Annotated in this window: 55 protein-coding genes (2 of these 55 cut by a window edge); 29 read left to right on the top strand and 26 right to left on the bottom strand. The window is 39.0% G+C overall.

All coding sequences use genetic code 11. The features are described 5' to 3' along the window. Window positions 1–1,719: the 5' portion of a WD40/YVTN/BNR-like repeat-containing protein gene (locus tag BUA96_RS07975; RefSeq protein WP_072982087.1), read on the bottom strand. The gene continues 1,419 nt to the left of window position 1, outside the view; only the first 1,719 of its 3,138 coding nucleotides appear in the window; it begins with the start codon at window positions 1,717–1,719; its stop codon lies off the left edge, out of view. 117 nt (window positions 1,720–1,836) lie between these two features. Then, window positions 1,837–2,100, bottom strand: coding sequence for a hypothetical protein (locus tag BUA96_RS07970; protein ID WP_072982845.1), 264 nt, complete (start codon window positions 2,098–2,100; stop codon window positions 1,837–1,839). A 188-nt stretch (window positions 2,101–2,288) separates the two neighbouring features. On the opposite strand from BUA96_RS07970, the gene BUA96_RS07965 reads away from it, so the two are divergent. The 9 genes from BUA96_RS07965 to BUA96_RS07925 all read left to right on the top strand — a co-directional run bounded on the left by BUA96_RS07965 (window position 2,289) and on the right by BUA96_RS07925 (window position 11,688). Beyond that, complete coding sequence (locus BUA96_RS07965; RefSeq protein WP_072982085.1) at window positions 2,289–2,846, top strand: Hcp family type VI secretion system effector; 558 nt, start codon at window positions 2,289–2,291, stop codon at window positions 2,844–2,846. Window positions 2,847–2,973: 127 nt separating this feature from the next. Next, window positions 2,974–4,536 carry a protein adenylyltransferase SelO gene (locus BUA96_RS07960; protein ID WP_072982083.1) on the top strand — a complete coding sequence of 521 codons (1,563 nt, stop codon included), beginning with the start codon at window positions 2,974–2,976 and terminating at the stop codon, window positions 4,534–4,536. Continuing rightward, window positions 4,536–4,790: a peptide methionine sulfoxide reductase gene (locus BUA96_RS07955; RefSeq protein ID WP_072982081.1), complete on the top strand. Its 255-nt coding sequence runs from the start codon at window positions 4,536–4,538 to the stop codon at window positions 4,788–4,790. Before BUA96_RS07960 ends, BUA96_RS07955 begins: the two co-directional genes overlap by 1 nt. Then, complete coding sequence (locus BUA96_RS07950) at window positions 4,783–5,274, top strand: peptide-methionine (S)-S-oxide reductase (protein ID WP_072982079.1); 492 nt, start codon at window positions 4,783–4,785, stop codon at window positions 5,272–5,274. The genes BUA96_RS07955 and BUA96_RS07950 overlap by 8 nt, the downstream gene beginning before the upstream one ends. 65 nt (window positions 5,275–5,339) lie before the next feature. Continuing rightward, window positions 5,340–8,213 carry a CHAT domain-containing protein gene (locus BUA96_RS07945; RefSeq protein ID WP_072982077.1) on the top strand — a complete coding sequence of 958 codons (2,874 nt, stop codon included), beginning with the start codon at window positions 5,340–5,342 and terminating at the stop codon, window positions 8,211–8,213. 98 nt (window positions 8,214–8,311) lie between these two features. Then, the gene (locus BUA96_RS07940; RefSeq protein ID WP_072982075.1) at window positions 8,312–9,058 is read left to right on the top strand and encodes an MORN repeat-containing protein; all 747 of its coding nucleotides are present in this window, start codon (window positions 8,312–8,314) and stop codon (window positions 9,056–9,058) included. A gap of 177 nt (window positions 9,059–9,235) precedes the next feature. Further along, on the top strand, window positions 9,236–9,910 hold the full coding sequence (locus tag BUA96_RS07935; protein ID WP_072982073.1) for a ferredoxin reductase domain-containing protein: 675 nt from the start codon (window positions 9,236–9,238) through the stop codon (window positions 9,908–9,910). 78 nt (window positions 9,911–9,988) lie between these two features. Beyond that, the gene (locus BUA96_RS07930) at window positions 9,989–11,002 is read left to right on the top strand and encodes a zinc-binding alcohol dehydrogenase family protein (protein WP_072982071.1); all 1,014 of its coding nucleotides are present in this window, start codon (window positions 9,989–9,991) and stop codon (window positions 11,000–11,002) included. A gap of 170 nt (window positions 11,003–11,172) precedes the next feature. Next, complete coding sequence (locus tag BUA96_RS07925) at window positions 11,173–11,688, top strand: tyrosine-protein phosphatase (RefSeq protein WP_164916920.1); 516 nt, start codon at window positions 11,173–11,175, stop codon at window positions 11,686–11,688. A 98-nt stretch (window positions 11,689–11,786) separates the two neighbouring features. Here BUA96_RS07925 and BUA96_RS07920 read toward each other — a convergent pair whose 3' ends face one another. Then, window positions 11,787–12,338 (bottom strand): DUF4494 domain-containing protein, encoded by a 552-nt coding sequence (locus tag BUA96_RS07920; RefSeq protein WP_072982067.1) that lies wholly within the window; start codon window positions 12,336–12,338, stop codon window positions 11,787–11,789. 226 nt (window positions 12,339–12,564) lie between these two features. Here BUA96_RS07920 and BUA96_RS07915 point away from each other — a divergent pair, with 226 nt between their 5' ends. The 5 genes from BUA96_RS07915 (at window position 12,565) to BUA96_RS07895 (ending at window position 15,440) form a co-directional block, all read left to right on the top strand. Then, a complete protein-coding gene (locus BUA96_RS07915) occupies window positions 12,565–13,164 on the top strand; it encodes a DUF6642 family protein (protein ID WP_072982065.1) in 600 nt (199 codons plus the stop codon). A gap of 574 nt (window positions 13,165–13,738) precedes the next feature. After that, a complete protein-coding gene (locus tag BUA96_RS07910; RefSeq protein WP_072982063.1) occupies window positions 13,739–14,209 on the top strand; it encodes a nucleoside deaminase in 471 nt (156 codons plus the stop codon). Window position 14,210: 1 nt separating this feature from the next. Beyond that, window positions 14,211–14,411: a hypothetical protein gene (locus tag BUA96_RS07905; RefSeq protein WP_072982061.1), complete on the top strand. Its 201-nt coding sequence runs from the start codon at window positions 14,211–14,213 to the stop codon at window positions 14,409–14,411. Then, window positions 14,408–14,770, top strand: a complete 363-nt coding sequence (locus BUA96_RS07900) for a hypothetical protein (protein WP_072982060.1) — start codon at window positions 14,408–14,410, stop codon at window positions 14,768–14,770. Before BUA96_RS07905 ends, BUA96_RS07900 begins: the two co-directional genes overlap by 4 nt. Window positions 14,771–15,260: 490 nt before the next feature. Then, the gene (locus BUA96_RS07895) at window positions 15,261–15,440 is read left to right on the top strand and encodes a hypothetical protein (protein WP_072982058.1); all 180 of its coding nucleotides are present in this window, start codon (window positions 15,261–15,263) and stop codon (window positions 15,438–15,440) included. Here BUA96_RS07895 and BUA96_RS07890 read toward each other — a convergent pair whose 3' ends face one another. The 4 genes from BUA96_RS07890 to BUA96_RS07875 form a co-directional block, all read right to left on the bottom strand. Next, window positions 15,441–15,998, bottom strand: a complete 558-nt coding sequence (locus BUA96_RS07890; protein ID WP_072982056.1) for a DUF4251 domain-containing protein — start codon at window positions 15,996–15,998, stop codon at window positions 15,441–15,443. It lies immediately after the preceding gene. A gap of 42 nt (window positions 15,999–16,040) precedes the next feature. Further along, the gene (locus BUA96_RS07885; RefSeq protein ID WP_072982054.1) at window positions 16,041–16,886 is read right to left on the bottom strand and encodes a formate/nitrite transporter family protein; all 846 of its coding nucleotides are present in this window, start codon (window positions 16,884–16,886) and stop codon (window positions 16,041–16,043) included. A 4-nt stretch (window positions 16,887–16,890) separates the two neighbouring features. Further along, on the bottom strand, window positions 16,891–17,337 hold the full coding sequence (locus tag BUA96_RS07880; protein ID WP_072982052.1) for a nucleoside deaminase: 447 nt from the start codon (window positions 17,335–17,337) through the stop codon (window positions 16,891–16,893). An 87-nt stretch (window positions 17,338–17,424) separates the two neighbouring features. Continuing rightward, on the bottom strand, window positions 17,425–19,392 hold the full coding sequence (locus BUA96_RS07875) for an aconitate hydratase (protein ID WP_072982050.1): 1,968 nt from the start codon (window positions 19,390–19,392) through the stop codon (window positions 17,425–17,427). A 168-nt stretch (window positions 19,393–19,560) separates the two neighbouring features. On the opposite strand from BUA96_RS07875, the gene BUA96_RS07870 reads away from it, so the two are divergent. The 3 genes from BUA96_RS07870 (at window position 19,561) to BUA96_RS07860 (ending at window position 21,449) form a co-directional block, all read left to right on the top strand. Next, a complete protein-coding gene (locus BUA96_RS07870; protein WP_072982048.1) occupies window positions 19,561–20,541 on the top strand; it encodes a TerC family protein in 981 nt (326 codons plus the stop codon). 105 nt (window positions 20,542–20,646) lie between these two features. Next, a complete protein-coding gene (hpf, locus tag BUA96_RS07865; protein WP_072982046.1) occupies window positions 20,647–20,952 on the top strand; it encodes a ribosome hibernation-promoting factor, HPF/YfiA family in 306 nt (101 codons plus the stop codon). A gap of 14 nt (window positions 20,953–20,966) precedes the next feature. Then, window positions 20,967–21,449: an arsenate reductase family protein gene (locus BUA96_RS07860; protein ID WP_072982044.1), complete on the top strand. Its 483-nt coding sequence runs from the start codon at window positions 20,967–20,969 to the stop codon at window positions 21,447–21,449. A gap of 156 nt (window positions 21,450–21,605) precedes the next feature. Here BUA96_RS07860 and BUA96_RS07855 read toward each other — a convergent pair whose 3' ends face one another. The 6 genes from BUA96_RS07855 to BUA96_RS07830 form a co-directional block, all read right to left on the bottom strand. Continuing rightward, a complete protein-coding gene (locus BUA96_RS07855) occupies window positions 21,606–21,965 on the bottom strand; it encodes a hypothetical protein (protein WP_072982042.1) in 360 nt (119 codons plus the stop codon). A 3-nt stretch (window positions 21,966–21,968) separates the two neighbouring features. Continuing rightward, window positions 21,969–22,565, bottom strand: coding sequence for a nitroreductase family protein (locus BUA96_RS07850; protein ID WP_072982040.1), 597 nt, complete (start codon window positions 22,563–22,565; stop codon window positions 21,969–21,971). Window positions 22,566–22,646: 81 nt separating this feature from the next. Further along, the gene (locus BUA96_RS07845; protein WP_072982038.1) at window positions 22,647–22,898 is read right to left on the bottom strand and encodes an acyl carrier protein; all 252 of its coding nucleotides are present in this window, start codon (window positions 22,896–22,898) and stop codon (window positions 22,647–22,649) included. Between the two features lie 27 nt (window positions 22,899–22,925). After that, window positions 22,926–24,194, bottom strand: coding sequence for a beta-ketoacyl-[acyl-carrier-protein] synthase family protein (locus tag BUA96_RS07840; RefSeq protein ID WP_072982036.1), 1,269 nt, complete (start codon window positions 24,192–24,194; stop codon window positions 22,926–22,928). After that, window positions 24,187–24,636: a 3-hydroxyacyl-ACP dehydratase FabZ family protein gene (locus BUA96_RS07835; RefSeq protein ID WP_072982034.1), complete on the bottom strand. Its 450-nt coding sequence runs from the start codon at window positions 24,634–24,636 to the stop codon at window positions 24,187–24,189. The genes BUA96_RS07840 and BUA96_RS07835 overlap by 8 nt, the downstream gene beginning before the upstream one ends. Before the next feature lie 3 nt (window positions 24,637–24,639). Beyond that, entirely contained in the window at window positions 24,640–27,042 is a 2,403-nt protein-coding gene (locus tag BUA96_RS07830; RefSeq protein ID WP_072982032.1) for a zinc-dependent metalloprotease, read from the bottom strand. 187 nt (window positions 27,043–27,229) lie between these two features. On the opposite strand from BUA96_RS07830, the gene BUA96_RS07825 reads away from it, so the two are divergent. The 6 genes from BUA96_RS07825 (at window position 27,230) to BUA96_RS07800 (ending at window position 34,831) form a co-directional block, all read left to right on the top strand. Then, window positions 27,230–28,693 carry a circularly permuted type 2 ATP-grasp protein gene (locus tag BUA96_RS07825; RefSeq protein ID WP_072982030.1) on the top strand — a complete coding sequence of 488 codons (1,464 nt, stop codon included), beginning with the start codon at window positions 27,230–27,232 and terminating at the stop codon, window positions 28,691–28,693. A 38-nt stretch (window positions 28,694–28,731) separates the two neighbouring features. Beyond that, window positions 28,732–29,676 carry an alpha-E domain-containing protein gene (locus BUA96_RS07820; protein WP_072982028.1) on the top strand — a complete coding sequence of 315 codons (945 nt, stop codon included), beginning with the start codon at window positions 28,732–28,734 and terminating at the stop codon, window positions 29,674–29,676. Between the two features lie 57 nt (window positions 29,677–29,733). Then, window positions 29,734–30,732, top strand: coding sequence for a transglutaminase-like domain-containing protein (locus BUA96_RS07815; protein ID WP_072982026.1), 999 nt, complete (start codon window positions 29,734–29,736; stop codon window positions 30,730–30,732). Between the two features lie 48 nt (window positions 30,733–30,780). Beyond that, entirely contained in the window at window positions 30,781–31,887 is a 1,107-nt protein-coding gene (gene prfB / locus BUA96_RS07810) for a peptide chain release factor 2 (RefSeq protein WP_072982024.1), read from the top strand. Between the two features lie 2 nt (window positions 31,888–31,889). After that, entirely contained in the window at window positions 31,890–32,234 is a 345-nt protein-coding gene (arsC, locus tag BUA96_RS07805) for an arsenate reductase (glutaredoxin) (RefSeq protein WP_072982022.1), read from the top strand. An 86-nt stretch (window positions 32,235–32,320) separates the two neighbouring features. Further along, window positions 32,321–34,831, top strand: a complete 2,511-nt coding sequence (locus BUA96_RS07800; protein ID WP_072982020.1) for a TonB-dependent receptor — start codon at window positions 32,321–32,323, stop codon at window positions 34,829–34,831. Window positions 34,832–34,979: 148 nt separating this feature from the next. Here BUA96_RS07800 and BUA96_RS17185 read toward each other — a convergent pair whose 3' ends face one another. After that, entirely contained in the window at window positions 34,980–35,150 is a 171-nt protein-coding gene (locus BUA96_RS17185) for a hypothetical protein (RefSeq protein ID WP_009780232.1), read from the bottom strand. A gap of 148 nt (window positions 35,151–35,298) precedes the next feature. Here BUA96_RS17185 and fumC point away from each other — a divergent pair, with 148 nt between their 5' ends. Beyond that, the gene (gene fumC, locus BUA96_RS07795) at window positions 35,299–36,693 is read left to right on the top strand and encodes a class II fumarate hydratase (protein WP_072982018.1); all 1,395 of its coding nucleotides are present in this window, start codon (window positions 35,299–35,301) and stop codon (window positions 36,691–36,693) included. Between the two features lie 73 nt (window positions 36,694–36,766). Here the strand turns inward: fumC and ccsA are convergent, their stop codons facing one another. Then, window positions 36,767–40,009: a cytochrome c biogenesis protein CcsA gene (gene ccsA, locus BUA96_RS07790; RefSeq protein WP_072982016.1), complete on the bottom strand. Its 3,243-nt coding sequence runs from the start codon at window positions 40,007–40,009 to the stop codon at window positions 36,767–36,769. A gap of 73 nt (window positions 40,010–40,082) precedes the next feature. On the opposite strand from ccsA, the gene BUA96_RS07785 reads away from it, so the two are divergent. Continuing rightward, window positions 40,083–40,880 (top strand): Rossmann-like and DUF2520 domain-containing protein, encoded by a 798-nt coding sequence (locus tag BUA96_RS07785; protein ID WP_128755667.1) that lies wholly within the window; start codon window positions 40,083–40,085, stop codon window positions 40,878–40,880. Then, entirely contained in the window at window positions 40,870–41,406 is a 537-nt protein-coding gene (locus BUA96_RS07780) for a KdsC family phosphatase (protein ID WP_072982014.1), read from the top strand. Before BUA96_RS07785 ends, BUA96_RS07780 begins: the two co-directional genes overlap by 11 nt. Window positions 41,407–41,454: 48 nt before the next feature. Here BUA96_RS07780 and BUA96_RS07775 read toward each other — a convergent pair whose 3' ends face one another. The 7 genes from BUA96_RS07775 to BUA96_RS07745 all read right to left on the bottom strand — a co-directional run bounded on the left by BUA96_RS07775 (window position 41,455) and on the right by BUA96_RS07745 (window position 48,563). Next, window positions 41,455–42,069 carry an inorganic diphosphatase gene (locus BUA96_RS07775; RefSeq protein WP_072982013.1) on the bottom strand — a complete coding sequence of 205 codons (615 nt, stop codon included), beginning with the start codon at window positions 42,067–42,069 and terminating at the stop codon, window positions 41,455–41,457. Further along, window positions 42,069–43,160 (bottom strand): glycoside hydrolase family 43 protein, encoded by a 1,092-nt coding sequence (locus BUA96_RS07770; protein ID WP_072982011.1) that lies wholly within the window; start codon window positions 43,158–43,160, stop codon window positions 42,069–42,071. Before BUA96_RS07770 ends, BUA96_RS07775 begins: the two co-directional genes overlap by 1 nt. Before the next feature lie 3 nt (window positions 43,161–43,163). Beyond that, on the bottom strand, window positions 43,164–43,583 hold the full coding sequence (locus BUA96_RS07765) for a PH domain-containing protein (protein ID WP_072982009.1): 420 nt from the start codon (window positions 43,581–43,583) through the stop codon (window positions 43,164–43,166). Between the two features lie 79 nt (window positions 43,584–43,662). Then, window positions 43,663–44,187, bottom strand: a complete 525-nt coding sequence (locus BUA96_RS07760) for a DinB family protein (RefSeq protein WP_072982007.1) — start codon at window positions 44,185–44,187, stop codon at window positions 43,663–43,665. Continuing rightward, on the bottom strand, window positions 44,187–46,772 hold the full coding sequence (locus BUA96_RS07755; RefSeq protein ID WP_072982006.1) for a phosphoenolpyruvate carboxylase: 2,586 nt from the start codon (window positions 46,770–46,772) through the stop codon (window positions 44,187–44,189). The genes BUA96_RS07760 and BUA96_RS07755 overlap by 1 nt, the downstream gene beginning before the upstream one ends. A gap of 80 nt (window positions 46,773–46,852) precedes the next feature. Then, window positions 46,853–47,332, bottom strand: coding sequence for an Lrp/AsnC family transcriptional regulator (locus tag BUA96_RS07750; protein ID WP_009780242.1), 480 nt, complete (start codon window positions 47,330–47,332; stop codon window positions 46,853–46,855). 55 nt (window positions 47,333–47,387) lie between these two features. Continuing rightward, the gene (locus tag BUA96_RS07745) at window positions 47,388–48,563 is read right to left on the bottom strand and encodes a M14 family zinc carboxypeptidase (RefSeq protein ID WP_072982004.1); all 1,176 of its coding nucleotides are present in this window, start codon (window positions 48,561–48,563) and stop codon (window positions 47,388–47,390) included. A 292-nt stretch (window positions 48,564–48,855) separates the two neighbouring features. On the opposite strand from BUA96_RS07745, the gene BUA96_RS07740 reads away from it, so the two are divergent. From BUA96_RS07740 to BUA96_RS07730, 3 genes are all read left to right on the top strand, one after another. Next, window positions 48,856–49,284, top strand: a complete 429-nt coding sequence (locus tag BUA96_RS07740) for a helix-turn-helix domain-containing protein (protein WP_072982002.1) — start codon at window positions 48,856–48,858, stop codon at window positions 49,282–49,284. 57 nt (window positions 49,285–49,341) lie between these two features. Beyond that, window positions 49,342–49,716, top strand: a complete 375-nt coding sequence (locus BUA96_RS07735; RefSeq protein WP_072982001.1) for a DNA topoisomerase IV — start codon at window positions 49,342–49,344, stop codon at window positions 49,714–49,716. A gap of 225 nt (window positions 49,717–49,941) precedes the next feature. Then, the gene (locus BUA96_RS07730) at window positions 49,942–51,870 is read left to right on the top strand and encodes a tetratricopeptide repeat-containing sensor histidine kinase (protein WP_072982000.1); all 1,929 of its coding nucleotides are present in this window, start codon (window positions 49,942–49,944) and stop codon (window positions 51,868–51,870) included. On the opposite strand, the gene BUA96_RS07725 is transcribed toward BUA96_RS07730, so the two are convergent. The 4 genes from BUA96_RS07725 to BUA96_RS07710 form a co-directional block, all read right to left on the bottom strand. After that, window positions 51,863–53,926 (bottom strand): ATP-binding protein, encoded by a 2,064-nt coding sequence (locus BUA96_RS07725; protein ID WP_072981999.1) that lies wholly within the window; start codon window positions 53,924–53,926, stop codon window positions 51,863–51,865. The genes BUA96_RS07730 and BUA96_RS07725 overlap by 8 nt on opposite strands. 138 nt (window positions 53,927–54,064) lie before the next feature. After that, on the bottom strand, window positions 54,065–54,517 hold the full coding sequence (gene mscL / locus BUA96_RS07720; RefSeq protein ID WP_072981998.1) for a large conductance mechanosensitive channel protein MscL: 453 nt from the start codon (window positions 54,515–54,517) through the stop codon (window positions 54,065–54,067). A 3-nt stretch (window positions 54,518–54,520) separates the two neighbouring features. Beyond that, window positions 54,521–57,157, bottom strand: coding sequence for a DNA gyrase/topoisomerase IV subunit A (locus BUA96_RS07715; RefSeq protein ID WP_072981997.1), 2,637 nt, complete (start codon window positions 57,155–57,157; stop codon window positions 54,521–54,523). Window positions 57,158–57,196: 39 nt separating this feature from the next. Beyond that, a protein-coding gene (locus BUA96_RS07710) for a DNA topoisomerase IV subunit B (RefSeq protein ID WP_072982842.1) crosses the window boundary here: on the bottom strand, window positions 57,197–57,671 show its end. 1,382 nt of this gene lie beyond the right edge of the window; the window shows 475 of its 1,857 coding nt (coding positions 1,383–1,857); the start codon falls outside the window, past its right edge; its stop codon occupies window positions 57,197–57,199.

Genomic DNA, 57,671 nt, shown 5'->3' with positions numbered 1-57,671 from the left:
GGTATAAAATACTCCTTTTTCGTGCTGCGATTCAATAATGTAGCTTAGGGTTCCGTAGTTTTCGGCACCTACTGCCTCAACCGTATACGGGCCACCGCCTTTGCCTTGTTTTTCATCAATATTACGCGTAAGATCTGGGGAGAATTCCGTCCAGGTTCTTCCTTGATCTGTAGTTTTTAAAACCATTTGGGCGCCGTGAAAAACAGTATTGGGCTCGTGTTGAGAATAGATAATAGGCGCATTCCAATTGAAAAGATATTTCATATCTCGCGCCGCTTTCCCTAGATACTGAATGGGCGCCGCCATTACTTTGGTACTCATTTTGGTCTGCATATCGAGCACTTCAATCGTACCCAGATAGCTTCCGCCATATACGTATCTAGGCTCGTCTTTATCAAAAGCTAAAAATGCACTTTCGCCTCCGGCGGAAGATGTCCAATCCTGCCGACCAATGCTTCCGCTGCCTAAGGAAAGGCTTGCTATTTTTACTGAAGTATTATCCTGCTGACCTCCATAAATATTATACGGAAACAAATTATCTGTGCTAATGCGGTAAAATTGTGCCGTAGGCATAATATCCTGAGAAGACCAAGAAGCTCCATAATTGAAAGAGATCGCCGCCCCGCCATCATTACCAATCACCATATTTTTAGAATTCGCCGGATTGATCCATAAATCGTGATAATCCCCGTGCGTTCCTGAAAGTGTTTCCCAGGTTGCGCCGCCATCTGTAGAGCGTAGGGCAGGAGCACTCAGCACGTAAACGGTCTGCTCGTTGTTAGGGTCGGTAAAAACTTCAGTGTAATACCAGGCACGTTGGGTCAATCTGTTATCACCGCTTATCATTTTCCAAGAGGCACCGGCATTGTCAGAGACAAACAGTCCGCCTAAATCTTTTTCACTATCACTTTCAATCAAGGCATAAACTTTATCGGGATTTGCTCTACTTACCGCAATCGCCATTTTCCCCATTTCTTCGGGTAGACCTTCTTTTAGAACTTTCCAGGTTTTTCCGGCGTCTGTAGATTTGTACAATCCACTTCCTGCTCCGCCGCTGATCATCTTCCAGGGAGTACGTTGATGCTGCCACATTGCGGTATATAAAACATTAGGATTGTTCATATCCATAGAAAGCTCGGTACTTCCGGTCTTTTTATCTACAAAAAGAACCTGTTCCCAAGAAGCACCGCCATCTGTAGATTTGTAAACTCCACGCTCAGGAGTGGCTTCTTGCATAGCGCCTTGAGCAGCCACATACACTACATCAGGATTTTGTGGATGTATAACAATTCGGGCGATCTGTTGCGTGTTCTCAAGATCTAGATGCGTCCAGGTTTTTCCCGCGTCTGTAGATTTATAAACCCCGTCGCCATAGGTCGTCATCACCCCTCTAATGGCGTGTTCACCCATACCTACATAAATAATATTAGGATTAGATTCTGAAACCGCGACCGCCCCCACAGAACCGGTTTTGAAATATCCATCGGAGATATTTTCCCAGTGTTGCCCGGCGTCTGCCGTTTTCCAAAGTCCGCCACCGGTAGTACCCATATAATAGGTTAAGGGATCGCCAACAACTCCGGAAACCGAGTTGCTTCGACCGCCTCTAAACGGACCTATACTGCGGTATTTTAAAGGTTTGAAATAGGTATTTACATCTTGAGCAGCACAAAAAGCAATGGAGAAAATGAGTAAGAATGAGGTAAAGTTATAGCGCATAGGCAGTAGCTTGTAAGATTAAGTTCTTCTTAAAAATACTATAAAAAGGAAAATCTTGGATATAAAAAAAGAGCGACAAACTTGTCGCTCTTTAATTTAGGGGATATCGTTTTTGGTTTAGCTTGCAATTTTTTCAGCTTGATCTGCTGCATTTTGTTGCTCTTTAGCCAGCTTGTTTTTAAGGGTAGCAACGTTGTCAGATACGGTATCTTCAACTTCAGTATAGGTATCTTTTAATTTAGTACCCAACTCATTTACTTTATTTTTTAAGCGCGCTTTCTCTTCTGGAGTTGCGTTGTTATATCTCCACCAAGCAAAAAGTCCACCTGCTAATCCTAAAAGCGCTGCTGCTATTCCTGCATTTTGATTTCTAGTTGTCATAATTTTTCTTTTATAGTTTATACCTCTAAAGTAGTCAAAGGTTATTCCATTATCAATTTGCTTAAGCACTTTAATATAAGTTTAATAGTAAATGCTAAGGATGTGTAAAAACTGAAAATATAAGGGAATAGCCCCCAGAAATAGGGTTATTCCCCTGCTTAAATTCAATTACGTTCCCGCTAATTTTGATGAAATCAAAAACCGAACGACTTATGGCACGTACGATCATCACTTTAATTTTAATGGTTTTATTGGGGTTTGCCACAATGAATGCACAAACAAGTATGTATCTTAAACTTCCGGATATTGAAGGAGAATCTCAACAGCAAGGACACGAAGAGGAGATTGAGTTAACTCAAGTTTCATGGGAAGTTAGTATTCCCGATGCTGCTTTGTCAGGAAGAACCCGCGCCCGCACGTCATTTTCAGGGATTAGCATTGGCAAGAATACCGACCTTGCGAGCAATACGATGCTTGATTTTCTGGCAAGAAATAAAACGCTGCGTAATGTAATTCTAACCTTTTCTACAAATTCATCTGGCGGAATCAACGACTATCTTATTTACGAGTTAGACAATGTTAGGATCACATCATTTAAGATGGAAGCAAATGAAAAGGATTCAAAACCTCAAGAATATTGGACCTTGTCTTTTGAAAAAATAAACAGTTTGTATAAACAATTCAATAACAACGGAAGGTTAGAAGAAGAAGTCGAATTTGAGTATGCACTGCGCACAGGGAGTTAACAGCCATAATTTCATGTTTTTTAAAGTCCGATCACAAGGTTTGTGATCGGACTTTTGTATTTAGGATACTATTTGATAAGTTTCATTAAATAAACCGACCAAACCAATATCCTACAAATTCTGATTTATGCAATTTAACATCAATAACCTTTTTACAGAAGCGCTTCCGGCAGATCCTAATTTTGAAAACTCAAGAAGACAGGTTATGCAGGGTTATTACTCTTTTGTATCTCCTAAGGAAACTGCAGCGCCGCAACTACTGCACGTTTCTGATGAAATGTTGAATGCTTTAGGAATATCAGAAGAAGAGGCTGAAAGCAAGGAATTCTTAGAAGTCTTTACAGGAAATGCGGTTTTACCGGATACGCATCCGTACGCTATGTTGTATGGCGGCCATCAATTTGGACATTGGGCAGGACAATTGGGAGATGGTCGTGCGATCAATCTATTTGAGATCGATAACGATAATAAGCATTGGGCATTGCAGCTCAAAGGAGCAGGGGAGACGCCTTATTCACGCTCTGCTGATGGCCTAGCAGTTTTACGCTCAAGTATTCGTGAATATTTAATGAGTGAAGCGATGCATCATTTGGGAATCCCAACTACGCGTGCGTTGTCTTTAGCATTGACGGGAGATTCGGTTTTACGTGATGTAATGTACGATGGTAATCCGGCGTATGAAAAAGGAGCTGTTGTCTGTCGGGTGGCGCCTTCTTTTCTTCGGTTTGGGAATTATCAGATTTTTACTTCGCGCAATGATATTGCGGGATTGCAAAAATTGGTAATCTTTACCATTGAAAACTACTTTCCAGAGTTGGATGCTTCTTCTAAAGAAAACTACTTAAAGTTCTTTGCTGAAGTTTCAGAGCGCACGCTTGAGATGATCATTCATTGGCAGCGGGTGGGCTTTGTACACGGCGTTATGAATACCGATAATATGTCAATTCTCGGCCTTACCATAGATTACGGACCTTACGGTTGGTTAGAAGGTTTTGAATGGGGCTGGACGCCCAATACGACCGACAGACAACACAAGCGTTATCGCTACGGAAACCAACCTAATATTGGCTTATGGAATTTATATCAATTGGCCAATGCGCTTTATCCACTTGTTGAGGAGGCAGACGGTTTTGAAGAAATTTTAGATCGGTACAAAGAAGACTATGCTAAGAGATCTTTTCAAATGATGGCGGACAAATTGGGTCTTGAGGCGCCTGAGGAAAGTGATCTGCAACTTATAGCAGATCTCGAGGAATGTCTTCAAGCAACAGAAACTGATATGACCATTTTCTTTAGAAAACTGGCAGATTTTAAAAAGGATGCTTCAGTTGATGGATTGACATTGATTTCGGAAGCTTTTTATACTACTGAAGAGATTTCAGAAAAAATACAAAACCAGTGGAAGCAGTGGTTTCAAGCCTATTCAACACGTTTGCAGCAAGATCAACAAAGCGATGAAGCGCGTAAGAAAGCAATGAATGCGACCAATCCTAAATACGTGTTGCGCAATTATATGGCGCAGCTGGCGATTGACGCCGCTGATAAAGGAGATTATAGCTTGATCGACGAATTGTATCAACTACTAAAAAAACCCTATGATGACCAACCAGAATACGAAAAATGGTATGCCAAGCGTCCCGAATGGGCGAGAGATAAGGTAGGCTGTTCTATGCTTTCGTGCAGTTCGTAATGAAACTTAAATCCACAATATCACGCATTCCCGAGGGATATTCCGAAGGATTTTATAACAACCGGAAGTACAGTATAACCCGTACCGATTTCAACGAAGGTAAAAGCACAAAGATTTACGCAAAAGAGTTGGGAGGAACTGATTTCATTAGCCTTAATTATTACGAGACTAAAATGGGTGAATTGCTGAAACCTTGCGAAATGCCGGAATTAAAAGTGATTACGTTTTTAAAAGAAGTAAGAATTATTGACTAATTCATTAGAAAAAATAGCTGTAGGTGGCGGTTGCCATTGGTGTACCGAAGCAGTCTTCCAAGCCTTAAAAGGAGTTGAGAAAGTAGAACAAGGATATGTTGCTTCAGACCCACCTTTTGAAGAATTTTCAGAAGGCGTGATCATTCATTTTAATCCACAAATTATTTCTTTAGAGATTCTTATTGAGATTCACTTGCACACGCATAAAAGCACTTCAAATCATAGTTTTCGGTCTAAATACCGTTCTGCGGTTTATTGTTTTACCGAAGAACAAAAACGAGAGGTACAGCACATTCTTACGCAGTTACAAAATGAATTTGAACAATCCTTAATTACTCAAATTTTGCCTTTCCAGCGTTTTCAAGCTTCGCGAGAGAGCCTGCACGATTATTACCGAAGCAATCCGGAGAAGCCATTTTGTGAACGCTATATTGCTCCAAAACTTCAGTTTCTCTTAAAACAATATAGTAATCGTCTCAAATAGGGCAATTGCCGTATTGATTGCTCATAGAATCCAATCCTATTTTTAGATCGTAAAAACTGCGATCTATGAGAATATTAGTTTTATTGCTCGTCTTTAGCTCTTCATTATGGGCGCAAGGACCTTACGACATCAATAAGAATCAAAATTACACCAAATTTACAGCCTTAAAAAAGGCGGGCAATAACAAGGAGGCCTTTAATGTAGGCTTCAAGTTGCTAGATGCTTTTTATACTAATACAGACCTCTATTTTGAAGTAGGGATCTCGAGAGCTGCTTTGTCTCAAGAACCGATTATAGGAGCACAACTCATTCAGACGGCCTATGATATGGAACCTATTTACGATCGTTTGGCGCAATCTGCTATTGCTTATGCTTTTTTTGCCAAAGATCTACCACGAGCTAAGCAACTGCTTTGGGAATACAGTTTTTATCCGCATCCGCCGGAGGATTTCAAAAGATCTGTAACGTACTTAGAAGGGGCGGTTAATTATTATAAAAAAACGTTTACGACTTCACAAGTACAACAAGCGCAACGTATGCTCGATGTTTATAAAGCTGAGGCTTCAAAGAATATGATGGTTTTTTGGGAAAAGTTTAATCCTATATACAGCGCTTCTCCAAAGGATATTATTCAAAAAGGTCCAGAGCATTATTTGAAAGTATTAGAACCTGTAAAACAGCAAATGGACGCTGGTAACTTTCCGGTAAGTTATTACAATGTAGCCTTAGAAACCCTTGCTTTGATTACATTTTGGAATAATTGGCAACAAGCACACGTATTAATTCCGGAGCTTAAACTGCAGTTTTCAAATCCTAAAACTGCTCCGATGATGAAATTTAAGCTCTACGATATTCTTTCAAAAATCAATGAGGTAAATAGAAATTATGAGGAGAATATCACTCTTGCAGTCATTATGCGTAATGAGCTACCGCAATTCACCTATTCCAATTCGACCTTGATGCTAGCTTTAAACAATCAGCTGTTTTCATTAGTGCAATTAGAGCGCTATAAAGAGGCGTATAAGCTGGCAGAAGGTGCTCAGAATTTTATGAACAAGGTGACAAATCCCGATGTTAAAATGATGGGGTATTATAATCTTTCGAGGGCCTTGACCTATGGCGGGGATAAAGAGAAAGGACTTCAGTATGCAGAAGCTGGTGTAAACTATATGAAACAAAACGGTTATGAAGAGCATCCTCAATTTGGTAAAACCCTGCTTAGCAATCTTCAATCCCTAAAATTTTATAAGGATAACTCAGTAGCCATTGAAACCAATATTAATTCCACAGATATTATTGAATTGTATGATTATGGTTTGCAGTTGGGAATGAAGAAAAAATATGCTGAAGCAGTTCCTTTTTATGAAAAAGCTTTCAAACGTCAAAAGCCGAAAGTCAGCGAAACAACAGGATCACAACGTACTGCGCAGCTTGATCTTTTTACTAAAATAGGAGGAAACCTGATCGCTTGCCTTTTTGAGAGTAATCAGAAAGAAAAAATATTCTCTGTAATGGAGGAGTTAAAAGCTAATGGATTACTCGCGTCACAAGATGAAATTCCTACGCTAAGCCTTAGTGAAATTCAGCATGGCCTAAAAGCTGACGAGGCCTTGGTTTATTATGTTGATGTGATGCGCGGTAATGTCAATGAAGGTGTTTATATGGCTGCGGTGATTACCAAGAACGACATAAATTATAGATATATAAATACCATAGGAGCTTTAATGCGGGTTTATGTAGATCGTAATACAGAAATTGGAGCCATCGAGAAGGCTATGGCGCAACGCGAATTACGTCAACCAAAATATACGGTATACCGCAATCTGGATGAAGCAGGATTTAATCAATACAAGAAGGGTGATTTTGTGCTTTTGGCAGAACTGTATCGCAATTTTTTAAACCCTAACGAAGGCGGTGAGGTACGTGAAGAATATACGGATACGGCCTATAGAGATTATATTGCTAACTCTTTTTTCATCGATATGATGAGCCGCATAGAACCTTGGTTTAAAGGTAAAAAACGTATTTACATTGCGGCAGATGGTGTGTTGCATTTTCTGCCTTTTGAAAGTTTTAAAAACAATAAAGGGCGTTATCTCGTAGAAGATTATGAAATAGGCTATGTTCCTGCCGGCAGTACACTTATTACATTGCGCAAGCGACCTAAAACCAATTATGAGAAGAATGTGCTTGCCTTTGGCGATGCTAAATATCAAAAGCGGGCCAATCCCGGGCGTGATTTAGAATCGGCTGCAGATATTAAACGCTTAGAGCTTGACGTGGAAGAATCGTTACAGAAAAACGAACCTTTAGATTATGCATTTGCAACCTTTTCTAGCGAAGCCATGAAATACCTGAAAGGCGCAAAAGATGAAGTGCTTGCGATAAAAGAATTGGTGCCAAAAACCGATTTGCGTTTGGATACTCAAATGACCGAAAACGAATTTAAAAAAATGAGTAGGGAAGGAGCATTGCACCACTACCGAAGCATTCATTTATCAAGTCATGCGGTAACACATCCATTTGTTTTTGACCTTAGCGGGATCGCATTTTCGGTGTTTAGTTATCCAAAAGATGGGGAGGACGGAATGCTCACCGTAAAGGAAATGGCCCAACTTGATATTGATACCGACTTTATGTTTCTCAGTGCCTGCCAGACCGGTTTGGGGAAATTGGTTCCGGGAGATGGGGTTCAAGGTCTTAATCAGGCTATGTTAATGGCGGGAGCTAATGCTACTTTAACCACACTTTGGTCTGTTAATGACTACGGGACTAGTGTTTATACCAAAAGTCTTTATTACAAGATTTTTCAGGAAAATAAAGACTATCTCACCGCCAGCACTGAAGTCAAACGCGAATTTATTAAAGGTTCTTACAATAAATATGTAGACCTGTCGAGTCCGCAATACTGGGCACCGTTCATCTACACTGGTAAATAGGGCAACTGCCGTATTGAAGAGTGCCGGCATCCTTTATAGCTTTAAGCTGTAAAAATCAAATACTTTCAATCTCGATTACTGATTAAAAAACCTCAATTATGAAAACACTTATTTTAAGCAGTTTATTTTTTCTGTGCGCAGTAAGTTTTGCACAAGAAACGCCATGTTCTAAAGGTGATTGCCAAAACGGTTACGGCTTTTATTACAATAAAGAAACCGGCGATGTATACCACGGTTTCTATAAAAATGGATTGTATAACGGTGTAGGCTATAGCCAGAATAAAACCAGTGATTATTATTATTCCAACTTTAAAGAGGGTAAACCAGACGGATTTACCGTATACGATGAGGGGGAAGGACGAACCTCAGGCCTGTTTGAAAAAGGAATTAAAATAGGAGATCACATCAGAGAGGTGCGCTCTTCACAAGGGTTTTCAAGAGAATTGATCAGCTACGATCAGGGGCAAGTGCTTAGTCGTAAAACCTTCACGCCTCAGGATATTGCAGATGCTACGTGTATTTCTGGGGATTGTATTGACGATTACGGGATCTATTTCCAAAACAACACTATTATTTCGGGAAAGTTTGAAAACGGAAGATTTACCTATGGTGAGATGATGCACATCGAGACCAAGACATCAGACTTTTTTATGCCACCATTAGAGACCGAACAACATACGCCATATTTTAAATTCAGTATTACAATGACCGATAATGGAGCAAACGAAGCCGCTTATATTTCGGTAGGTCCAAAAGCAGACGGACAATACATTCTCGTAAATATGAAACAGAATAATTTTGTTGGAGCGTTGTTTAAAGACAATCAATTGGTGGAACGGTATTAGTTTGTAAAACCTTAAGAATGCCGATAAGAAGGTTGAATGCTATTAAAGCGTTCAACCTTTCTTTTTTGTTTTCAAAACTATGATTCCTAACAAAACATTAACGCCAACCTTAAGAAAACCTTGGTATACAAGCCGCTACAGTCTTCTTAACTTTAAAAGAATTAACCAATTTAAATTATGAGTTATACCGTAAAAATCAATGAAATTCATTTTATTAACCACGATGTATTGCATATTGAGACTGAAAAACCCCAAGGATTTGATTTCACACCAGGACAAGCTACAGAAGTAGCCATCAATAAAGCTAAATGGAAAGAGAAAAAAAGACCCTTTACATTCACAAATTTACCCGAAGAAGATGTTTTACAGTTTACTATTAAAACCTATCCTGACCATAACGGAGTTACCCAACGCTTAGGTAAACTTAAAAATGGAGACGAACTCATCATCGATGAGGCTTGGGGAGCAATATCTTATCAAGGAACCGGAGTATTTATTGCCGGTGGCGCCGGGATCACACCATTTTTGTCCATTTTTAAAAAATTAGAACAAGAAGGAAAAGTCAACGGGAACAAACTCATCTTTGCCAATAAAAAAGAAGAAGACATCATCTACGCTCCGGAACTCGAGGCCCTTTTAGAAGAGGATTTTATCAATATTCTTTCTGAACAAGAAGATACAGACTATGCATACGGGCACATTGATAAAGCCTTTTTAAATAAGAACATCAACAGCACCACGTTAAAAAAATTCTATGTCTGCGGACCGCCACCCATGATGGAATCCGTAATTAAGGATCTTAAAAAAATGGGCGTTACAGAAGAACGAATCGTTCAAGAAGCTATGGAGTAATTCTACCCGATTAAATTCGGGGCTAGCCTAGGAAAATTAAACGCTTTGGCGATGCCAATAAACTAAAAATACAATTTGATGAAAGCGATTGGATTTAAACAATCATTACCTATAAACGAAGAAGAAAGCTTTATTGCTTTTGAAACTGAAATCCCAAAGCCCGAAGGGCGAGATCTACTGATAAAAGTTCAGGCAAATTCTGTCAATCCGGTAGATTATAAGATTCGGCAGAATGCTGTAAAAGACCAAGTTTTGGATAGTCCTAAAATTATAGGTTGGGATGCAGTAGGAATTGTTGAAGCAGTAGGAGAGGAGGTCTCTCTTTTTAACGTGGGAGATGCAGTTTTTTATGCTGGTGATCTAACGCGAAGCGGAAGTAATGCCGAATACCAACTGGTTGACGAACGTATCGTGGGGCGCAAACCAAGGAATTTAAGTATTGCCGAAGCTACAGCGATTCCATTAACGAGTTTGACTGCCTATGAAACTATTTTCGATCGGTTTAAATACAATCCGGCTACAGACAAGGGCAGAATACTACTTATTCTTGCCGGAGCCGGAGGTGTTGGATCTATAGCCATTCAACTTGCAAAAAAACTTACTGATCTCACGGTGATCGCAACCGCATCACGTAAGGAAACTGTGGAATGGTGTAAACAAATGGGCGCCGATAGTGTGGTCAACCACTATGATCTCAAAGACGAACTGGCAGCAAAGGGTATTGAGCAGGTAGATTTTATTTTTGATTGTGTTGATCTTAAAAGCTATTGGGAAACCGCTGCTGAATTGATCAAACCTCAGGGGCATATTGTAAGTATTACCGGCAGTAGTGATCCTTTAAACTTGAATCTATTGAAGAATAAAAGCGTGACTTTTTCGTGGGAATTGATGTATACACGCTCTATGTATGAAACTGCAGATATGCAACGCCAGCACAATATTCTAAATCATCTCGCAGAGCTTTTAGAGGAGGGAACCATACAATCTACACTCACTACAACCTTCAATGGTTTTACGGTAGCCAACTTGAAAGAAGCGCATAAATTGCAGGAAAGCGGCAAAAGCATTGGTAAGAATGTCATCCTATTTTAAGCTTCCAAAATAGCAAAAACAGCGAAATAAGTTGTACTTGGTACAATTTCTGAATACTATAAATGTAATTATACGTTAGTATTTGAACGACGTTAACTTGAAAATTAAAAAGTAACATGATGAAGTCCACGTTAATACTTATATTAAGTTTTTTATGCACTTTGTCAATTATGGCTCAAGATTTTTGTTCTGAAGTTGAATGTCAATATCTCGATAATTTATACCAAGTAAGCGATTCTTTATACCGCTCAGAGCAACCCAGCAGAAAAGGATTTGGCGAACTTGATAAACTCGGAATCAAAACCGTTCTCAATTTTAGAAGGCTTTGGAAAGACGATCGAAAAGCCAGAGATACAGATATGGAGCTGGTTTGGATGCCATTAAGAGCAGGCGAACTCACAGAAGAAGAGTTGCTGACTGCCTTGACTGCGATTAAAAATGCCGAAAAACCGGTACTCATTCATTGCTGGCATGGTAGCGATCGCACCGGAGCCATCAGCGCAGCATATCGTATTGTTTTTGAAGGTTGGAGCAAAGCCCGCGCCATTGAAGAATTACGCATTGAAGCCTTGGGTTATCACGAAGACTGGTATCCTAATGTTATTGATCTGATAAACGATTTAGATACACAATACTTTAGGACGGCTTTGGATATAAAAACTAGTGAACTGGCCGCTGGTCAATAAGGAAAAACATCTAAAATAAAATGCCTTAGTGATAATATTTCCCGGGAAGGCCAACATAAAAAAGCGTTGATCTTAAGTATCAACGCTTTTTTTATGGGCTAAGCTGTTAATGAATCTTCCATCGCTAAAGCTTCATCTTCGGCATTGTCGGCAGGAACAGATTCTTTGAGTCTAAGAAATTCTTCCAGCCGCTCTGAATTTTCCTCCTCACCGGTAAAATATGGGAATACATCAACAATAGGAGACTCTGCAATAGATGGGATACTAAATTCGCCCATCGTGTCTTTCATCGCGTGCATCGTATTTTCGTAAGCCTCTTTTACGTCATTGGCTTGAACCAGTAGATACTCGTTAGTTTTACGTTCCTTTCCGCTTTCTTCGTCAAAAGCGATCAAAGAGATCTTAGCTTTAAACCAGCGATCTGCATTTTCAAAAGGGTGTATCTCAGCATAATTCGCCACTTTGATGTTGGTGATCAAAATCCCTTCGCCGTCACTCAGGTATAACTGCATTTCTTCGGTAATGCGCTTTTCGGCTTCGGTATACGATACTGCGTCTACCAAGAACGGTTCTGTTTTTAATTTTTTAGTCCCTGAAACTTCATCAAGTTTAGGATATTTCACTTTGCATTCGTACCAGATTACGCTCATAAATCAAATTTTTGGACGCCAAAAATAACCGTTTTACAAGGCCAAACAAGCACAATCTAAGCTGAGATATTCACAAACTGAAATGCTTTAATTTATTCCGCTAGCACGTAGGAGCTTACACCAATAGAAAATAAAATTTGTTTTAAATAGCCGTCGGTATATCTTCCTATTATGCAAAAGGGAACTTTAAATGCTAACTTTGTATGAAATGCTATGAAACTTAAAAATGCTGGAAAAAAGAACCCAAGTACCCCAAAACTATGACCTGGATCCTGATAAATTTATCTATTGTTTAGAAGGGGTTGAAGATGTAGCGGTTGACGCACTTACAGAAGTGCAAAAAAGTCTGGAAGAGTTGGCGCTTCAATTTGGTGTGGCCAGTATTTATCAAACCTGCGATACCATTGAAGGTCTGGAGACGAGTTTAAACACGCTGATTATGGACGATCATTATTTCAAGGAATACGAAATCATTTACCTCGTAATGACCGGTGCTGCCAATAGCATTTCTCTAAATGGGTACAACTACAGTTTTCAGGAGATCGCAGAGCTTTTTGAAGGAAAATTAAGAGGAAAAATCGTTCACTTTTCTAATGCTAAAGTTCTAGACCTTGATGAAGAGGAAGCCCAGTATTTTTTGGATATCACCAATGCCAGAGCAGTTTCGGGCTATGGCAATGCCTTTAGCGGAGTGAGTAGTGCCAATCTGGATAAAGTGTTCTTTAATTTATTTAATGAAGATGATGATATTTTTAATGTGGTAGAAGAGCTTCATCAAAAGCACTTTACAGCTTGTAAAGTATTAGATTTTAGAATGTACTATTAAAAGGCATCCCAGCGTACTTTTAGATGTGTAGTAAAACAAGCATAGCCTGGTCATCTGCCAACTGCTAACTAATCATTTCGTATTTTGTTTTTCCGATTTCGTATCTCAATCCCTGTCATTTCCATTTATTCTCTTATCTAACATCTCAATTCTGGAATCTAAAGTCTCTTAGAACGTCTGCAGCGGCCTATCAGAAGCTTCTTGTTAAATTTGCAGTGAGCGTAGGGTAGCAGGCGGTTCTGTTTGAGGCTTGCGGCCGAGTTAAGTGCATGCAGCGAAGTGAACATAAAATTTAGAGAAGCTTCTGTAAGCCTAGACTTTTTTGTTTCTTTTTTGGGCGATGCAAAAAAGAAATACAAATAGAAGTTCTAGTTTATTCAAAATCAGTACCTGCCTATCTTTATATCTGAAATAAAACAAGTAACGCGCAATGCCAACTGTGACCGCCAACTACAAACTAATCACTTCGTATTTTGTTTTTCCCATTTTGTATCTCAATCCCTGTCTTTTCTCTTTGTTCTCTTATCTTTAATCTATCTTCTAAAATTTATCTTTACCCAAAACAACGATAATAATGGATCATAAACATTATATGCAAGAAGCCGTAACCGCGGCGCTTAAAGGAATGCAAAACAATGAGGGCGGACCTTTTGGCTGTGTGATCGTCAAAGACGGAAAGATCATTGGCAAAGGCAACAACAAAGTCACGTCTACCAATGATCCTACGGCGCACGCCGAAGTCACGGCCATTCGCGATGCGTGTAAAAACTTAGGTTCGTTTCAATTAGAAGGCTGTACGATTTATACCTCCTGTGAGCCTTGCCCAATGTGTTTAGGTGCGATCTACTGGGCACGACCTGAAAAGGTGTACTACGGAAGCACCAAAACCGATGCAGCACACATAGGCTTTGACGATGATTTTATCTACGAAGAATTGAAACTACCTTACGCTGATCGAAGCATTCCCTTTGAACAGTTGGCTCCCGAAGTTGCGATCAAACCTTTTCAGGAATGGGCAGTAAAAGAAGATAAAACCGAGTATTAAAATGAAATCAAGACTGAAATCGCTTTTAATAGGTGGGTGCGTAGGAGGAGGGGTCTACGCTGCAATTATGGCCGCATTTGACTATTATGATGGGCAGGAGTTCAGTCTTTGGAAATTTGTAATTAATTTTTTGATTTTTGGTGGTTTTATGACTTTGACAACTTGGTATAGTTTAAAAAAGGCTGATAAAAAAGGACAATGAATTATAAAATTTTACTTTTTCTAAAAGGTTTACTTTCTATGATTTTGACAACTGAAAAGTCAGAGTTTATGAAAGACTGTACGTGTAAAAAAACAGATTTAACTAAAGGATTAGTTTTAAAGGGGAGTGGAAATCGATATTCAGTTACTTTACCTAATAAAGATTGGAATCCCGTAATTATAGAAAACGGCCTTAATGCAGCAGTATTTGAGAAGGATGCTTTTAAATTTTTTGGAATCGTAGAAATGAAAAATTCTCAGCCTAAGCAGACGCTTGACGAACAACAGCAAGATATCGAACGTAAGTTTGATGTTATTGAGTCTGGAACTACAATGATGTTCAACAAGAAATCAATATAGAATTTAGTAAAGGAACAAGTTGATACAATTCCTTTAAAGGTACTGTACGTCACTGTTGAAAATCCAAAAAATGATTTGATCTATACATTAAGTCTTGGAGTTTCTAGTAACCGTTATGGAAAGAAAGAATTATGTGAACTAGAAACTATAATAAAGTCATTTAAACTTAACTGAGCTTTTAATTTTTCAATCCCTGAGAATCGCGTATTTTAAAATTTCCGGACCATTGTATAGAATAAGCGATTTATACGCTGTAACCCAAAGCGGCTATTTTATTTGAATGTGGCATATTCTTAAATAGTTTACTTTTGTATTATAATTTACATTATGTAAAATAGAATATTTTCGACACGAATCCCATTATCTATCTCTGTGTGTTATAAAATTAACACCTGTTCCCTACAAGTGTTATATTCTTCTTAGTTTTTAAGTTTGACTAACACAACTCTTGAGCCTTTGCTGCATATCTAGTAACTTAAAGAAAAAAGTCATGAAACAACGACCAAAGATTTTTATAATCACCTTTATTATTGTGACAGCTTTTGTGTTTGGATTCTACTATTTAGATACACACAATGTATTCAATTCACTAAAATTAGGTGCTATTGGCGGAATTGTCATTGCTGCGATGGCTGCGCTTTTAGTTCCTTTTGTATTGAAGAAGCGCTAATTACTTTTCACTTTCAGTTTCAGTTTTATCAGGATCATAGGCTTCAATACGCCCTTGATACTGAATCGCTGCACGCTGACTACTGTTTACCGCAATGTTAGCGGTCTGATTAGGATACAGATTTAAAACGATGTTATAGCTTTCGGTGCGATCGGCTGCGGAAAATTTAACGCGGTAATATCCCTTTGCTACGCTTACGGTATAATTCTTTATAGGTGCTTTAAACTCAATTCCCGAACCATTCTGGTTGTATCCTCCGCCCATAAAGCGTTCCCCAAAAAATGGCAGGTGCACATCGATACTATCATTGTACACACGTAAATGATTAGGGTTTCCGATTAAATTGATGCGGTTTGCGTTATTTCCCGGTCCTAAAATATTTGAATTGGCTACGGCCATAAACGCCGATGTTGGCATTGGTGACGCCCATTGTGATTCAATTGCATAAGTCCCAGATTCAATCCATTGATTCAGTTCAGTATTGCTATCTGCCGCTATTTTACTTCCAGAGCAACCCAATACTCCAAATGCCAGTACTATTACAACTAAATTTTTCATAGATTTTATTTTACATAATGGAAACAAAAATGATTCCATTTCTTAATTCACATTATTGACAAAGGCGCGATATTTAAGCAAGGCTACAAAAAATGCACCTCCAATCGCATTACCGATCAGCGCAGTAGATTGTACCCATACATAACGCCCCAGACTGATCTCATCTCCCAACACGTAAGCACAAAACACTTCAATATTCCCAATTATACTGTGATGCAATCCTACAAAAGCCATAGTAGCAGTGATCAGAAAGATAATGATGATGCGACTTACCGTGTCTTTAGACGAAGTCACCAACCAAGATAGCAAGCCCATCATCCAGCCGGCAAGTATTGCGCTGACTAAGATGACTGGTAATGTATAATGGGCTACGTGGTCGCCAATGCTGACCATAGTTTCCACCTCAAAAATTCCTAATTGTGGCCCGATCCACATCAATACCAAAGCGATCAACCACCCTCCTAGTAAATTCCCAAAAATTACAAGTCCCCAAATACGTAGTAAACTCATTAAGCTGTGCTTTCGATTTAATACCGGAAGTGTCAATAAAGAGGTTTGTTCTGTAAATAAGATAGACTGCCCTAAAACAACCAAAATGAATCCTAATGGATACACCAGCGCGATCAATTTAAACAGGGTTGAATCGCTAAAGGAATCTGAAAAATGGAAAAATACACTACACAGCATCATATAGCTGAAACCCAGCTCTAAACCTGCTGTGAGCGAACTTACCAAAACACTGCTGGTGCTTAGCGTGTATATTTTTTTTCCTTCACAAATTTGCTCTTTGAGGATTTCGCCGTGACTTTTGGCCTGCGAATCTTCAGAAACTTCAGATTTCTCAAGTTCCTTGTCTATGTTTTCTTGTTTTACTTCTTCTTCGCTCATAGTATTAATTCCATACGGCTACGGCTTCGTCGCGTAGCAGTTGCTTGAGTTTAAATTCTTGATGTCTCTTTCCGCTATGCGAATTGTAAAACAGATCGCTATAAATATAACCGGCTTCTTTAGCATCTGTCGCAGATGCACCATAATAAACAGCATCAAGTTCGGCCCAGCGCGTGGCTCCTAGGCACATTAAGCACGGCTCACAACTGGTATATAAAATACACCCTGTTAGACTCTTAGTTCGCATTTTTACATAAGCTTGTTGAATCATCGCTAGTTCTGCGTGTTGGGTACAATCTGTACTGGCCCCTACGCTATTATGACCTTCTGCGATGATGATTCCATCTTTGACGATGACTGCTCCAAAGGCTCCTCCTCCTTTGCTGGCTTTTCCTTGCCTAGCCCAATGAATGGCTTTTCTTAAGAAGTTTTCATGTAGTTGTTGTTCCATATGTATATAAAAGAGACGAATGTCAAAAATACCAAGTGCATTTGAGCATTCGTCCCTAAATTTTGTTATAAAATGGTTTTGAACCGTTTAGGCGGAAAGTTTTTCTTTAAAATCATTGATGATTCCACCTTTGAGCAATACGCGTATTTGGCGATCGCTCAAACTGTGCTTTGTTGGAATAGCAACTTCCCCGGTTTCTTTTTTAATAAGCACTTCAATAGTTTCTCGCTGCTCTACGAGTTGTCGTAGATTTTTCAGCATAACGGTATCTCCTTGTTCAATTTTATCTAAGTCGTCTGGATTTTCAAACTCCAATGGAAGAATTCCGAAGTTCACCAGATTCTGCCAAGCGATTCGTGCATAACTTTTAGCGATGACAGCAACCTGACCCAAATATTTTGGTGCTAAAGCCGCATGTTCTCTACTACTCCCCTGTGCATAATTGTCACCGGCAACCACAATATGTCCGCCTGTTTTTTCTTTGGTGGCCATTGCACGATCGTAAAAAGTTTCGTCAATAACCGTATAGCTGTACTTACTGATTTCCGGTAAATTAGAACGAAACGGAAGCACTTCTGCCCCTGCCTTAAGAATTTCGTCTGTAGAAATATTATCCTGCATTTTTAAAAGCACAGGTACTTCATAATCACTTTGTAAAGCTTCGATATGCGGTAAAGATTTGATGTTAGGCCCTTTTTTAAGCGTTACTTTGCTTCCATCTTCAGCCGGAGCTACCAACATATCTTCATTGATAATGTGCAACTCTGGATCTTCAAACTTGGGATATTTCATATCGTAAAGTGAAGCGATATCCCGAGGATCGGTAATTTTTCCGGTCAATGCGGAAGCTGCGGCGGTTTCCGGACTGCACAAATGCACTTGGTCATCTTTAGTTCCTGAACGATCCGGGAAATTACGCGGCATCGTACGCAAACTAATCGTTCCGCTTGCTGGTGCTTGCCCCATTCCTATACACCCCATACAACCGCTCTGATGAAAACGGGCACCTGCGGTTATCAGATTAGCAAAAGCTTTGGTGTCGATCATATTCTGAATGATCTGCCTACTTGTAGGGTTCACATCAAACGAAACATCAGGATTCACTGATTTTCCTTTTACGATAGCTCCTGCGATCCAGAAATCACGAAGTCCGGGATTTGCAGAAGAACCGATCACCACCTGAGAAATAGATTTACCGGCTACTTCACTCACCGGAACCACATTCCCCGGACTGGTAGGCAGCGCGATGAGTGGTACTAATTTATCAAGTTCTATATGATCATGTAAATCGTAAGAGCAGCCTTCATCGGCTATAAGTTCGGTCCAATCTTCTTCTCTACCTTGAGATTTTAAAAAACGTTTGGTTTCCTGATCACTAGGAAAAACAGTAGTGGTGGCGCCTAATTCGGCTCCCATATTGGCAATCACATGCCGATCCATCGCACTGAGGTCTTTTAGGCCTTCTCCATAATATTCAATCACTTTACCCACGCCTCCTTTTACATCGTGACGGCGTAACATTTCTAAAATCACATCTTTAGCACTTACCCAATCTGGTAATTTTCCCGTTAATTTCACCCCCATCACTTGAGGCATTTTTACAAAATAAGGCTGACCAGCAATTGCGGCAGCAACATCTAATCCACCGGTACCAATGGCGAGCATTCCTAAAGAACCGGCAGCGCAACTATGACTATCACTACCTACAAGCGTTTTACCGGGCTTCCCAAAACGCTCCATATGTACGGGATGACTCACACCATTCCCCGGGCGTGAAAACCAAAGACCAAATTTTTGAGCAGCGCTATGCAGAAACGCGTGATCATCCGCATTTTTAAAGTCGGTTTGCAGTAAGTTGTGATCCACATATTGCACGGCAACTTCGGTTTTAGCCTTATCGAGATTCATAGCCTCTAATTCAAGTTGCACCAAAGTTCCGGTAGCGTCTTGAAGCAGCGCTTGATCTATTTTGAGACCTATTTCTTCTCCGGGTGCTAACTTCCCTTCAATAAGATGATCGTTGATTAATTTTTGAGTAACATTTAGTGGTTTCATTGCAGTTTTTTTGTTTTCCTAGAAGTTAATCAGAAACAAAAAGGGCTACAATTATTTAACAGCAATTTACAACCAGAATCGGCTTAAGCCCTGTAAACTATGCTAACTTTACGGCCTATTTTGAATAACGCATTATAGTATTAAGCACCGTCTAACCAAAAATTGTATATGCTCGTCTGGGGAATTTTTATCGCTTTTATATTAGTTTGTCTCGCACTTGACCTAGGTGTTTTTAATAAACACGATCACGTGATCAAAAGTAAAGAAGCCGGTATTTGGACGGCGGTCTGGTTTAGTATTGCAATGGCGTTTAGTGGTGTGATTTACTGGCTTTTCAACGCAGAATTGATCGAGAACCCAACCAACATTACTGCAAACACCGCAGTTTTAAAATACATCACAGGCTACTTAATCGAACTTTCTTTAAGTATTGATAATGTGTTTGTGATCGCTGTGATCTTTTCCTCTTTTAAAATTCCACCTAAATATCAACATCGCGTGTTATTTTGGGGGATTCTTGGCGCTATTATCTTTAGAGCTCTAATGATCGTATTTGGTGTGGCGCTCATCAATAAATTTGAATGGATCATTTACGTTTTTGGAGGTTTCTTACTCATCACAGCATACAGAATGTTGAAATCTAACGACGATGATGATTATGATCCTCAAGATTCTGCGGTTTATAAAGGGGTGAAAAAATTATTCCCGGTTACTACTAAAATGGAAGGGCACGACTTTTTTATCATTGATCAAGGAAAAAAGGCAGCCACTCCCCTTTTTCTTGCTTTGATCGTGATCGAACTTACCGATATTCTTTTTGCTCTTGACAGCATCCCAGCGATATTGGCCATTACAGCAGATCCGTTTCTGGTATTTACCTCCAATATTCTTGCGATCCTAGGGTTAAGATCCATGTATTTCTTGATTTCAAGAATGCTTCAGAAGTTTAGATACATACATTATAGTCTCGTGGTGATCTTGGCTTTTGTAGGTCTAAAGATGATCTTTTCGCATATAATTGAAATACCGGAGTGGTTATCTCTAGGAGTGATCGTCGTTTCATTAGTAGGCGGAATCTTAGCTTCTATTTATCTGAAAGGCGGCCAGGACCCCGAAGCCAATACCGCAAAGGCTGAAGAACTTCCTTAAAATTTAAAACACATTAACGTATAGGTGTCAAAGAAAGCCTAAAATGCATTGATGAGGCATTGGCTTTACTTAACTTTAAGGTAATACTTTAAAATACACCTATATATGAACTATAATTTTGAATATCATGATGTTGCAGCAAGTGCAGCATTAGAAGAGTTTACCAAAGAGCAGTTAGATAAACTGGCTAATAAATATGACTTCATAGTACGCGCCGATATCTTTTTTAAGATCGAAAATACATCGAGCGATGAAACCGGTAAAATTGCCGGAATTCGTTTGAGCGCTCCGGGTCCACGACTCTTTGCAGATCATAGTTCAAAGAGTTTTCACGAATCGGTGAAAGAAGCTACGCGTGAATTGAATATTCAATTGAAAAAGCGCAAGGACAAAATGAAGTCTCACCATTAAGATCAACCAAAACGATGAAATCAATTGCAAGAGATGAAAATCAAGTAACGCTTATTTATAGCAGTACTACCCGCACGGGAGAACGTACGTATGGGCATATTTCGGCTGTAAAAGACAAAGAGTTACAAACGATAGATATAGCCAAAACTCCACTTACAGGAACCCAATGGGCTGAATTGGCAGACGAACTTAATAAACCCATCAAAGATCTGCTGAGCTTTGAAGATGTAAGCGATGATGACGAATTGAAAACGGCTGATTATGATGAGAATGATTATATCAACATCATCAAAAATCGCCCGGAACTTTTTGCACATCCTATCATCATTCATAAAGATGAAGTAAAACAGGTCACTAATCCAACCCAAGCGCAAGAATTTCTTGGTGTGGACAGCGCCGGTCTTGATAAAAAAATGATGTACGATGAGCCAACTATAAGCAGTACAACTAAAAAAGAACATTTTATTGATAAACCCGATAAAGGTGATCACAACTAGATGTTGAAACATTTTGGCAAACTTGAGAAGATTCAATCTTTAAAAGATGCCATTAAAAAAACCGCGATTGTAACATCGCGGTTTTTTTATGAACTCAATGTACTTAGCAATCTAGCTTAGATAACTTTACAAAGTTTTTAAGTAATGGCTTATCGATTAAAGCCTGGCGATAGGCTGAATGCTTGATTTGATCTTTTCATACAATTCAAACTGCTGTTCGGTAAGTACCTCACTCATAGAACCACTTTCTTTTTTACTCACTTTATATAACTCATTGAGTTTTTCGGTTCCTTTGTATTTCTTTTCTACTTCCTCTCGCAGAACCAAGTAATCTCCAATATTGGTTTTAAAAAGTAAATCTTGCTTTGGAGTTAATCCTAATTTCTTAGAATAAATCTGCGTAAGGGAATCGGCTTGTTTTTCAATATATGCCGGTTTGTCTTTCAAATACTGAACTTGGGCTTGCCCTACCACTGCACAAAGCAAAAAGGCAAGCACTACTGTAAATTGTTTCATATCTTATTTTGATTTAAAATTTCCGTTGAATGCAAATTCGTTGATAGCCATACGCTCACGTTTTGGGTCTACCTCTTGTTCTTGTAATTCTTCGGGCAGACGATCAGGGTTTCCGCCGTAATGACCTAAAGCAACTGCTGTAGCTACCTCAAAATCATCAGTAAACTCAAATGTTTTATGCGCTTTTTCTTGATCAATTCCGCCCATATGATGCGCTGCAATGCCGTTATGATTCGCTTGAATCACCAAATTGCCCATAAACAACCCTAAATCGTGCGGAGCGTGAAAATAAGGATCGCCATCAAAGTTGGTCTTCTTATACGCCGTTACCAGCAGTGCCTGTGCGTTTTTAGCCCAATCCTGATTAAACGGAATCAGACAATCTAAAATTTGATCATAAACTTTATCCCCTTTAATACCATAGATGATACGCCAAGGCTGCTGATTATAGCTGCTGCTGGCCCATCTACCGGCTTCAAGCAATTGTTTAACTTCAGAAATGCTTAAAGGAACATCGTCAAACACTCGCGGACTCCAACGTGTTTTGATCTCGTCCATAATTTCAAAAGCTGTAGGTGTAATTTTGGTAATTTCTTGCATAATAATTTTTTAAAGAAATATACTACACATATACCGATTGTGCCTCAACTTTTAAAAACTCTTAACGCTTTGTGACTGCGTTTAACGCGCAGCTAACTTTTGTTCGATCAATGCGATAGAAGCCTTTACGGTCTCCATTTTATCAAGTTCGTCATCTTCAATAGTAATATCAAAAGCATCTTCTACATCAAGCACAATATCTACCAAGTGTGTAGAATTAATGTTGAGATCGGTCACAAGATGACTCTCGTGGGAGATTGCGTCAGGATTGACATCTTCGGGTAAATAAGGCTTAATGATCTCTTTAAGTTGCGGGTATATATCCTGACTCATAAGTACAAGTTCTTCTAATTTTATGGTTTAAAAAGTTTTAAAAATAAGACAACAGTTGACATCGCCAAAACCAAAACTAGCTTTTGCCAGATAATTAAATTTTAAAGCGGTTTTTACCCTTGGAATTTTGCTTTCTGAAATATGCTCAAGTACTTCATCGTGAACCGTATGTAAATTGATATTAGGAAATAAAAATTGATGTTTTAATTCTAATACCGAAGCGACACACTCTATACTCCCGGAAGCTGCCAGACAATGGCCGGTCATTCCCTTTAATGAATTGATGTACGGAAAGTCAACTCCAGAGCGTTTTAAGGCTTCGCTCCAATTCTTGATCTCTAATCCATCTTTTGAAGTTGCGGTAAGGTGCCCATTGATCACTTCAATCTGTGCTGTGCTGATCTGTGCATCCACCACTGCATCTTCAATACAACGCTTAACAGCAATAGGATTTGGAGCAGTCATCGAACCTTCATTACGCTGCCCACCGCTGTTGCTGCTTCCGCCTAAAATTTCAGCATAGATTTTTGCGCCTCTTTGTTGCGCACTTTCTAAACTTTCAAGTACTAAGGCGCCTGCACCACAACCGGGAACAAATCCTGCCGCATCGCCTGCCAGTGGTCGTGATGCTTGCGTAGGTTTATCGTTATACTTGGAAGGCAAAATACGCAAAGCATCAAAACCTCCCCAAACATAAGGGCCGCCATCGCTAGTGCTTCCTGCAAGCATCCGTTTAGCTTTTCCGGCTTTGATGCGCTCGTAGGCCATCAAAATAGCTTCAGTTCCCGTAGTACACGCCGAAGAATTTGTAGTCACCAAATTGCCCAAACCTAACATTCCGCCAAGATAGGCACTTACGCCACTACTCATCGTTTGTTGCACGCTGGTACTACCTAACCTTCGGGTATTTCCTTCGTCAATTTTATAAATGCTTTCCCGATATTTATCAACACCCAGAGAACCAACACCAAATACGGTTCCGCTGTCAAAATCACATTGTTCCTCATCTGTAGGAAGCTGCGCATCTTGCCAGGCTTCAACTCCTGCAACCACGCCATATAAAATCCCTGCGGAATTAAAATTGCGCAGTTGTAAAGGTGTAAAGTATTTTGTTTTAACCGCCTCTGAAATTAGCGGCATCCCTCCTATTTGACAAGAAAATTTAAGCTTCTCGAGTTCGCTGTAAAATCGAATTCCGCTTTTTCCGGTTTCAAGCGCTTCCTTAAAAGCAGGAACGCCTACTCCGTTAGGAGCGCAGACTCCCAGCCCCGTAATAACTACTCTTTGTTTACTCATCGCCGGGCTTTAAAATTCCGGAGAAAATTCCGCTACAAACAAGTTCGTTATCTGCATTTAGCATCTTAACTTTTGACTTTAACTTATGAAACCTAAAATATTCTAGATCAGACACAACCGTTACTTTTTCATTAGGAAATACAGGCTTGTAAAAACGCGCTTCATTTTCTACCATTGCCACTGTAGAATTACCTCTGAGATCAAAACTTTTATCGCGCAGGAGATAAATGCCTAAACTCACAAGACCTATTTGCATCATACACTCTAAAAGAATCACTCCGGGGGTAACCGGAAAATTCACAAAATGGCCTCTGTAGAAATCACTGGTTTCATCAAAAGTATAATGCCCTTTGATGTGTTTTTGAGATACTTCGGTGATCTGATCTACGAATAAAAACGGATCAGCATACGGCAGTTTGGAAACAATTTCTTCTTTAGTCACAAATTAATGGTTAAGGCATTGAAAACTTCCTATGGGCGAACCATCAGGGATTTGAGGTGCAGGGATCGTCTCGTATTCTTCAGGGTCTTCCATAAATCTACCCAATTCAAGCGCGATAAAACGATCATTAGCATCTTTAGACATTGCCAGTTTAGAACTCAAATCTAAGAATTTTGCGAACGTTGCAGCCTTAACTTGTGGAATTGCATCCTTAGTTACCGAAAGTTTTTTAAGATGCTCCAATACCCTGTAATTGATGGTGCGCTGAACTTCAGCCGCATAGGTATCTTTAGTTTTTTTGTACAAGGTTTGTTCCATAAGTGCATCTAATACCGACTCAAAAGAAGGTAATTTATCATCCCAAGCGTGTTGCGCAACGATACGATTGGCGCGCTCAGGATTCAAAAGAAATGCTACTGTCATATCTGCAGCGGTCTCTGGAGCAGCTAACGGATCAAAGGTGATCCCAGTGTTGCCTTTAAAACTTTCTCGCGTTCTGCGATACCCAAAAGCACGTGGCGGAAACATAGCCAATTTATCTTTCGGAATAGCTAAATACTGAGCATCTAAGGTTTTTAGAACAGCATCAAGCGCTTGTTGTTGTTCTTTAGCGCTTAGCGGTGTAACAATCTCTTGTTGCTCATCGCCTTTAACCGCATAGGTATAACGCTGCCCGCCAATACTCTTTGTTGCAGCTTCGGCTTGATAGCGGTGGTAGAAATATAAAGGGACAAAAACATCTTCAAGCGTGCTTAAAGCTTCACCTGTTTTAATATTGGCTAAAGAAAAATTCTCGATCGCCTTTTCGCGAAGCGCTAGAACATCTTCTAATTCCTGAGCGGCATTAGCGCCATTATCCCACAAATGTGCATCAGGATGCGCTCCTGTTGCAGCACGGGCGTCACTATCAGTGATAAAACGCAAGCCTTGCGCTTCGGCTTTTTCAAGTATATCGTTGAGATACCAAGATTCGGTCATTCCTTTAGGTACATCACCATAACTATATGCAACTGTAACTTTATCCCAAGTACCAATCCCAACGGCATAAGCATCGCTAAAATCGATATTTCCATTTTTTAAACGAATTGTAGGATGCGGATAATCCATCACCGATGCGCGATCAGCCACGCTGGCTGCAAAATTGTGTGCAAAGCCTAACGTATGCCCTACCTCATGCGCTGATAACTGACGTATACGTGCAAGCGCCATTTCTAGCATAGGTTCGTAGTTATCATCAGAAGATTCAAAAGGTGCATTCATTAAAGCCTGAGCGATCATAAAATCTTGTCGAATACGTAAACTTCCTAAACTTACGTGACCTTTTAGTATTTCACCGGTACGCGGGTCAACAACACTTGCGCCATAACTCCATCCTCTTGTGCTGCGATGTACCCACTGAATCAGATTATATCTTAAATCTAGTGGATCTGCATCTTCCGGAAGCATTTTTACCTGAAAGGCGTCTTTATATCCTATGCTTTCATAAGCTTGATTCCACCAGCGCGCACCTTCTAAAAGCGCAGAGCGAATGGGTTCCGGCGTTCCGGGATCTAAATAGTAAACGATAGGTTCAACCGCCTCGCTAACTGCCAATTCAGGATTTTTCTTTTCGAGTCTATGCCTAATGATAAAACGCTTGGTCATATCTTCCTGTACCGGTGCCGAATAATCCATGTAACTGCGGTGGATCGCACCTGATCTCGGGTCAAACGCGCGCACTTGGTATCCGTCTTCCGGAAGAGCTACAAATGAATGGTGCTGTACTACAGAAACCGAGGAAGCATCAGGAGCCACAGAACCCAAGTTTCGACCTTCAGGAGTTCCTGTAAAGGTGATTAAAGCTTCAAACTCTGTATTTTTGGAGAAAGATTTTGTATTTGTTAAAGCCAAAGCACTTCTGGACATATCTACTTTATACGAGCCCTCACGGTTTGCTTTAAGCCTTCTCGCCACACCGTGTGCATCTTCAAGCAAAAAAGGAGTCAAATCAATAATGTAAGCGCTGCCTTTTGTTTCTTTGATCTCAAACCCATAAAGTACAGATTTTGCAAAAGCTTCTTCTACCGATGCTTTTTCTGCAGCATTATCGGTAATTGCCCTGTAGTCCTGATTAGGCTGAACCAGAAGCAGTTTATTTCCGGCTTTGATAAATTTTACAATTGCGGTTCCTCCCAACTGGCCTCGATCTAAGCCAATGTCATTAGAACCTAAACCACTTTTTAACGCATGTACATAGATGAATTCTTGGTCAACGTTATCAACTTCAAGATAGAGTTCGTCTTCCTTCTCGTTGTAATGAAAATCAAAAAAACCTTCAGTGGTTTTTAGATCTTTTTTCTGCTCTAAGAACTGAGCCGATCCCACAGCGAAAACAAGCATGAGAACAATCGTAATTTTTTTGGTCATGAATTTGTGTTTTAGATAAAGCTAGTTAGTCAAAATAAGAGGAAGTTGGAAAGCAAGTGTAAAAAATTTAAAGATTTAAAAAATTCATTAATAATACTGAAGATAACGCAGTATTAAGCTGAATAATTAAGAATTAATTATACCCATTTAGTAAGTAAATTCATAATTTGTCTAAAACTAATCACCAATGTCTACAACCCAACAAACAATTTTCTCTTCTTATGACAAAGATCCCAAGTTTTTTGACGAGATCTTTGATGAGAAAGGTAATGTGAAAGAGGTTTATCAAACCCTATTCGATTTATACAGCGGTCACTCCAGTCAAGATTTCGCAAAACTGAATGACAAAGCCAAAGCCTCTTTTTTCAATCAGGGCATTACTTTTCAAGTGTATACTGATCAGGAGGCTAAAGAAAAGATCTTTCCTTTTGACCTTTTTCCAAGGATCATTGATCATAAAGAATGGGAAACCATTGAACGTGGCGTGTTGCAACGCAGTAAGGCGCTCAATCACTTCATTTGGGACATTTACCACGACAAGAAGATCATAAAACAAGGAATTATTCCGTTGGATTTGATTACCTCCTCGGCAAATTATTTGCAACAAATGATAGGTATTGATCCACCGGGTGGGATTTACAATCATATATCGGGTACTGATCTCATCAAACACGCTGACGGCAAATACTATGTATTGGAAGACAACATTAGATGCCCGTCTGGAGTGAGCTATGTTATTTGTAATCGAACAGCTTTAAAGCGAGCGTTATTTGGTGTTTTTAATCATTACAATGCGCATACCGTAACAGATTATGCACAGAATTTACTTGAAATCATGGAGTCAGTAAAACCACGGGGCGTAGACGAACCCAATTGTGTGGTGATTACCCCAGGGGTCTATAATTCGGCATACTACGAGCATTCGTATCTCGCAAAATCCATGGGAGTTGAACTCGTAGAAGGCCGTGATCTTTTTGTAGAAAATGATTTTGTGTATATGCAAACCATTAAAGGTCCAGAACGTGTAGATGTGATCTACCGTAGAATTGACGATGCGTTTTTGGATCCTTTAGAGTTTAGACCGGATTCGGCATTGGGTGTTCCGGGATTATTTTCTGCTTATAAGAAGGGTAATGTATGTTTAGTGAACGCTCCCGGAACCGGTTTTGCAGATGATAAAGCTGTTTACACCTATATGCCTGAAATCATCAAATATTATTTAGGCGAAGAGCCTATTCTTAACAATGTGCATACCTACCATTGTAGCAGACCTGACGAACTTAAATATGTGCTTGAAAATGTTGACAAACTTGTTATTAAACCGGTAGACGAAGCTGGCGGTTACGGGATTTCTATAGGAAACCGACTTACCAAGGAAGAAATTGAGAAAGTAAAGAAAACCATTCAAGCGAGTCCACGAAAATACATCGCACAGCCAATAATGAGTCTTTCGGTTCACGCCACGTATATAGAAGAAAGTGAATCTTTTGAATCCAGACACGTTGACTTGAGAACGTTCTGCCTTTTAGGAGCAGACAAAGAATTTGTACTTAAAGGAGGGCTTACCCGTGTTGCCCTTAAAAAAGGAAACCTTATAGTTAACAGTTCGCAAGGCGGAGGCTCAAAAGACACTTGGGTGCTCAAAAAATAACAAACTCTAACTCCTAACTTCACTAAAAGAACCTAAATATGCTTGCACGCGTAGCAAATAATTTATTCTGGATGGGCCGTTATATCGAGCGCGCCGAACATCTTGCACGATATCTCAACGTAAATTATTTTTCATCTTTAGATGCTCCTAACGAAAAATCGCAATCACGTGATCACGTGTTACACTCTTTACTTTTTATGGCGAACGGTCCTGTGGATGAAGAGTACGAACTTACCGAACAAAATGTTTTTTATGATATAGGAATGAGTTCAGAGCAGCCGTTCTCTATTTTAAACAGCATTAAATACGCTCGAGAAAATGCAAACGGAGCTCGTGATCTGATCTCTACCGAATTGTATGAGTCTATTAATAAGTTTTATCACTTTGTCTTAAGTTATGACAGCGATTATTTTGTAACCAAAGGACTTTTTGACTTTACTACTCAAGTAGCCGAATCTACCTCTATAATCCGTGCAAAAATACGAGGCACACTGCTGCACGATGAAGTTTATGCGATCATCATGTTAGGTGTGAATATTGAACGGGCAACTCAAGTAGTACGCATAATTCAAGCAAAATATTATGACGCACTCAATGCGCAGGGAGGCTATGACAAAAAATTCAGTAAAAGTTATGAATGGACAACGCTTTTAAAGTGTATTGAAGCCTATGATATGATGCGCAGGCATTATAAAAAAACACCTACCAGTTTAAGCACTTTAGAGTTTTTAATCCTTAATCCGGAATGTCCTCGTTCCGTAATGAATAGTTTAGTACAGGTAAAAAACCACATTAGTGTGTTAAATGAAGATAAATATCCGGGTAAAGACACTGCAGCTTTTTTAATCGGAAAAACTCATGCTCAATATCGCTACAGGACCGTAGATACTATTGAAGGCAATGTAGAGAGTTTTATAGAAGAGATTCAAGACACCCTAATAGAGATTGCAAAAAAGATCGAAAAAGAGTACTTCAATTATTGATAAATAAAAAAATACGGGTTTTTAGTGCTATTTTTGCTTAGTTAAACCCCCTATACCTTGGAATATACAATTAAATACAAAGCCGTCAACACATACGACGCTCCGGTTGACGAGGCTTTCTGGCAGTTTTTACTTCGCCCGGAAGAGAATGAAACACAACGCGTACGTCTTTCAAAGTTTTCAAATTCAATCAACGCTGCAGTTGATGCTTCTACAAACACCTTTGGTTTTCCCATTTGTCGTGTTCATCTTAAAAAAGCGGTAGAGCGTATTAGCTTTGAAGCGAATTACATTATTAGCAAAAAACACAGTAATCCGTTTTCTGCGTTAGACAGTGTGGTAAACCCTGTTCATACCCAACTTTTAAACAGTCTTGATTTTAAAATAGAATATGAACGTTTCTTAGGAGAAACTTCTTTAACCACATTAAATAGAGAGGCGCTACCCTTCAAATTTTCAGATTCACATTCTATTTTTGATAATCTTAATGAGCTCAATGCGTGGATCTACAAGAATTTTGAGTTTAAAACCCGGGTTACCGATGTTACCATTACTCCATCTGAATTTTTAGCGCAAGGCGCCGGAGTTTGTCAGGATTTCACCCATTTGTTCTTAACCATTGCACGCTTGCATCAGATTCCTGCACGATACACTTCGGGTTATTTACATCAAGGCAATGGCTATAAAGGTGACTCGCAAATGCACGCTTGGGCAGAATGCTATATTCCTGAAAAAGGTTGGTTAGGTTTTGATCCTGCAAATAATTTAATAGCGTTAGAAAATCACATTAAAGTCGCACACGGAAGAGACTACGCTGATTGCGCCCCGATCAAAGGGATTATTTACAGCAATTCTGAAAAGAATGAAACCAATTATGTCGTAGAAGTTCAGGCACGTGAAGAGAGCGAACCTGATGTTTTTATGGATTTTGAGGTTTCAGAACCATTACCTTTTGCACAGCAGTTAGCCTTTCAATCCCAATGGCAACAGCAGCAATATCAACAGCAACAACAACTTAGACAACAGCAAAATCCGTTAGATAGTTCTGAGCTGTAAAGCCACGCTTTCATTAGAAAATAGTAACTTTCAACCAAACGGTTTAGCATGATAACGAGCGATCAGATCAAAGATCTTGTGCAGCGCCTTGACGCGCTTAAAATTCACTTGGGAATAGATCAGAAACGAGTAGAAATACAGAACGAAGAAGAGAAAACTTTTGATCCTAATTTTTGGAATGACCCTAAGGAAGCGGAGCAGTTTATGCGTACGCTTCGCGAAAAAAAGAATTGGGTTAAGAATTACGAACAAGCCATAGCGCTTACCGAAGATCTTGAGGTAATGCTCGAGTTTCACAAAGAAGGTGAAGCCTCTGAAGAAGATGTTGTAAAACAATACGATAAAGCAGTAAAACTTATTGAGGATATGGAGTTCAAAAATATGCTCTCTGATGAGGGAGATGATTTGAGCGCTGTGTTACAAATCACCGCGGGTGCCGGCGGCACCGAAAGTTGTGATTGGGCTTCTATGCTGATGCGTATGTACCTAATGTGGAGTGAAAAAAACGGCTTTAAAGTTAAAGAACTCAATTATCAGGAAGGTGATGTCGCCGGAATCAAAACCGTTACTTTAGAGATTGATGGTGCTTATGCTTTTGGCTGGTTAAAAAGTGAAAATGGTGTACACCGTTTGGTACGTATTTCACCCTTTGATAGTAATGCTAAAAGACATACTTCATTTGCTTCGGTATATGTGTATCCCTTAGCCGATGACAGTATTGAGATTGATATCAATCCGGCGGATATCAGCTGGGATTTCGCACGATCTTCAGGTGCCGGAGGGCAAAATGTAAATAAAGTTGAAACTAAAGCCATTTTGACGCATCACCCTACCGGAATCGTGATTCACAATAGTGAAACGCGATCACAGCTTGAAAACCGCGAGAAAGCTATGCAAATGCTGAAATCGCAGTTGTATGAAATCGAACTGAAAAAACGCCAGGCGGCGCGTGATGAAATTGAAGCTGAGAAGAAAAGCATTGAGTGGGGATCGCAAATACGCAACTATGTCTTACACCCATACAAACTTATTAAGGATGTACGTACCGGAGAAGAAACCGGAAACACCGATGCCGTTCTAGATGGCGATATTGATAGCTTCTTAAAAGCCTATTTGATGATGACCGGTCAAAAAGAAACCAGTAACGAATTATAATTATGCTTAAAATATATCATAATCCACGTTGTAGAAAAAGTCGAGAAGGACTCGCCATTCTTGAAGAATCAGGAAAAGAATTTGACATTGTTAAATATCTAGATACGCCTCCCTCCTACATCGAGCTTGCCGCGATAATTGGTAAACTAAAAATTGAACCTATTGCTCTGGTGCGCAAGAATGAAGCCATCTGGAAAGATCAGTTTAAAGGAAAAGAATTGACTGATGAAGAAATTATTCAAGCAATGGTAGATCACCCTAAATTAATAGAGAGACCTATCGTAATTCTTGATAATCAGGCGGTTTTAGGAAGACCTCCGGAAGACATTAAGAAGCTGTTAAGATAAATCGTTTTACTTTAACAATATTTTAACCCGCTTCGATTAAACCTTATTTGTTCTCATAGTCTAACAACCGAAACCTTAAAACGACTATGAAAAACAAATTTCTATTTGCCCTAATGTGTTTCTGTACCGCATTGGGCTTTTCTCAATCTACTAACTATGCCATTACCGGTACTGTAACAGATAAAGATGCCGGTATCCCTTTAGAATATGCAACGGTAACAGTTACCGATGCCAATGACGCTCAAGATGTTGAAGGAGGAATTACCGATATGGACGGTAATTTTCGTGTTGAAGTTCCGCAAGGGAGCTACACCATTAAAATCGAGTACATCTCTTTTCAGCCCATTATTTTAAACAAAACTATAAATGGCGACCTTAATTTAGGGACCGTTCAATTAGAATTTGCTGCTTCAGACTTAGATGAAGTTACTGTAGTTGCAGAAACCACTACAGTAGACATTCGTTTAGACAAAAAGATCTACAATATTGGTAAGGACCTTACTACCGCCGGTGGTACAGTGAGTGACGCTCTTAACAACGTTCCTTCAGTATCTGTTGATGTAGAAGGAAGCATCAGTTTACGTGGTAATGAAAACGTACGTATCTTGATCAACGGTAAACCTTCGGCAATTGCGGGTTATGGTTCTACCGATGTGCTTAGACAACTTCCGGCAGATGCTATTGAACGCGTTGAAGTGATCACTTCTCCTTCTGCACGTTACGATGCTGAAGGTACTGCGGGAATCTTGAACATTATTTTACGTAAAGAAAAAACACTTGGATTTAACGGTTCGATCAACGGTAGTTTAGGAAATCCTGATTTGGCTAGTATTTCTGCCAACTTGAACCTGCGCACCGAAAAATTCAACATTTTTAATACTACAGGTTACAGATATTCAAGTTCTCCGGGAAATGGATATTTTGACACCCGCTACAATACCACAGACGAGATCACGCCTACTTACGAGCGTATCATTGAAGATCGCGACATTCAGCGCTTAAACCGTGGATTCAATACCAATTTAGGTTTGGAATATTATTTAGACGATCAATCTTCAATCACCGGTACTGTTTTCTATAGAAACGGAAATGACGTAGATGAAACTACAAACCTTACCCAGAGTTTTAATAATTCTTCACGTGTTTTAGAAACCTCACGTATAGAACGTCAGAAAGAAAAAGATGATCGCTATCAATTCTCTTTAAACTACATCAACCGTTTTAATGACGAGGGGCATCAGTTGACAGCAGATTTACAGTATGCTACTAGTGATCAAACGCAAAACACGCTCATAAATGAGGATATCACTTTTGATTCTGAAAATACAGACCCTATAATTGCAGAGCGTTTATTGAGTATTGAGAAGCAAGATGAGTATTTAATTCAAGCAGATTATGTGCTTCCTTTTGGTGAAGGTGCGCAGTTTGAAGCAGGATACCGCGGAAATTTTGAAAACGAAATCACAGATTACCGCGTAAACCAAGAGCAAATTGCAAACTCAAACAATTTTGTTCAAAATGATACTTTGACGAACGTTTTTGATTATACTGAAAATGTAAATGCGGTGTATACGCAATTAGGAAGCAAGTTTGGAGACTTCTCTGTTCTTGCCGGTTTACGTTTAGAAAATACTCAATTGAAAGGTAAGATCGGTTCTGCTTTAACCGAAGCTGAATTGCAAGATATCTATGGCTTTGAGATCAACACTGATTTTGACAATAATTATCTAGGCCTCTTCCCTACTTTAAATGTTACCTACGAACTTAACGAACGTGAGAATATTACATTAGGTTATAACCGTCGTATCAACAGACCAAGAGGTTGGTTCTTAAATCCGTTCCCGGATAGAAGCAGCCGTAACAACGTATTTCAAGGGAATCCTAATTTACAACCGGCTTTTGCAAATGCTTATGACTTAGGTTATTTAAAGCGCTGGGACAAGTTAACCTTGACTTCATCTGTATATTTTCAGAGAGAAACAGAATCTTTTGAGGTGGTTGAAGAAATCATTGAGCTTCAAGGACAAGGTTCAAACACTAATGGTAATACGGTAATTAGAAGTATTCCGGTAAACCTATCAAGCAACGAGCGTATTGGTGCTGAATTAGGACTTTTATACAATCCGGCGAAATGGTTACGTCTTAACGGTAGCTTTAACTTCTTCCAGTTTAATACTGAAGGATTCTTTAATGATGTAGACTATAGCGCTAAAAACACCAGCTATTTTGCACGCTTTAGCTCCAAAGTTTCACTTCCTTGGAGTATAGATTGGCAAACCAATGCATTCTACCGTGGTGCTGCTCAAAACGCGCAGTCCGATACAGACGGCATCCTTTCTGTAGATATGGCGTTGAGTAAAGATTTATTTGATGAAAAAGCGACCATCTCTATGAACGTAAGCGATTTGTTTAACGGAAGAAAGCGTAGTCAAATAACGACTAACGATCTTTTTACCAGAGACAGTCAGTTTCAGTGGAGACAAAGACAAATCAACTTATCATTTGTGTATCGCTTCAACCAGCGTAAGAATGATAGACAAAACAATAGAAAATCTCCTGTCAATGACGATGACAACGAGGGAGATTACCAAAGTTAAAATACCCTTTCATTTCCCTTCAATGACGCAAAGCCATTTCGCAAGAAATGGCTTTGTTTTTTTTATAGCAAAGAAAAATAAATGCATAAAAAAACCTGCTTCAGATTGAAGCAGGTTTTTTACTTAAAATTATATCGAGTAATACTTATTAATTTCCGCGTTCTAATTTTTTCTTCTCACGAATTTCTTTCATTCGCTCTACAAACGCTCCACCAATCCAATAAGGTAGAATAGATACTAAAAATATCATTAACCAAAATCCCATGGTTGCGATGGTTAAAAATGCTAAGAAGCCTAAGTATTGATCAAATTCAAACATAATATGGTTTTTGTCTGGTTGCAAATTTAAGTATTCTTGTTTAAAATACACAACAGAAATTTGAAGTTATAAACATATTTATAACAGCTGCAATCGATAGTAATTATACGCAAACCTTTACTTTTGTAGAACTACTAAAATAACCAAAATGGATTATAGAATAGAAAAAGATACGCTGGGCGAAGTTAAGGTTCCGGCAGATAAAATCTGGGGTGCGCAAACAGAACGTTCCCGCAACAATTTTAAAATTGGTAATCCCGCTTCGATGCCTTTAGAGATCGTTTACGGTTTTGCTTATCTGAAGAAAGCTGCAGCTTACACCAATCACGAATTAGGTGTTCTAGCTGAAGAAAAACGCGATCTTATCGCTCAGGTTTGTGATGAGATTTTAGAAGGAAAACACGACGATCAGTTTCCGTTAGTCATCTGGCAAACCGGTTCGGGGACTCAAAGTAATATGAATGTGAACGAGGTGATCGCCAACCGCGCTCATATTCTTGCCGGAAAAAAATTAGGTGAGGGCGATAAAACCCTTCAGCCTAATGATGATGTGAATAAATCACAATCTTCTAATGATACCTTCCCTACCGGGATGCATATCGCAGCCTATAAAAAGGTAATGGAAGTTACTCTTCCGGGAGTGATCAAACTAAGAAATACGCTTAAAAAGAAATCAGATGATTTCCGCGAAGTGGTAAAAATTGGTCGTACCCATTTAATGGACGCTACACCCCTAACCTTAGGTCAGGAATTTTCGGGATACGTTTCTCAATTAGACCACGGTATTAAAGCTCTTGAGCACACTTTGGACCATTTGTCTGAACTTGCCCTTGGCGGAACTGCTGTAGGAACAGGTTTAAACACGCCAAAAGGTTATGCAAAATTAGTAGCGGATTATATTGCTAAATTCACAGAACAGCCTTTTAAAACTGCAGATAATAAGTTTGAAGCGCTTGCAGCCCACGATGCTATTGTGGAGTCTCACGGTGCTTTGAAACAACTTGCCGTTTCCCTCAATAAAATCGCAAATGATATTCGTTTGCTTGCCAGCGGACCACGCTCAGGAATTGGTGAGATTATCATTCCGGCAAATGAACCGGGATCTTCTATTATGCCAGGGAAAGTAAATCCTACACAATGTGAAGCACTAACAATGGTTTGTGCTCAGGTAGTTGGTAATGATATGGCAATTGCTGTAGGCGGAATGCAAGGACAGTACGAACTTAACGTATTTAAACCGGTGATGGCTGCCAACTTTTTACATAGTGCGCAACTTATAGGAGATGCATGCGCTTCATTTGAAGAGCATTGTGCTGCCGGAATTGAACCGAATCATCCGCGTATCAAAACAATGCTTGAAAACTCGCTGATGCTGGTTACCGCTTTAAATACCAAAATAGGTTATTATAAAGCTGCTGAAATTGCAAATACTGCACACGAGAACGGTACTACATTGCGTGAAGAAGCTGTTAATCTTGGTTACGTCACTCCCGAAGAATTTGACGAGTGGGTAAAACCTGAAGATATGGTAGGCGAACTCTAGTCACAAAGTTTATAAAACTAAAAAAGGAAGCATTTTGCAATGCTTCCTTTTTTTATGCTTATTCGGTAAATTCTTATTTGTAAAACTTCTTGTATTTAGGATATGCCAGAAGTGCAAAAACGATCACTCCTGCAAAAATACAAATAGCCTTATTCAGGTTTAAGATGTTGTCACCACTAGCATAACTGTGTAATCCTGATAGCCAGAAATTCACGCCAAAATAGGTCATCAAAATACTTCCGTAAGCTAAGACGGCCATTAAGTTGAAAAACCATCTTCCTCGAAGACCAGGAACTAAGCGCATATGGATTACAAAGGCGTACACCATAATACTGATCAGTGCCCAAGTTTCTTTAGGATCCCATCCCCAATAACGTCCCCAACTTTCGTTAGCCCATTGGCCACCTAAGAAGTTTCCTATGGTTAGCATGACAAGACCAACGGTTAGAGCCATCTCATTAATAATGGTAAGTTCTTTAATATTTAGCTCCATACGCTTCTTATTCTTTGAGTTAGTCAAAAGCATCAAGAGCAACGAAACAATTCCTAAAATCATTCCTAACGTAAACGGGCCATAACTCGCAACGATCACCGCTACGTGAATCATCAACCAGTAACTATCAAGTACCGGTTGCAGGTTAGAGATCGCAGGGTTCAACCAGTTCATACTCGCTCCCCAAAGAATAAAACCGGCAACAAAAGCCGTACTCGCAATGGTAAGCGAACTCTTTCTACCGAAAGCCAATCCAAAGAACATTGTAGCCCAACCTACGTATAGGATCGATTCATAAGCGTCACTCCAAGGCGCGTGCCCCGAAATATACCAGCGCCAGATAAGTCCGGCAGTGTGTAAGGCAAACAAGATGCCTACAGCCAAACCGCTAAGACGTACCATAGTTTTAATAAAGCGGTTGTCTTTAAAAATACGAATGATCACAAAAACAAACATGACTACACTGGCCAATAAATACATCCAATACAACTTGGTAAAAATGTCGTGTTTGTTATAGAAAACTTCGGCATCCACTTTATTCTGAGAAGGAATAACAGCACTTCCGTATTTTTCTTGGAAACTCTTTATGCTCTTCAAAAACGTATCAGCTTTTGAAAAATCCCCGCTCTCATTGCCTTCTCGCAAAGCGGAAAAATAAAGCGGTAAAATCTGTTTGGTGTATAATGAGTCCATCCCTTTAAAACCAGACTCATTAAGTTCTGGGTAAGAAACCCATTTGTTATTCTCGTCATTTACCAGCGGAAAGATTTTAAGAATTTCTCCACTTACTGCGCGATTGAGGAGACCTAAACGTTCTGCAATGTCAATAAAATCTTTGTCAAAACTGTTTTTAACTTCCGCCTGATAAGCCGCGGTTATATAAGGATCAAGTTTGTTGCGCCCCATATTATCTATAAAATCCAAAGCACTCACATACTTCTGATCTTTAGGAACACCGATTATTCCACGTAAACTATCGTTAGCCGGTTTTAGATAAATAAGATCTACATTATACCAGAAAAATGGAGTTTCAACCATAGATAGAAAAACCTGATCTGCTGTAAGTCCTTGATACTTGTCGCTTCGGCTGAGTTTTCTTAGAAGTTTGCTGGAAAAAGTATTCACAGGCATCATACGCCCGCCATCATCCTGAATTACCAATTTACCAAACTTTGCAGCTTCTTCCGCAGGTACTTTATTGGCCATCAAAACCGAGTCGATCTGCTGCGCTGTAGGCACAGTGTGCTGCGTTTCTTCAGCAATTGCAGCCGTCCCCGGAATAAAATCCTCCGGTTGCTCTTCAACCACCTTAGTGTTTCCATTTTCAACGACCACTTCTTGTTCCTGCGCGTGTAAGGCCGTTCCGCTGAAAGCGATCACAGCAGCAATAACACTAAGTTTAGCCTTTTTAGACTTTACTTTATCTAAACGCATTTTGAGATCGCCAAAACGACTTCCTTTATCAAAAAGAATGATCATTAGACCTAGATACAATAAAAAATACCCAATGTACGTGATCCAAGTTCCTACCATATCGTGATTTACCGAAAGAACAGTACCCAGTTCGTCAGGATCAAAACTCGCTTGAAAAAAGCGATAGCCCTTGTGATCCAGTACGTGATTCATATAAATATCATAGTCAAAAGTGTCCTGCGGACCGTTAATTACTGTGATCTCGCTCTCATAAGAAGAGTACACATTGGTCGTTCCGGGATAGCGCTCAGCGATAAAATCATTCAGCTTTATTGAAAACGGAAGTTCCTGAGCTAAGCTTCCATAGGCCATATGAAATTTAAGATCACCAATATCTGTAGATACCATCTCGTTGTTATAACCTTTTCCTCCTAACAGGCCTACAGTTTCCTGACCATCTGGTGTAGTCACGGTTACAAAAAGCGCATCTGCCTGACCTTTTTGCTTTGGAAAAGCTTCAACAATCCCGTTTGTTCCTTTGATCACGGGATCAGGAATCACAAACTGCATCCCGCCCAATTGATACAGTGCGCGTAGTTTAAGCTCTTGCACACTGTCTTTAGCAACTGCATAATCGGTTTGCGTTGCCATTACCCGCGTGCTTCCTTCAAAAGGCGTATCAATCGTATAATTCTCACCATCATAACCAATATTGATCGCACCCTCTGTAGGTTGATTTAGCGCAAAAAGCATATTGTGAATACTCGCCACTTGCCCTTCTTCAAGATAATGCTCGTGTCGCTGTCCATCTCCGGCTTCAACGATTTTCAATTGGGCTTTTCCATCAGTAGTTTCGATAAGGCCTTCTTCTGCCCCATCTATGAATTTTGAAAAAGAAATAGTTACCGGTTTTCCGTCAAAATCGGTTTCCCAGTCAAAGCTGTTATCTAAACGTGTAGATAAATTCAGACGCTTCGGCTCGAGTTTTCTTCGCATAGGAGCACCGTCGCGTTCCCCGTCAATAAAGACATTGAGGTATGTTTTTTCACTTAAAAACGTATTCTGAGTTTCCCCCTCACGAATTGGCATCACCCCTTCAAAACCAATATACCGCGTCCAGGCTGCACCAAAAATGATTAGAATAAAGGCGGCGTGAAATACCAGCGTTGACCATTTTTCTTTACGCCACAGCCTGAATTTCCAAATATTACCAACAAAGTTGACTATAAATAAAATGTGAATTAATTCAAACCACCAGGCTTCATAGACCAGTTCGCGAGTATATGGGGTTGGTGAAGTTTCTTGGCCTGCGTCAAGGATGGTTCCGGTTGCCATCGCTACAGCATAAACAATAAATAAAACGGCCATTAAGCGGGTAGAAAACAGAAAATCTGCAATACGTTTTTGCATGATAAATGTGCAATTTTTTGATGGCGCGAAGATACGAAACAAAAGAGCATTAATAAAGCTTTAACGCCAGCTATTGTCTAGTGTTTTTGCCGTTTTTATGTATTTTTGGAGCGTGATTTCAGTTTCAATAATTGGTACCGGTAATGTGGCTTTTCATCTCGCAAAAGCCTTGAGCACGTCTCAAAGCGCTAAGCTGCAGTTTATTGCCGGAAGATCCACAACGCAATTAACCGACTTTAAAGCCTTTGCGGAAGTAAGCACCCAAGTAAGCGATACCTTCCATTCAGATCTAATTATTTTGGCTGTAAGTGATAATGCTATTGGGGAAATCGCCGAAAAATTGCAATACACTAATGGTCTTTTGGTACATACTTCCGGGAGTACTGCAATGGATGTTTTAGCTCCTAAAACCCGCATTGGCGTATGTTATCCTTTACAGACATTTTCTAAGCGTAAAGATCTGAATTATAGAAAAATACCGTTTTTACTTGAAGCTAATCATCAAGAGGATTATGCATTGCTTGAAAAGCTTTTGGGTAGCTTGAATGCACCTGTTCATCAGATGAATTCTAAGGACCGTGCTTCAATACATCTAGCGGCAGTTTTCAGCAATAATTTTACCAATCATATTTTAACCGAAGCAGCGCAACTTTGTAATCAGCATCAAGTTTCTTTTGAGCTGTTAAAACCGCTATTAGAAGAAACGCTGGAGAAAGCATTTTTAAATGGTCCCGAAAACAGCCAGACCGGACCGGCAAAGCGCCACGATACGCAAACCATTCAAAAGCAGCTTGAGGCTTTAAAGACTTCTGAGCAACAAGAATTATATTCCACATTAACCAAGGCAATACAAAACTATTATGAGCGATAAAAGCTATAAAGAATACTTAAGAGACATCACAACCTTTATTTTTGACGTAGATGGTGTGATGACCGACGGATCATTAATAATCAATACGGAAGGCGAAATGTTTAGAACGATGAACGTTAAAGATGGGTATGCAATCAAATGTGCTTTAGATAACGGTTATAATATCTGCATTATCAGTGGCGGAACCAATGAAGGGGTTCGTAATAGACTTGCAGCACTAGGTGTGACTGACATTCATTTAGGCGCACACACTAAGATGAAGCAGTTCACCAAATACATTGAAGAAAAAAACATCAAGCCTGAAAATGTGTTGTATATGGGTGACGATATTCCTGATTATCCTGTGATGAAAGAAGTTGGGCTGCCCACCTGTCCACAAGATGCTGTAAAAGAAATTAAAGAGGTTGCTAAATATGTTTCTCACAAAAAAGGCGGAAAAGGCTGCGTAAGAGATGTGATTGAGCAAGTTCTTAAAGTGCAGGACAACTGGATGAATTATTTTGACGCAGGTTTAAAACAGCACTAGATAAAATTTAAACTACTACCAAAATTCTGAGCCACCGTTAATGGTGGCTTATTTATTTTGATAACCCGTAACGGCAGCTTCAAGCACCTGTTGTGCAGCATCATGATCTCCGAAACCTTTGGGAACCATTTTAGACGGTCCTTTATAATTGCTGAACCAAAGCCTTATGATATCAGCGACTCCATTATACGTGGCCTCAAGATCTTCTAATGAGTCTAATTGATAAAAAGGTGAATCTTTGGCCACAGCGATCAACTTATCGTCTTGCTCTCCGCGATCCTGAAGGTATAAAACGCCAATGATCTTACATTTAATAACGCTTCCGCGATTTACAGGACTGCCCAAAACAAGAATATCAAGGGGATCACCATCTCCTCCATCTTTCTCAGCAAGCAGTGTTTGCGGGATAAAACCATAATTACCGGGATAACCTATATAATTTACGATTCGACCGGTACCGTCAACCTGCTCCCATTCTATGATTCCTGAGGTTTTATTGACTTCCCATTTCTGTTCTGTGCCTGCCGGAATTTCTATAACCGCATTTACACTTCCATCTTCGGCAATTGCAGGATAATCGGTAAGCAGGTTTTCTTCAGTAGAAGTCTTACAGGAAAATATGGCAACTAGTGCGAATACTATACAGGTTAATCTAATGATCATCAGTCAAATTTTAAATCATACTGGTAATACTCGGCAAGCTTTTGCGCTTCTGTCTTGGTTAGTTGAATTACAGCTCCGTGTTTGGGCGAACTAAAATTAGTAGTTTTCATTTTCCCCTCGTTGAAATGCCCTATATCTTCAAAATTTTTAAAGTCGGTGGTTTCTACAAATCCAAAATTATGCGGATTGATACTGTAAATATCGTACATCAACACAAAGGAATCAGTGCCTATGCGCTGCCATACATTAGGCGCCTCGCACGAACCCGGTTCCATATCAATCCACTCAGGATCATAAATATACCCGGAATTGATCGTATCTGAAAAGGCCATTTTTATCCCTATAGGATTTTCATGAGCGACATACATCATACAAAATCTACCGTCAGGCATTTTAGTGATATCAGCATCTAATACCTGAATAGAGGCATCAGGATATTCAAAGAGTTGCTTCGGCTGAGTTTCTAAAGCAGTAAAATCTTCATTCGCATACGAATAATAGAGTTTGGTCAAGCCGTGCTCCATACGCATCGTGTAATAAACCATCATTTTTCCTTCATCAGGATCATAAATACTTTGAGGGGCCCAAGCGCAGCCTATTTCATCAAAACCTTCAAAGTTCTCATTAAACAGAAAATTACTGTGCGTCCAATGAATTAAATCAAAAGATTTCATCATTACAAATCCTCTATTATTTCCCCAATCATAGTCTTCAATAGGACGCTCCCAGGTGGTATCTCTATACCCTAGATCTTTCGCAAAAAGATGCAGATCAGTCATCACCACATAAAAAGCGCCATCAGGCCCACGTGAAATATGCGGGTCCCGAATTCCTTTTTGACTTGCAATGGTATCGCCTGCAACTATGGGATTTCCTTCATTGATATCTGTAAAAGAATATCCGTCTGTACTAAATGCCATATGCAAGCTATGCGTATCATCTTTAAAATAGGTAAGCAAATAGGCCTGCGTTGCAGTGGAGTCTGCTACAGATTCAGCGGTTTCGTCTGTTCTATTGTAAGTCGCATTATTTTTGCAAGCGGTCAACACCATAAGCAGAAGAGCAAACGGCAGATAAAGTTTTGTGGTCATTAATTATATGATTTTTATATCAGCGTTGAGACTTAAAATGGTTTTGATGAAATCGTCATTATTTTGCGGACTTATATAAATTTCATCATAGAGATTGTACTTAATGATAAGCCCCTTTCTTGCGGTTGCAGGCTTACGCCCTACCCATAGGGTTTTATCTCTAATGATCTCTCGAATATCTTTTAAGGGAATAGAACCGGTTAATGGACCCGATTTATATTTTAACAAAGAAGCTGACAAAGAATAGGAAGTGCCAAAATAAAACCAAATAAAAAGTAAAGAAGTTGGCGTTATACCTAACAGATACCAATACCAACCCGTTGCACTACCCGAATCTGAAAACACACCAATTAACACAAAAAGGGTGATCAGCACGAGCAGAATGCTGAAAAATAAGGGATCTTTTCTACTTTTAAAATTCATAATAAAGGTTAAGTTAACTAAAAAAAGGCTGCAATTTTAAAATTGCAGCCTTTTTAAGTTTTTCCAAGTCTTGGATCTCTTATATGAGATATTTAGATTGAATTACATTAGCATGATGAATCTCGTGCCCGCAAATTATAAAGCCTGCAGCTCTAGTGGTCAACGTGGCATCGCTGGCTGTTCCTTTAAAAGCCAAAGCTTCTTCATCAAAATGCTTAAACAAACTAATCGTACAATCTCTTACGAGTGCATACTCATCTAGTAATTCGTGCATTTGTCTTTGGTTTGCTCGAGATGGCGTTATATAATCATCTTGCTCAAATCCCGGTAGCGGCGTACGATCTCCCCTACCTATTCGCAATGCGCGGTAACAAAAAATACGCTCGGTATCAATTACGTGTTGCAATACTTCTAAAATGGTCCATTTTCCATATTGGTAGGCATACGACCATTTATCTTCAGGGATATCATCATAAAAAGCTATGTTTTTTTCCTTCCCTTCAATCAAAGCATCTAACAATAATTGATCAGGTTTAACGAGTTCTACATAATTCTTGTAGAACGCGTTAAACTCACTATGATCAAGATCTATAACTTTAGCCATTATGCTGAATTACGACTCGCATTAATATTTCCGAATAAAGAGCGCGTCACCATTTTCTCAAACATTTCTAGCTTTTTCTCATCCGGATTTTCTTCGCGTTGCATTTCTTGAATTTTCTTCAATGCAAATTGCTGAATGGTCAACAATGGCAATACGATACGCTCCCGTTCTTGAATTGAAGCCTTACCTGCCTGCTCATCTTCCATAAGTTCGCTGTAACCGGTAACTTTTAGCAATACGCGTTTACTACGCTCATATTCTTCATAAATAAGCTCCCAGAATGCTCCAAACTCAGGATCATCTTTCATATAAGCCGTAAGTGCGAAGAATGATTTGGTCAAACTCATCATACTGTTTTCTAGTAAAGTTCTAAAGAACATGCTATTGTTGTATAATGATTGCACGCGATCAAACTCACCACGCTCCTCTAATTTTTCGATTGCAGTACCTACACCAAAAAATCCGGGAACGTTTTGCTTCAATTGTGACCAAGATCCTACAAAGGGAATCGCACGTAGATCAGAGAAATCCAGTTTATCGCTTCCGCCACGCTTACTAGGACGGCTACCAATGTTAGTCTTCGCATAGAATTTCAAAGTACTCATACGCTCTAAATATCCTAAGAATTTAGGGTGCGCTTTGAAGTCAGAATATGCTTTGTAGCTGATTTCTGCAAGCTCTTCCATCGTCTTACGATCTTCATCCGGGAATGCTTTTGTTTTTTGAGAAAAGACTCCGTTAAAGATCCCTGAACTTAACAACTGCTCTAAGTTGTACTGGCAAGAGTCTGGCGTACCAAAGTTTGAACTAATGGTCTGCCCTTGAACAGTAACCTGAATTTCTTCATCTTCAATTGTATCTCCTAAAGAAGCGTAGAACTGGTGCGTTTTACCACCACCACGTGCTGGTGGTCCACCTCTACCATCAAAGAAAATTACTTTAATTCCAAATTCCCTCGAAACCTGCGTAAGCTCTTCTTTCGCTTTAAAAATACTCCAGTTCGCCATTAGGTATCCTCCATCTTTAGTACCATCACTAAAGCCTAGCATAATGGTTTGCTTCATATTACGCTTTTTCAAATGCGCAGCATAAGCCGGATTGGTGTACAAGCCACGCATAACTTCTTTAGCGATTTTTAAATCAGGAACCGTCTCAAATAAAGGCACAATGTCAACAGTAGGATCTTCCCAACCGGTAAGATGTATCATAGAGAACGCCTGCATTACATTGAGCCCGGTCTGGTTGTTACTAATAATGTAACGATTACAACTACGCTCGCCGTTTTGCTTCTGAATATCTTGCATCGCATAAATACTTTCTAAAGTTTTACGAGCAATATCATCTTGCAGGGTTGAAGGATCAACAGAACCTTTTACATCCTGAAGTACTTTAATTTGTTCTTCTTCTGAAAGTTCAAGATAATTATCTGGGAAAATACCCAAGTTATCCTTAGCACATTGCTTTACGATCTCTTCCATAACGTGCATATGCACACGACTATCCTGACGAATGTCTAGCACAGCAAAGTGATAACCAAACATTTTTACTTTATTCAGAATATCATCAATTTCTTCTAGGAATAAGCTTTCGTGGCGCTCAACTACGATTTTACGTATACGAAGCAGGGTAGTTTCTAATTCTTCAAGGGACACAGTAACCTCGTCTCCCGGAAGGAAAATACTCTCATATAGCCGTTTTTCTAAATCTGCAAGCGGTTCTTCGGTTCCTACAAAAGTGATGCGGCGGCGAAGACTGCGTATATCGCGATAGTAGTTCTTAATAATGGTGTTACGTAAACGTGCAGCAACCTTTAAGGTGATTTCGGTAGTTACAAATGGGTTTCCGTCACGGTCACCTCCAGGCCAGAATCCTAAGTCGATTACTTCGTTATCAAAAGCTTCTCCTTTAAAAACATTCTGACGTACGTAATTGTAAATATGGCTTGAGGCCTTGTAAAATACATTCTCAAGATACCAGATTAAACTTACTGCTTCATCGTATGGCGTAGGTTTTTCTTTCTTAAAAAATGGTGTTTTACCTAATTGAGACAACAACTTCTTAATCATCTCAACATTGTTTTCATTAATGGCTTTACTCAAGTCATTAATGATCCCCAATACAGCTCCCGGATAAAATTGTGTAGGGTGTGCTGTAAGAACAGGTCTTATTTTAAAATCCTGAAGATAGGCTTTAAGCTCTTCGGTTTTTGATTGCGCTTCTGCCTCTTCTTTAATGTTACGAAGAGTTCCGCGCCCGTCCATATTATTTACGGTACGATAGGCTGCATCTTCGATTGCATCAAAGAGTACCACCTGACGCTCTATATATTGAATAAATCTAAAGAGCAAGTCATAGCGCTCCTCTTCAGAGACATCACGTTGATACTTATCAAAGAAGTAATTAACGATTTTTTCTGGGTTGTAATGCTTATCATAACCACGGGTACAAATACGATCAAAAAGTGGCAAAAGCACTCCGGTATCGGTTATTCCGTGGAATGGTAAGGTCATGAACAAGCTGTTATAGACCTGATATTTGGATTTTACCAGGTTATTAAAGCGTTCTAATTTTGGTTGTCTGGACATAAATAGTCTGGTTTTAGAATAAAAAAACCCTTTGTCAACAAAGCCAAAGGGTATATTATAAAAATATGCTTTGGTTTACTTTACAAATCTTGAAAAATACTATGCATTAAACGTTTCTTATCGTTAATGCTTTCATCAAGAGAAATCATTGTTTCAGTACGGTACACCCCTTCAATATCATCTAACATAAAGATAATATTTTTAGCGTGCTCTGTATTCTTCGCACGTACCTTACAGAAAATATTAAACTTGCCTGTAGTTACGTGCGCTACCGTAACATAAGGAATTTGGTTAATACGCTCCAAAACAAATGTGGTTTGACTGGTCTTATTTATATAAATACCTACGTAAGCAATGAAAGAATAGCCAAGTTTTGCATAGTCAAGCGTTAAGGATGACCCCACAATAATACCTGCTTCTTCCATCTTTTTTACACGTACGTGAACAGTACCTGCAGATATCAACAACTTCTTTGCTATATCTGTAAAAGGAGTTCGGGTATTCTCAATCAGCATATCTAAGATTTGATGATCAACCTCGTCTAATTTGAATTTTGCCATTATTAAGTAATTAAATTATATATAAATCAAAAATAATATAAAATCACTGAATAATTCATAATAAATTGTTGCTTTTTACCGAAAACGTTGTAGGTAAATTACTATTTGCTTGAAGATTCTCAAGATTTGTCCCTACTTCTAGTTGCATTCCTTCTGGAATTTGAATTTCTTTTTGATGAAAATTCAACTCCTTATGCCCCACAAAATCATCTAAATCAGCGATCTGGGCTATTTTAGGTACAAAATACAAGGTACCATTCTTTAAAGTTTCTTCATATTGAATAGCCATATCGGTTACTCCAATTTGGGGAATATTCACATTGCGAATTATGCAATCAAAGTAGCACTTTTTGTTCTCCGGAATAGCGAAATACGAATTTGAGTCCCCTATTTCTTCAGATTTGAGCAATAAAACCGACTCAAAAACGCGAATTAATGATAAAAACATAAAACATCTGGTCTGCTCCCGCTCGTAATCTCCGGGAAAATGACCAGCTTCAAACAAGATGGTAGGTATATTTAATTGCTGCAAGGTATCCCCCACACAGTTAAGATTAAATCCATCATCATAACGCCCCACACTTCCCGGAATAAATTGCTGAAGCATTTCATTGAGATCACTTATAACAGACATTCCTATTTTTCTAGATGCCGTCACGGTGCGCAATTCATCCTGAGATGGTGATAAAAAGGATACTATAGCGCTCTTGGCCGGACTTCCTACACCAAATATGGTGCGCTGTCCGTGTAAATTAAGACAATAATCAGGTTTGATCGAAGTATAAGCCTCTTTAAGAATGCTACTCTCAGGCTGTGTTAAGTTCTGCGCATCTCTATTTAAATCTACCTGATTGGCATTAACACGAGTATATGCCTCAGCGCCGTCAGGATTGAGCAATGGGATCATAGTAAACGTGCACGCATTTAAAAGGTGCTTAACTTCAGTTTGATCCTGATGTGTAGCAAACCACCTAAAAAGGTCAAATAAAGCTTTGGTTGTGGTGCTTTCATTCCCATGCATTTGAGACCAACCTAAGATCTGAATAGGACCGGTACCAAAAGTCACCGATTGTATCAGACGCTTCTCAACAGAATAACCCAAACTTTTTACTTGAAACAGTTCTGGAAGTTGATCAATTAGCGGTTGTATATGTGAAGTTGTAATGTAACGGCCGAACAAGGCTTTCTCGTGATGAAGCTTATGCCAATCACATAAAGTGGTATAATTCATAAGTATTTAAATAAGTCACAAATGTAAACATTCGAGATGTTACAAATGTAAACGAAAAGTTACATCTCATTTGTTCACATCAATAAACAAGATGTTTTTCTAATAACCAACACAAAAGGAATAATTCCAAAGAGCACTTTTAATTATAATAATAATCTTTTTTACAGTTATTTAGATTGTTCTTTTTAAGCTAAAGCTTCAATTCAAAATACGTCTGTTCACAAATGTAATTTTACAATTGTATCCATATTATTTACATTTGTAATGTAATTTAGTTACTATATAATTTACAATGGTAAACAGCGAATTATTTACTAAAAGGCTTCAGAAAATAATGGATGAGTACGATTTGAACGCTACTTCATTTGCTGATGCTATTGATGTGGGGCGCTCTTCGATCTCTCATATTATTTCCGGTAGAAATAAACCAAGTCTAGAATTTGTAATGAAGATCATTGAGGCCTTCCCTGAAGTAGAGCTGTACTGGCTCTTAAATGGAAAAGGAAGCTTTCCTAAAAGTCGAGTCACAAAACGAGCTCCTATTGTGAGTTCGCAGCTTGCAGCAAATTTTGATGATGAACCGGTAGCGCTAGCCTCTAATTCCACAGATGCTTCAAGCACTGCTCAGCCAACTCCAGACACTAGTCCTTCGACTAAATCAGATATTGAGCGTATTGTGATCTTTTATAAGGACGGAACCTTTAAAAGTTTCCATCCATAATCGCCAGAATGTTTATTCTTCGCTAACTTTGGTCTAACCAAAATAATGTGTTCTCCTATGCGGTATTTTTGCTTTTCGCTGCTCGCAATGCTTCTTCTCAACTCGTGTTATAATCCTGAACGCAACTGCACCGATTTTAAGACGGGCTCCTTTGAGTTTGAGACCTATTTGGATGGCGAAGTTGTAAAAACAACATTTACACGTAATGACACCTTAGAAATTGATTATTATAAGGGTCAAGCAGATTCTTCAAGCATTCGTTGGATCAATGATTGTGAATATATTGCGAAAAAGATCAATCCTCAAAGTATGATGGATCGCAAAGCGCTACATTTTAAAATTCTTACAACTCAAGGTAACTCCTACACTTTTGAATATGCCTTGGTTGGAGACTCTAAAAAACAGAAAGGAACAGCCGTTAAAGTGAAATAATTTGATTTACATAAAATCCGAATGTTTGATTATATAACGCAAAAGCATCTGTTTAAACTTTGTACTATATTTATCCTGTTTTATAAATGATGTATTTTACTCATCATTGTCACAGGAAAAATCCTAAAGGCAATTATTACAAACGAATTTTTAATTTCGAGGCATCCCGATAGCGATCGGAATGGAGTATTAAATACTTTGGGGTGCTCGTAAAATCTGAAGCTTTTGTCTCGTGCTATTTTTTATACCTTCCTATGCTTTTGTCTGTTTTGTTTCAGACCCTCTTTTGGTCAGGATACCAATGTAAAAAATATCATTGATGAACTTCTGCAAAAACGATTCACCACATTTGATTCTTTGCAGAAATACACCTCTCGATTCAGACGCGATTCTCTAGGTATTACATCTTTTATTGATCGCGCTCAAAAAGCCAATTATGATTTTGGCGAAGCCTTTGGTGAAAATTTATATGGAATTTTTCTAAGAGATCGCTCGTATTATGACGAATCTATAGCGCATCATCAAAGAGCTCTAACCTTAGCCGAAACCATCAATGATGTAGAATTAGAAGTTTCTATTCTCAATATGACCGGCGTAGTATACCGAAGAATTGATGCGGTAAGTTCTGCACTTGACAATCATAATGCTGCACTCGCTTTAGCGGAAAGTCAACCTAAAAAATCCAATGCGCTTTTAAAAGGCATTGCAATCTCACAAAACAGCATAGGAAACATCTATTTGCTTTTACGCGATTATGAGCAGGCAGAGAAATTCTTTAAGATGGCCATTAACAGTGAGATCAACTTGACGAGCGATCTGGGTATGGCAATCAATTATGCTAATCTGGGGATCACTTATGAAGAGCGCGAACTTTACGATAAGGCGTTGATTAATTATCAGAAGTCTTTAGAATATAATGAGAAGATCAATAGTGATTTAGGTAGGGTCATTTGTCATAATAGTATAGGCCAAGTCTATTTAAAACAAGGAAAGCCACAAGAAGCCCTAGCGCTTATAAAACCTTCGTTGCCCAAAGCTCTTAAGATAGGCGATAAATTTTATATCGCGTTGACATATATTAATTTGGGCTGGGCCAATAGCGAAGTGGGCAATTTAAGTCTCGGAGAGAACTATCTCCTAAAAGGAAAAAATATAGCCAAGGAAAACGATCAAAAGCAGTTTTTAAGCCTGGCTTATATGCACCTTTCTCAACTTAAAGAGAAAACCGGGGATTATAATGCGGCTTTACAGTATCAACGTAAATCTCAGGAAGTACAAGAGGCTTATCTCAATGAAGCCAATCACAAATATGTAAGTAACCTCATTTACAAATACGATACTGAACAAAAGAAAAATACGATTAGCTTACTGCAGCAAAATAATGAGATTGCGCAAATTCAACTCAGTCAAAGCCGCAAGAACAACATCTTTATTCTCTTAGTTGCGTTCCTTATCTTGATCATTCTCATCATTTTATATCGTCAAACCCAATTAAGAAATCAAAAGCAACGCTTAAATGCAGAGCAAAAATTAATGCGCTCTCAAATGAATCCGCATTTTATTTTTAACGCTTTGCTTTCCATACGTATTTATTTACAGAACAGCAATCTTGAGGATGCTACTAACTACCTCAATCAATTTGCAAAACTTATTCGGTCTATTTTATCCAGTTCGCTAGAAAAAGAAATTACACTTGCCGAAGAACTCGAAACGATGCGCTTGTACGTCAATATTGAAAATATCAGATTTTGTAATGAAATTGATTATAAAGAAACTATTGATGATCAAGTAGACATCTCGGCTATTAAAATTCCATCGCTCATTTTACAACCTTTTTTAGAAAATGCTTTATGGCACGGCTTGCAAGCCAAAGAAGGTTATAAGCGACTTGCTCTAGATGTAAAGAAAAAAGATGAGCATTATATAACAATTACCATTACAGATAATGGCATAGGCAGAAAGAAAACTATGGAAATGCCTAGTGAAAAAATCAATACTCAAAAGAAATCAATAGGGATCAACCTTACGTTAAAGCGACTGCAAAACTTCTCGAAGAATCTAAGACACAATTACACCCTTAATTTCATTGATTTGTATGATGCTAACCAAAAGCCTAAAGGCACGCAAGTACTACTCAATTTGCCTATCAAATAACAATTTTCTGAGAACCACCTATCCCAAAGTGCTCGTTAAGTACTAAGATCAGTTTGCTTTTATCAATTGGCTTGGTTAGGTAATCACTCATTCCGCAATCAATACCTTTATCCATTGCGCTCAGCGTAGAATCTGCTGAAAGCCCTAAAATCACCGTCGCTTTGTTAGCTAACTTGATTTGTTTGGTTGCCTCATACCCGTCTATATCCGGCATATGAACATCCATAAAAATAAGGTCATACTTCTTTTTCTGAGCTTTAGAGACAGCATCTTTACCGGTGTATGCAATATCTGCGTCTAAGCCGAGTTTCTTGAGCAATTGCGAGAGTACAATAACGTTTAGCTTGTTGTCATCAACTGCAAGTATATTAAGATTCGGAATCTCAGATTTTGGGGTAGTGTCTTTTGTTGTGCAATTTTCAACAGCTGTATCAAAAGTAAGCGCAATGCTAAACTCAGAACCTTTACCCTCTTGACTCTTGACCGAAATTTTCCCTTTTAATAATTCGACCAAATGTTTTGCAATAGAAAGGCCAATTCCGCCTCCACTGTGTTTTTTGCGCATTCCCGTATCCAGCTGAATAAAGCGCTCAAAGATCTTATCTAATTTATCCTGAGGAATACCTATTCCCGTGTCTTTGACGCTGATAGAGAGATGGGTTTTGTTTTCACTTACCTCCTCTTTATAGAGCACCTTTATACTTCCGGATTCGGTGAACTTGATAGCGTTACTGATAATATTATTAATGATCTGCTCATATTTAGCACGATCTCCCAATACAAAACTATGTTCTTCGGCTTCGATTTTTAATTCAAATGCAATGCCTTTGTCTTTTAAAACCTGAAGGTTAAACTGTTCAATATTCTTTAAAATATCAGACGGACAAAATTTAATATGGGCAACTTCAGAAAAGCCAGACTCAATCTTGTCTAGACGCAAAATATCGTTGATTAGATTGAGTAAGGTTTTTGACGATTGTTTTAAAAGAGATAAGTAATGTTCTTCTTCAAACGTATTCGTTCCAGAACCTATAAGATCGGTGATCCCTACAATTGCATTTAACGGAGTTCTGATCTCGTGACTCATATTAGATAGAAATTCCGTTTTAGCGATTGAAGCTTGATTGGCACGCTGCGTTTGTTCCTCAAGATGCTGATTGACCTTTTTCAATTCTTTGTTGATAATAAAGGTGCGTCTTGCGGCAACTTGAGCGTTTCGGTTGAAAAAAGAAAGCAAACCAATTGCCAGAGATAAAATTAGCCCCACTGCCAACGCAATATTGATCAGCAACATTTCTTCAGCAAAGAAATCTGGATTAGAAAAGGTAAGTTGAAAATTCCAGGATTCATTTAAATCAGAATCCATAATCATCGCAGTCTCAAAAATGTAATATGGATCTTTCTGAGCTAAATCATAATTATTATAATTATAAAATTGAGTCCCTTCTTCATCAAAAATTTGAATCGCAAAGTCTTTAAGATAATAACTTAACCGATCAAATTCCTCATTAAAGTTCATTCCACCGGTTACGGTTCCTCGAAATTCATCATTAATATACACCGGGACATCAATAAGAAAAGAATCACCGCCTTGCGAAAGGTGCAACCATTGAGTAATGTTTGTAATCCCTTGGTTTGATTTACTTTTCCAGTCCTCAAAACGGTAGGCTAACTTTGAAATATCTAGTCCTATAGCAGGTACATTAGGCCTTCTAGGATACACATCTTCAATAATACCATCTGCGTTGATGATCTCAACAAAATCTAAAGACTCATTTTGCTTGAGCAAACGCTTCGCATCTTGTTTCCAATAATCATAGTATGCGCCGTCAGTTTCTTCAATGCGCTCTGTAAGGTTTTGAAGCGCCTGCACATTACTGCGTACGGTGCGCTTAAAGTCTTGTGTGGCCAAGCTTCCGGTTAATTGTACTTGGTCTGAAAGCTTCTGAGGTAAGGCTACTTTGTAGCTGTGATACACATAAAAGCAAACGAGCGCCGGTATCAAAAACCAGAGGAAGGCTATAAAATAGTGTTTGGGGGGTATTCCTTTTGCCATCTAGGAAGTAGCTGTCGCTTATTAATAATTTAATGTTAAAAGTACAGATTTTCTTGCGAGTGAAGCACTATAAAACAATAAATAATCGATTAACGACCTAAAATAATTATTAAAAATAATTATAACGAAAGAAAATTCTTACTTTTTACTTTTTTGTTGGTTTCTTAAAAGCTGATTTTGTTCTTCAAGTAAGGTTTCCATTCGTGACAAAAGCTGAATGTTTTTTGGAGTTTCAACAGCAGGATTCTGATCATCTTCACTTTGTCTTTTCAAACTATTCATCAATTTTACCACAATAAAGACAACAATGGCAATGATAAAAAAGTCAATCAATACCTCAATCAATTCTCCATAGCCAATGGCGATTTCTTCAACAGCAGTGCCGTCTACGGCGATATATGCGTCTTTCAGTACAATCTTTTTATTGGCTAGACGCACGCCATCTGTGAGTAACGAAAGTGGAGGCATCATAATTTTTTTTACAATGACATCTACTACACTTTGAAAAGCCGCACCGATGATCACACCAATAGCAATATCAACCATATTGCCTTTTACAGCAAAATTCTTAAACTCCTGAATTAATCCCATAATTTAAAATAATGATCCTTGACTCCCATCCCCTTTTATGTGATCCTCTTGATCGTTCTCAGAATGAGCTGTCTCTTCTGATTCTGAATGGGTTTCAACATCCTGTTCAGGCTGTGCTTCCACGGGCTCCTCATAAGGTAGCGGGTCTAATAAATTGATCTGCTTGAGCTTTTCTGTATAAAATTGATTACCTAAAGCGTTTATTCCTTTAATCGATATAAAATCCTCTATATCAACAGTTTCGTTAGGCTTTTGATCCTTGTTGCGCTCTTTGTAAAAAACCATTTCTACCACTGGCCTATGGTCTGTAGAAACAAGCTCTAATTGGGTATTTTCGTGATCAGAAACAAACGATTCTTCTTTTTCAGGATTATCAATCAGAAAGCGTTTTACATAATAACGTTCTCTGTTTCCATCCCAATAGATCGCCGATATGGGTTTAGCAGGAATCCATTTTTCTAATACGATCATTTTATCGTCAAAACGCGTGGTAAGTTCCGGAGTTATGGTTTTGGCGATTCCATCTTGAGTGATGATCAACAGCCTGTCTTCCCCTTTAAATTCTCCCAGAAGTTCTCCTCGACCATCCACATTTAAACGCTGAATGGTATCATCAAACCAGATTTTTCTAGGCTTTAATGTAGAAACTCCTTTTTCTTTTAGCTCTACAGTGCGTACAGCGTGTTTGGTCGCAAGGTTTCCGTTAGCGTTTCGGCCTTTGATAAGAATATCAGAAAAGTCTAGATCAAACTTTAACTTCTTTATATTTCCTACCGCTCTCAAATAAACGGATACTACTTCAGCCTCCCCATTAGGATTTGCAGAAAAATAAAGCACTTGAGAGCCTTTTTTCCCTTTAGTCATATCATACTCGCGGTCTCGCGTCGTACTGGTGACATTAAAGCGCTTGACATAAGTTGCGCCTCCTTTTCCGTCACGATACAACATATTATAAATGGTACGCTTGTCTTTCTTTTTAAATACGGCTACGTGTATGATGTCTTTACCCACAAAGGTTTTGGTATCCACCTTAGACACCATCATTTTTCCTTCTTTAGTAAAAACTATAATATCATCAATATCAGCACAATCTGTGACATACTCGTCTTTCTTGAGAGACGTACCCACAAAACCTTCTTTACGATTCACATAAAGTTTTGTGTTGCGAATAACCACTTTTGACGCTTCGATATCATCAAAAAGTTTGATCTCAGTTTTGCGCTCTCTACCGGCGCCATATTCTTTCTTAAGTCTTTTGAAATAAGCAATGGCGAACTCCGTAAGATGCTCTAAATGATGTTTTACTTCAGCGATCTGATCTTCTAGCGCCTCAATGCGCTGCTGCGCTTTATCTATATCAAATTTTGAAATTCGCTTGATACGAATTTCAGTCAGGCGCACAAGATCTTCTTCAACCACAGGACGTTTTAGATGTCCTATATGTGGTTTTAAACCTTCATTGATCGCGTGTAAAACGCCATCCCAAGTGGTCTCTTCTTCAATATCACGGTATATTCTATTTTCGATAAAAATGCGTTCTAAAGAAGCATAATGCCATTGATTTTCTAACTCCTCAAGTTGTATTTCGAGCTCCTGACGCAATAAATCTTTAGTGCGTTCTGTTGAAATACGCAGCATCTCACTGACGCCTACAAATAACGGTTTGTTATCTTCAATCACACAGCCTAAAGGCGAAATAGAAACCTCACAATTAGTAAACGCGTAAAGCGCCCCAATGGTTTTATCAGGAGAAAGTCCGGCTGGTAAATGCACTAAGATTTCAACTTCAGAAGAGGTGTTATCCTCTATGCGTTTTATTTTAAGCTTTCCTTTATCATTCGCCTTTAAAATACTATCTATCAGAGAGGTAGTAGTGGTGGTAAAAGGTATTTCAGTGATTACTAAAGTATTCTTATCCTGCTGACTGATCTTAGCACGTACGCGTACTCGACCGCCTCGTTTTCCATCTTTGTAATCACTAAAATCTGCTTCTCCTGCGGAAGGAAAATCCGGTAGTATTTTAAATTTCTTTCCTTCTAAATGTTTTACCGAAGCATCGATCAATTCGATAAAATTATGCGGAAGCACCTTCGTACTTAAACCTACCGCAATACCTTCGGCACCTTGTGCTAACAATAATGGGAATTTAACCGGAAGATTTATAGGTTCTTTTCTTCTTCCATCGTACGAAGCTTGCCAATCTGTAATTTTCGGACTAAACAATACTTCCAACGCAAATTTTGAAAGTCGGGCTTCAATATAACGCGAAGCTGCAGCGCTGTCACCGGTTAAGGTATTCCCCCAGTTTCCTTGGGTATCGATCAACAGATCTTTTTGCCCCATTTGCACCATTGCATCGGCAATACTCGCGTCACCGTGCGGGTGATACTGCATCGTATGCCCAACAATGTTTGCCACTTTGTTGTAGCGGCCATCATCAAGATCTTTCATCGAGTGCATGATACGGCGTTGTACAGGTTTAAAACCATCTTCAATCGCCGGTACCGCACGTTCTAAAATAACATAAGAGGCATAATCCAGAAACCAGTCTTTAAACATACCCGTTACTCGGGTTATGGTTTCACCTGAATTTTCGTCGTCTGGTTGTTCTAAATTTGGATCTTCGTAGTTTTCGCTCATAGTTTCTTTATCTCAAAAAGATAAATGGAGATTCTTATTCTAATTTTCTAATACAGGATCTAACTCCACCTTAAGATTATTAATAATAAACTTCTGGCGGTCTGGCGTGTTTTTGCCCATATAGAACTGTAAAATTTCTTCAATAGACATCGCTTCGTCAAGCATAATTGGCGCTAAACGGATACTGTCACCAATAAAGTGTTTGAACTCGTCTGGAGAAATTTCACCTAAACCTTTAAATCGAGTGATCTCTGGTTTTCCGCTTAATTCTTCAATTGCATCACGACGCTCCTGCTCGCTATAACAGTAAATTGTTTTTTTCTTATTACGTACTCTAAAGAGTGGCGTTTCTAAAATATATAAATGTCCCTCTTTGATAAGCTCAGGGAAAAATTGCAAAAAGAACGTTATAAGCAATAATCTAATGTGCATTCCATCAACATCGGCATCAGTTGCGATCACAATGTTGTTGTAACGCAAATCTTCCATAGATTCTTCAATATTTAAAGCAGAT

The sequence above is a fragment of the Leeuwenhoekiella palythoae genome (assembly GCF_900130045.1).
Taxonomy (GTDB): Bacteria; Bacteroidota; Bacteroidia; order Flavobacteriales; family Flavobacteriaceae; genus Leeuwenhoekiella; species Leeuwenhoekiella palythoae.
The sequence above is the reverse complement of the archived record's forward strand: the minus strand, read 5'-3'. Positions and strand labels throughout refer to the sequence as shown.

Excerpts from the sequence above, each read along its gene's own strand:
- BUA96_RS07970 (WP_072982845.1), bottom strand. The coding sequence starts at position 2,100 with ATGACAACTAGAAATCAAAATGCAGGAATAGCAGCAGCGCTTTTAGGA.
- BUA96_RS07965 (WP_072982085.1), top strand. The coding sequence starts at position 2,289 with ATGAAATCAAAAACCGAACGACTTATGGCACGTACGATCATCACTTTA.
- BUA96_RS07960 (WP_072982083.1), top strand. The coding sequence starts at position 2,974 with ATGCAATTTAACATCAATAACCTTTTTACAGAAGCGCTTCCGGCAGAT.
- BUA96_RS07955 (WP_072982081.1), top strand. The coding sequence starts at position 4,536 with ATGAAACTTAAATCCACAATATCACGCATTCCCGAGGGATATTCCGAA.
- BUA96_RS07945 (WP_072982077.1), top strand. The coding sequence starts at position 5,340 with ATGAGAATATTAGTTTTATTGCTCGTCTTTAGCTCTTCATTATGGGCG.
- BUA96_RS07940 (WP_072982075.1), top strand. The coding sequence starts at position 8,312 with ATGAAAACACTTATTTTAAGCAGTTTATTTTTTCTGTGCGCAGTAAGT.
- BUA96_RS07935 (WP_072982073.1), top strand. The coding sequence starts at position 9,236 with ATGAGTTATACCGTAAAAATCAATGAAATTCATTTTATTAACCACGAT.
- BUA96_RS07930 (WP_072982071.1), top strand. The coding sequence starts at position 9,989 with ATGAAAGCGATTGGATTTAAACAATCATTACCTATAAACGAAGAAGAA.
- BUA96_RS07925 (WP_164916920.1), top strand. The coding sequence starts at position 11,173 with ATGGCTCAAGATTTTTGTTCTGAAGTTGAATGTCAATATCTCGATAAT.
- BUA96_RS07920 (WP_072982067.1), bottom strand. The coding sequence starts at position 12,338 with ATGAGCGTAATCTGGTACGAATGCAAAGTGAAATATCCTAAACTTGAT.
- BUA96_RS07915 (WP_072982065.1), top strand. The coding sequence starts at position 12,565 with ATGCTGGAAAAAAGAACCCAAGTACCCCAAAACTATGACCTGGATCCT.
- BUA96_RS07910 (WP_072982063.1), top strand. The coding sequence starts at position 13,739 with ATGGATCATAAACATTATATGCAAGAAGCCGTAACCGCGGCGCTTAAA.
- BUA96_RS07905 (WP_072982061.1), top strand. The coding sequence starts at position 14,211 with ATGAAATCAAGACTGAAATCGCTTTTAATAGGTGGGTGCGTAGGAGGA.
- BUA96_RS07900 (WP_072982060.1), top strand. The coding sequence starts at position 14,408 with ATGAATTATAAAATTTTACTTTTTCTAAAAGGTTTACTTTCTATGATT.
- BUA96_RS07895 (WP_072982058.1), top strand. The coding sequence starts at position 15,261 with ATGAAACAACGACCAAAGATTTTTATAATCACCTTTATTATTGTGACA.
- BUA96_RS07890 (WP_072982056.1), bottom strand. The coding sequence starts at position 15,998 with ATGAAAAATTTAGTTGTAATAGTACTGGCATTTGGAGTATTGGGTTGC.
- BUA96_RS07885 (WP_072982054.1), bottom strand. The coding sequence starts at position 16,886 with ATGAGCGAAGAAGAAGTAAAACAAGAAAACATAGACAAGGAACTTGAG.
- BUA96_RS07880 (WP_072982052.1), bottom strand. The coding sequence starts at position 17,337 with ATGGAACAACAACTACATGAAAACTTCTTAAGAAAAGCCATTCATTGG.
- BUA96_RS07875 (WP_072982050.1), bottom strand. The coding sequence starts at position 19,392 with ATGAAACCACTAAATGTTACTCAAAAATTAATCAACGATCATCTTATT.
- BUA96_RS07870 (WP_072982048.1), top strand. The coding sequence starts at position 19,561 with ATGCTCGTCTGGGGAATTTTTATCGCTTTTATATTAGTTTGTCTCGCA.
- hpf (WP_072982046.1), top strand. The coding sequence starts at position 20,647 with ATGAACTATAATTTTGAATATCATGATGTTGCAGCAAGTGCAGCATTA.
- BUA96_RS07860 (WP_072982044.1), top strand. The coding sequence starts at position 20,967 with ATGAAATCAATTGCAAGAGATGAAAATCAAGTAACGCTTATTTATAGC.
- BUA96_RS07855 (WP_072982042.1), bottom strand. The coding sequence starts at position 21,965 with ATGAAACAATTTACAGTAGTGCTTGCCTTTTTGCTTTGTGCAGTGGTA.
- BUA96_RS07850 (WP_072982040.1), bottom strand. The coding sequence starts at position 22,565 with ATGCAAGAAATTACCAAAATTACACCTACAGCTTTTGAAATTATGGAC.
- BUA96_RS07845 (WP_072982038.1), bottom strand. The coding sequence starts at position 22,898 with ATGAGTCAGGATATATACCCGCAACTTAAAGAGATCATTAAGCCTTAT.
- BUA96_RS07840 (WP_072982036.1), bottom strand. The coding sequence starts at position 24,194 with ATGAGTAAACAAAGAGTAGTTATTACGGGGCTGGGAGTCTGCGCTCCT.
- BUA96_RS07830 (WP_072982032.1), bottom strand. The coding sequence starts at position 27,042 with ATGACCAAAAAAATTACGATTGTTCTCATGCTTGTTTTCGCTGTGGGA.
- BUA96_RS07825 (WP_072982030.1), top strand. The coding sequence starts at position 27,230 with ATGTCTACAACCCAACAAACAATTTTCTCTTCTTATGACAAAGATCCC.
- BUA96_RS07820 (WP_072982028.1), top strand. The coding sequence starts at position 28,732 with ATGCTTGCACGCGTAGCAAATAATTTATTCTGGATGGGCCGTTATATC.
- prfB (WP_072982024.1), top strand. The coding sequence starts at position 30,781 with ATGATAACGAGCGATCAGATCAAAGATCTTGTGCAGCGCCTTGACGCG.
- arsC (WP_072982022.1), top strand. The coding sequence starts at position 31,890 with ATGCTTAAAATATATCATAATCCACGTTGTAGAAAAAGTCGAGAAGGA.
- BUA96_RS07800 (WP_072982020.1), top strand. The coding sequence starts at position 32,321 with ATGAAAAACAAATTTCTATTTGCCCTAATGTGTTTCTGTACCGCATTG.
- BUA96_RS17185 (WP_009780232.1), bottom strand. The coding sequence starts at position 35,150 with ATGTTTGAATTTGATCAATACTTAGGCTTCTTAGCATTTTTAACCATC.
- fumC (WP_072982018.1), top strand. The coding sequence starts at position 35,299 with ATGGATTATAGAATAGAAAAAGATACGCTGGGCGAAGTTAAGGTTCCG.
- ccsA (WP_072982016.1), bottom strand. The coding sequence starts at position 40,009 with ATGCAAAAACGTATTGCAGATTTTCTGTTTTCTACCCGCTTAATGGCC.
- BUA96_RS07780 (WP_072982014.1), top strand. The coding sequence starts at position 40,870 with ATGAGCGATAAAAGCTATAAAGAATACTTAAGAGACATCACAACCTTT.
- BUA96_RS07775 (WP_072982013.1), bottom strand. The coding sequence starts at position 42,069 with ATGATCATTAGATTAACCTGTATAGTATTCGCACTAGTTGCCATATTT.
- BUA96_RS07770 (WP_072982011.1), bottom strand. The coding sequence starts at position 43,160 with ATGACCACAAAACTTTATCTGCCGTTTGCTCTTCTGCTTATGGTGTTG.
- BUA96_RS07765 (WP_072982009.1), bottom strand. The coding sequence starts at position 43,583 with ATGAATTTTAAAAGTAGAAAAGATCCCTTATTTTTCAGCATTCTGCTC.
- BUA96_RS07760 (WP_072982007.1), bottom strand. The coding sequence starts at position 44,187 with ATGGCTAAAGTTATAGATCTTGATCATAGTGAGTTTAACGCGTTCTAC.
- BUA96_RS07755 (WP_072982006.1), bottom strand. The coding sequence starts at position 46,772 with ATGTCCAGACAACCAAAATTAGAACGCTTTAATAACCTGGTAAAATCC.
- BUA96_RS07750 (WP_009780242.1), bottom strand. The coding sequence starts at position 47,332 with ATGGCAAAATTCAAATTAGACGAGGTTGATCATCAAATCTTAGATATG.
- BUA96_RS07745 (WP_072982004.1), bottom strand. The coding sequence starts at position 48,563 with ATGAATTATACCACTTTATGTGATTGGCATAAGCTTCATCACGAGAAA.
- BUA96_RS07740 (WP_072982002.1), top strand. The coding sequence starts at position 48,856 with ATGGTAAACAGCGAATTATTTACTAAAAGGCTTCAGAAAATAATGGAT.
- BUA96_RS07735 (WP_072982001.1), top strand. The coding sequence starts at position 49,342 with ATGCGGTATTTTTGCTTTTCGCTGCTCGCAATGCTTCTTCTCAACTCG.
- BUA96_RS07725 (WP_072981999.1), bottom strand. The coding sequence starts at position 53,926 with ATGGCAAAAGGAATACCCCCCAAACACTATTTTATAGCCTTCCTCTGG.
- mscL (WP_072981998.1), bottom strand. The coding sequence starts at position 54,517 with ATGGGATTAATTCAGGAGTTTAAGAATTTTGCTGTAAAAGGCAATATG.
- BUA96_RS07715 (WP_072981997.1), bottom strand. The coding sequence starts at position 57,157 with ATGAGCGAAAACTACGAAGATCCAAATTTAGAACAACCAGACGACGAA.